The 57,671-nt window shown below is 54.4% G+C and carries 39 protein-coding genes and 1 pseudogene; 32 read left to right on the forward strand and 8 right to left on the reverse strand.

Annotation, left to right across the window (positions count from 1 at the left end; translation table 11 throughout):
• From ACLHIL_RS01025 to ACLHIL_RS01055, 7 genes and pseudogenes are all read left to right on the forward strand, one after another.
• Positions 1-1,218, forward strand: a pseudogene (locus tag ACLHIL_RS01025) (hypothetical protein); the annotation flags it as partial.
• A 288-nt stretch (positions 1,219-1,506) separates the two neighbouring features.
• On the forward strand, positions 1,507-2,328 hold the full coding sequence (locus tag ACLHIL_RS01030; RefSeq protein ID WP_411296007.1) for an ABC transporter permease: 822 nt from the start codon (positions 1,507-1,509) through the stop codon (positions 2,326-2,328).
• Positions 2,325-3,605 carry an ABC transporter ATP-binding protein gene (locus ACLHIL_RS01035; RefSeq protein WP_411296008.1) on the forward strand — a complete coding sequence of 427 codons (1,281 nt, stop codon included), beginning with the start codon at positions 2,325-2,327 and terminating at the stop codon, positions 3,603-3,605. Before ACLHIL_RS01030 ends, ACLHIL_RS01035 begins: the two co-directional genes overlap by 4 nt.
• The gene (locus ACLHIL_RS01040; RefSeq protein ID WP_411296009.1) at positions 3,606-4,718 is read left to right on the forward strand and encodes a hypothetical protein; all 1,113 of its coding nucleotides are present in this window, start codon (positions 3,606-3,608) and stop codon (positions 4,716-4,718) included. It begins immediately after the preceding gene.
• 2 nt (positions 4,719-4,720) lie between these two features.
• Positions 4,721-6,610, forward strand: coding sequence for a rhamnan synthesis F family protein (locus ACLHIL_RS01045; RefSeq protein WP_411296010.1), 1,890 nt, complete (start codon positions 4,721-4,723; stop codon positions 6,608-6,610).
• Positions 6,611-6,740: 130 nt separating this feature from the next.
• Positions 6,741-7,790, forward strand: coding sequence for an NAD-dependent epimerase/dehydratase family protein (locus ACLHIL_RS01050; RefSeq protein WP_411296011.1), 1,050 nt, complete (start codon positions 6,741-6,743; stop codon positions 7,788-7,790).
• Positions 7,791-9,392, forward strand: a complete 1,602-nt coding sequence (locus ACLHIL_RS01055) for an acyltransferase family protein (RefSeq protein WP_411296012.1) — start codon at positions 7,791-7,793, stop codon at positions 9,390-9,392.
• A 344-nt stretch (positions 9,393-9,736) separates the two neighbouring features.
• Here ACLHIL_RS01055 and ACLHIL_RS01060 read toward each other — a convergent pair whose 3' ends face one another.
• From ACLHIL_RS01060 to dcuC (ACLHIL_RS01075), 4 genes are all read right to left on the reverse strand, one after another.
• Positions 9,737-11,233, reverse strand: a complete 1,497-nt coding sequence (locus tag ACLHIL_RS01060) for a ribokinase (protein ID WP_411296013.1) — start codon at positions 11,231-11,233, stop codon at positions 9,737-9,739.
• Between the two features lie 47 nt (positions 11,234-11,280).
• Complete coding sequence (locus tag ACLHIL_RS01065) at positions 11,281-12,231, reverse strand: nucleoside hydrolase (RefSeq protein ID WP_411296014.1); 951 nt, start codon at positions 12,229-12,231, stop codon at positions 11,281-11,283.
• A gap of 35 nt (positions 12,232-12,266) precedes the next feature.
• Positions 12,267-13,661 carry a C4-dicarboxylate transporter DcuC gene (dcuC, locus tag ACLHIL_RS01070; RefSeq protein WP_411296015.1) on the reverse strand — a complete coding sequence of 465 codons (1,395 nt, stop codon included), beginning with the start codon at positions 13,659-13,661 and terminating at the stop codon, positions 12,267-12,269.
• 642 nt (positions 13,662-14,303) lie between these two features.
• Complete coding sequence (gene dcuC, locus ACLHIL_RS01075; RefSeq protein WP_411296016.1) at positions 14,304-15,698, reverse strand: C4-dicarboxylate transporter DcuC; 1,395 nt, start codon at positions 15,696-15,698, stop codon at positions 14,304-14,306.
• A gap of 167 nt (positions 15,699-15,865) precedes the next feature.
• Between dcuC (ACLHIL_RS01075) and ACLHIL_RS01080 the strand changes: the two genes are divergently transcribed.
• The 11 genes from ACLHIL_RS01080 to ACLHIL_RS01130 all read left to right on the forward strand — a co-directional run bounded on the left by ACLHIL_RS01080 (position 15,866) and on the right by ACLHIL_RS01130 (position 31,214).
• Positions 15,866-16,894 (forward strand): LacI family DNA-binding transcriptional regulator, encoded by a 1,029-nt coding sequence (locus ACLHIL_RS01080; RefSeq protein ID WP_411296017.1) that lies wholly within the window; start codon positions 15,866-15,868, stop codon positions 16,892-16,894.
• A gap of 17 nt (positions 16,895-16,911) precedes the next feature.
• Complete coding sequence (locus ACLHIL_RS01085; RefSeq protein ID WP_411296018.1) at positions 16,912-18,039, forward strand: hypothetical protein; 1,128 nt, start codon at positions 16,912-16,914, stop codon at positions 18,037-18,039.
• Positions 18,040-18,801: 762 nt separating this feature from the next.
• Positions 18,802-24,423 carry an Ig-like domain-containing protein gene (locus ACLHIL_RS01090; RefSeq protein WP_411296019.1) on the forward strand — a complete coding sequence of 1,874 codons (5,622 nt, stop codon included), beginning with the start codon at positions 18,802-18,804 and terminating at the stop codon, positions 24,421-24,423.
• Between the two features lie 370 nt (positions 24,424-24,793).
• The gene (locus ACLHIL_RS01095; RefSeq protein WP_411296020.1) at positions 24,794-24,952 is read left to right on the forward strand and encodes a hypothetical protein; all 159 of its coding nucleotides are present in this window, start codon (positions 24,794-24,796) and stop codon (positions 24,950-24,952) included.
• Positions 24,953-25,051: 99 nt separating this feature from the next.
• Positions 25,052-26,005: an aldo/keto reductase gene (locus tag ACLHIL_RS01100; RefSeq protein WP_411296021.1), complete on the forward strand. Its 954-nt coding sequence runs from the start codon at positions 25,052-25,054 to the stop codon at positions 26,003-26,005.
• 138 nt (positions 26,006-26,143) lie between these two features.
• A complete protein-coding gene (tig, locus tag ACLHIL_RS01105) occupies positions 26,144-27,715 on the forward strand; it encodes a trigger factor (RefSeq protein WP_411296022.1) in 1,572 nt (523 codons plus the stop codon).
• A gap of 247 nt (positions 27,716-27,962) precedes the next feature.
• Entirely contained in the window at positions 27,963-28,607 is a 645-nt protein-coding gene (locus ACLHIL_RS01110; RefSeq protein WP_411296023.1) for an ATP-dependent Clp protease proteolytic subunit, read from the forward strand.
• A gap of 35 nt (positions 28,608-28,642) precedes the next feature.
• Entirely contained in the window at positions 28,643-29,308 is a 666-nt protein-coding gene (locus ACLHIL_RS01115) for an ATP-dependent Clp protease proteolytic subunit (RefSeq protein WP_411296261.1), read from the forward strand.
• 113 nt (positions 29,309-29,421) lie between these two features.
• The gene (locus ACLHIL_RS01120; protein WP_411296024.1) at positions 29,422-29,568 is read left to right on the forward strand and encodes a hypothetical protein; all 147 of its coding nucleotides are present in this window, start codon (positions 29,422-29,424) and stop codon (positions 29,566-29,568) included.
• Positions 29,569-29,570: 2 nt separating this feature from the next.
• The gene (gene clpX / locus ACLHIL_RS01125; protein WP_411296025.1) at positions 29,571-30,854 is read left to right on the forward strand and encodes an ATP-dependent Clp protease ATP-binding subunit ClpX; all 1,284 of its coding nucleotides are present in this window, start codon (positions 29,571-29,573) and stop codon (positions 30,852-30,854) included.
• Positions 30,855-30,896: 42 nt separating this feature from the next.
• Entirely contained in the window at positions 30,897-31,214 is a 318-nt protein-coding gene (locus tag ACLHIL_RS01130) for a chorismate mutase (RefSeq protein WP_411296026.1), read from the forward strand.
• 84 nt (positions 31,215-31,298) lie between these two features.
• Here ACLHIL_RS01130 and ACLHIL_RS01135 read toward each other — a convergent pair whose 3' ends face one another.
• On the reverse strand, positions 31,299-33,128 hold the full coding sequence (locus ACLHIL_RS01135; RefSeq protein WP_411296027.1) for an AMP-dependent synthetase/ligase: 1,830 nt from the start codon (positions 33,126-33,128) through the stop codon (positions 31,299-31,301).
• A gap of 234 nt (positions 33,129-33,362) precedes the next feature.
• Complete coding sequence (gene valS / locus ACLHIL_RS01140) at positions 33,363-36,005, reverse strand: valine--tRNA ligase (protein WP_411296028.1); 2,643 nt, start codon at positions 36,003-36,005, stop codon at positions 33,363-33,365.
• Positions 36,006-36,227: 222 nt separating this feature from the next.
• Between valS and ACLHIL_RS01145 the strand changes: the two genes are divergently transcribed.
• A complete protein-coding gene (locus tag ACLHIL_RS01145) occupies positions 36,228-36,761 on the forward strand; it encodes a hypothetical protein (RefSeq protein ID WP_411296029.1) in 534 nt (177 codons plus the stop codon).
• A 492-nt stretch (positions 36,762-37,253) separates the two neighbouring features.
• On the opposite strand, the gene proC is transcribed toward ACLHIL_RS01145, so the two are convergent.
• Positions 37,254-38,072: a pyrroline-5-carboxylate reductase gene (gene proC, locus ACLHIL_RS01150; RefSeq protein ID WP_411296030.1), complete on the reverse strand. Its 819-nt coding sequence runs from the start codon at positions 38,070-38,072 to the stop codon at positions 37,254-37,256.
• A 294-nt stretch (positions 38,073-38,366) separates the two neighbouring features.
• Here proC and ACLHIL_RS01155 point away from each other — a divergent pair, with 294 nt between their 5' ends.
• The 9 genes from ACLHIL_RS01155 (at position 38,367) to ACLHIL_RS01195 (ending at position 53,284) form a co-directional block, all read left to right on the forward strand.
• The gene (locus ACLHIL_RS01155) at positions 38,367-39,116 is read left to right on the forward strand and encodes an SDR family NAD(P)-dependent oxidoreductase (protein WP_411296031.1); all 750 of its coding nucleotides are present in this window, start codon (positions 38,367-38,369) and stop codon (positions 39,114-39,116) included.
• Positions 39,117-39,540: 424 nt separating this feature from the next.
• Positions 39,541-42,750 carry an isoleucine--tRNA ligase gene (ileS, locus tag ACLHIL_RS01160; protein ID WP_411296263.1) on the forward strand — a complete coding sequence of 1,070 codons (3,210 nt, stop codon included), beginning with the start codon at positions 39,541-39,543 and terminating at the stop codon, positions 42,748-42,750.
• On the forward strand, positions 42,747-44,159 hold the full coding sequence (locus ACLHIL_RS01165; protein ID WP_411296032.1) for a bifunctional folylpolyglutamate synthase/dihydrofolate synthase: 1,413 nt from the start codon (positions 42,747-42,749) through the stop codon (positions 44,157-44,159). Before ileS ends, ACLHIL_RS01165 begins: the two co-directional genes overlap by 4 nt.
• Positions 44,160-44,343: 184 nt before the next feature.
• Positions 44,344-44,766, forward strand: a complete 423-nt coding sequence (gene ndk, locus ACLHIL_RS01170; RefSeq protein WP_411296033.1) for a nucleoside-diphosphate kinase — start codon at positions 44,344-44,346, stop codon at positions 44,764-44,766.
• A 77-nt stretch (positions 44,767-44,843) separates the two neighbouring features.
• A complete protein-coding gene (gene smc / locus ACLHIL_RS01175; protein WP_411296034.1) occupies positions 44,844-48,419 on the forward strand; it encodes a chromosome segregation protein SMC in 3,576 nt (1,191 codons plus the stop codon).
• Between the two features lie 285 nt (positions 48,420-48,704).
• Positions 48,705-49,250 carry a hypothetical protein gene (locus tag ACLHIL_RS01180; RefSeq protein ID WP_411296035.1) on the forward strand — a complete coding sequence of 182 codons (546 nt, stop codon included), beginning with the start codon at positions 48,705-48,707 and terminating at the stop codon, positions 49,248-49,250.
• A 139-nt stretch (positions 49,251-49,389) separates the two neighbouring features.
• Positions 49,390-50,547: a signal recognition particle-docking protein FtsY gene (ftsY, locus tag ACLHIL_RS01185; RefSeq protein WP_411296036.1), complete on the forward strand. Its 1,158-nt coding sequence runs from the start codon at positions 49,390-49,392 to the stop codon at positions 50,545-50,547.
• A gap of 85 nt (positions 50,548-50,632) precedes the next feature.
• A complete protein-coding gene (ffh, locus tag ACLHIL_RS01190) occupies positions 50,633-52,174 on the forward strand; it encodes a signal recognition particle protein (protein ID WP_411296037.1) in 1,542 nt (513 codons plus the stop codon).
• A 36-nt stretch (positions 52,175-52,210) separates the two neighbouring features.
• The gene (locus ACLHIL_RS01195; RefSeq protein WP_411296038.1) at positions 52,211-53,284 is read left to right on the forward strand and encodes an amidohydrolase family protein; all 1,074 of its coding nucleotides are present in this window, start codon (positions 52,211-52,213) and stop codon (positions 53,282-53,284) included.
• A 309-nt stretch (positions 53,285-53,593) separates the two neighbouring features.
• On the opposite strand, the gene ACLHIL_RS01200 is transcribed toward ACLHIL_RS01195, so the two are convergent.
• The gene (locus ACLHIL_RS01200) at positions 53,594-54,544 is read right to left on the reverse strand and encodes a cation diffusion facilitator family transporter (protein ID WP_411296039.1); all 951 of its coding nucleotides are present in this window, start codon (positions 54,542-54,544) and stop codon (positions 53,594-53,596) included.
• 304 nt (positions 54,545-54,848) lie between these two features.
• Between ACLHIL_RS01200 and rpsP the strand changes: the two genes are divergently transcribed.
• The 4 genes from rpsP (at position 54,849) to trmD (ending at position 57,666) form a co-directional block, all read left to right on the forward strand.
• Positions 54,849-55,325, forward strand: coding sequence for a 30S ribosomal protein S16 (rpsP, locus tag ACLHIL_RS01205; RefSeq protein WP_411296040.1), 477 nt, complete (start codon positions 54,849-54,851; stop codon positions 55,323-55,325).
• A complete protein-coding gene (locus ACLHIL_RS01210) occupies positions 55,325-55,561 on the forward strand; it encodes an RNA-binding protein (RefSeq protein ID WP_411296041.1) in 237 nt (78 codons plus the stop codon). The genes rpsP and ACLHIL_RS01210 overlap by 1 nt, the downstream gene beginning before the upstream one ends.
• A gap of 171 nt (positions 55,562-55,732) precedes the next feature.
• Positions 55,733-56,272, forward strand: coding sequence for a ribosome maturation factor RimM (gene rimM / locus ACLHIL_RS01215; RefSeq protein ID WP_411296042.1), 540 nt, complete (start codon positions 55,733-55,735; stop codon positions 56,270-56,272).
• A 14-nt stretch (positions 56,273-56,286) separates the two neighbouring features.
• On the forward strand, positions 56,287-57,666 hold the full coding sequence (gene trmD / locus ACLHIL_RS01220; RefSeq protein ID WP_411296043.1) for a tRNA (guanosine(37)-N1)-methyltransferase TrmD: 1,380 nt from the start codon (positions 56,287-56,289) through the stop codon (positions 57,664-57,666).
• Positions 57,667-57,671: the final 5 nt, after the last annotated feature.

Raw genomic sequence — 57,671 nt, forward strand, 5'->3', positions numbered from 1 at the left:
GGGTATCAGCTCCAGGTGGGGGATACGATTACGTATTCCTTTACGGTGACGAATACGGGGAATGTGACGTTGCATGATGTTGCGGTGTCGGATCCGATGAAGGGCTTGTCTGAGGTGAAGGTGGATAAGGCCATCTTGGCTCCGGGTGAGGTGGCTAAGGCGTCGGCGACGTATACGGTGACTCAGGCTGATGTGGATGCGGGTAAGGTGGAGAATACTGCTACCTCGTCTGCGACTCCGCCGCAGGTGGGGGATAATCCGCCGACTCCTATTACGAAGACGTCTACGGTGACGGTTCCTTCGGAGCAGAAGCCGGATTATACGTTTGTGAAGTCGTCGGATAAGCCGGATGGGTATCAGCTCCAGGTGGGGGATACGATTACGTATTCCTTTACGGTGACGAATACGGGGAATGTGACGTTGCATGATGTTGCGGTGTCGGATCCGATGAAGGGCTTGTCTGAGGTGAAGGTGGATAAGGCCATCTTGGCTCCGGGTGAGGTGGCTAAGGCGTCGGCGACGTATACGGTGACTCAGGCTGATGTGGATGCGGGTAAGGTGGAGAATACTGCTACCTCGTCTGCGACTCCGCCGCAGGTGGGGGATAATCCGCCGACTCCTATTACGAAGACGTCTACGGTGACGGTTCCTTCGGAGCAGAAGCCGGGCATTTCCGTGGTGAAGACGGCAGATAAGCAATCAGCCAACGCAGGAGACGTTGTTACCTACACGTTCACCATCCGTAATGATGGCAACGTCACCTTGAGCGACATTGCGGTAACTGATGGCCTGGCTGGTCTTTCCGCTATCACATACGAAAAGACGAAGCTTGCTCCGGGTGAGACGATGACTGCGACGGCGACCTACCAGGTCACGGAGGCGGATGCGAATAAGGGAACGGTTGAAAATACGGCAACCGCTACCGGCACGACGCCGGATGGCGCAACGGTAACTTCGAGCCCCTCGACGGTCACTGTTCAGGTCAATCCGCTTCCGCCAACGCCTACTCCGCCAACCCCGCCGACTCCTCCGGCGCCACCAGCTCAGCCTGATATTCCGGCCAAGCCAGTTGCGCCAAATCAGCCGGTATCACCGAGCGAGCCTGGATCCTTGCCGTGGACGGGAGCGAGCGTCTTCTTCGAGACAGTTGCTGCGATCTTCGCCGTCGCTTTGGGAGCAGCAGCGTTGATCTTCCGACGCAAGCGCGGGAATCGGTAGGCGATAGCTAAATAGCGAAAATCGCATTGCGACAGTGGGAGATGAGTTCAGCAGATGAATTCATCTCCCACTTCGTATAGGTCATCCATTTCTGCTAAGCGAGGTGTATGTGAAAGCCAGTGTTGTTTTAGCGCCGGCGCCCGTCTGTGCAAAAAAAACAGATATAACACGTAGGAGCCGTATCGTCAGTGCCAACATAGCTGGAATCACTCAAGTACGATCCTCAGCTATATGGCGGAATAGCGTAAGCTATTAGCGGCAGATACTCAAAAACAGAGAGGATCGAGGATGCGTGCTATCGAGGAGTTACGCGGTTCGCGCGAACTGATAGCCAACCTTACCTTGCGTGAGTTAAAAGGCAAATATAAGCGCACCTTACTCGGGCAGCTATGGTCATTAGCGAACCCGTTGGCGCAAATGCTTATTTATACCGCTGTCTTTGCGTTTGTGATGCGGGTTCAACCCGACCCAGGTAATCCATCTGGATTAGACCTATTTGCCTTATGGCTTATGTGCGGGCTACTTCCGTGGAGCTTCTTTACAAATGTTGTAAATGGTGGCATGGGAGCCTTGACGGGTAATGAGAACCTCATTAAAAAGGTGTATTTCCCGCGAGTAGTGTTGATCTATTCGACGACGCTCAGCTTTTTGTACTCGTGGATGATTGAAATGATCGTCCTACTGGCAGCAATCATTATCTTTGGCGGGCACCCCCTATTCTTTGTGCCGATTGTTATTCTGGTGATGCTCTTTTTGGCATGTTTTTCCACTGGTATCGCGCTACTTTTCTCCATCGGTAACGTCTATTTCCGCGATATTCAACATTTCAGCGGTATTCTCTTTCAGATTTGGTTCTATGCCACGCCTATCGTCTATCCGGCTCGGCTGCTATTTGACCAAGCGGCTTCCCATAACTGGCATTGGCTGACGGTTGTGTATTCTGCAAATCCTCTCTACCAATTCGGGGAAGTATTCCGTAATCTCATGTATGACAATAGATTGCCAGGCTGGGAGAATGTTGCCTACATTATCGGGGTTTCGCTGGTTACGTTGATCGTGGGATATTGGGTATTCAAACGTCATGAAGATCGACTGGCGGAGGCACTATGACCAGCAGAGATAACAGCTCGGTTGCCATTTCTGTGCAGAATGTGTCGAAGAAGTTTCGTGTTTATCACGAGCGCAATAACAGCTTAAAATCGGCGATTATGCGCGGTAAGCGTGCGCGCTACGAGGATTTTTTAGCCTTATCGGGCGTCACATTAGACGTTAAGCAAGGTGAAACCTTTGCCATTATTGGTGACAACGGTTGCGGTAAATCCACGCTTTTGAAATGCATGGCGCGGATTTTGAAACCTGACGAAGGAAAGATTCAGGCACATGGGCGCCTAGCTGCCCTGCTGGAAGTCGGATCAGGCTTTCATCCGGAACTGAGCGGTCGTGACAACATCTTCCTCAATGGCTCGATCTTAGGAATGAGCCGCGCGGAGATTGCGCGAAATTTCGATGAAATCGTTGATTTCGCTGGGGTTGGGCATTTTATTGACGAACCCGTGAAGAACTACTCCTCAGGAATGTACGTCCGGTTAGGCTTTTCGGTTGCGGTTCACGTCGATCCAGAGATCTTGCTAGTTGATGAAGTTCTCGCCGTCGGCGATGCGGCATTCCAGCGCAAATGCCAAGCAAAATTTGCTGAGTTCAAACGGGACGGTCGGACGGTTATCGTGGTAGCTCATTCTGCAGCAACGTTGCGCCAGATGTGTGACCGCGCGGTGTTACTCGATCACGGGAAGATCTTGGAGCTGGGGGGAGCTAACGAAGTCCTCGACATCTATGAAGAGCGCACGGCTGAAAAGGTTGAACGCGACGTATTCGGCGTGCAACGGCACGGTTCTGGTGATATTCAGATAACAGGGCTGGATGTGCTTGATGCTAGTGGCCAATGTATCGGTCAGGTAGGTGACGAGGGCGGTCAGATCGACGTAGCAGCCGGGCAACGGATTACGCTCCGGATGCATTTCCATGCTAAAGATCCGGTTTCTCACCCACAGTTCGCTATGGCTATCGACACGGATTACGGCTTGAGATTATGGGGCGGAGATACCCGATTTGAGCCTAAGCTGCCGCAGGTTGTGCATGGCAAAGGAATGATTGAGCTGGCTGTCGATCTCCCGATTCGGACGGGGAAATACGTCGTGCATGGCTCGGTACTCGATCAAAGCACCGCTCATAACTTCGATTTTCTGCGCAATATGTGCTGTTTAGAGGTGACTACGGATCTACCGCATTTTGCCGCCGGACCCGTGCATCTCAGCGAAGAATGGGATTTGCGGGGGAGCTGTTCCCCGCAAGATTTAGTGCCTAACGGTTTTGCTAAGGGGAAGTAAATGCGCGTCACTCTCATCTCTGACCCAATGGCTCAGCGAATGCCAGGGCGTTCGCCATATTACGAGGCCTTGAAAACGAAGTTAGCTACACAGGTTGATTTATCTGCAAAAGTTATGGCGGCTCCGTGGGCGCGCACAGCAGAGACGCAAAGCATCGTGCATAACGTCGGGCTGAGTGTGGTGCGCTCCGTGCGACGCCACATCTTAACGATTGACGATCTAGGTTATCGCGCGCCACGTCGGCTCAATAATGGTGACGTTCGCTTGCAGCGGCTCTTTCAACTGCGAGAAGCTCGTCTGCGCGGAGATATTGTCGTTGTTCCCTCGGAATATGGGCGCACAGATCTGAAATCTATGGATTTTCGTTCGCGTAATATTCGCGTGATTCCGCCAGGGCCACCGAACTGGGCGAGTCCGGCTGCGCAGCGGTGGCTTAAACAAACACAACAGCAGCAATTAGCTCCACATCAGAATCCGGCTGTCGTTGCACACAGCGCAAGCGGTATTCAGCGGCTTACCCGATGGAATGTGCTGAATCGTCATGCGCCTCAGCCTAAGCGTGAACTACCGGCGGCCCCATATATTGTGGTTTTTGCTAACCGTGGCAAATGGTCGAATCTGTTAATGGCAATGGAGGGGCTGAATTATGCTGCTCCAGACATCCCGCATCATGTTGTTGTCGTCGGGGATCGGGTGTATGCGGCAGCGCAATATCGGGAATACCTGCAGGTACTGCCGAACCTTAAGAACCGTACCCAGTTCTGGGAGCAGAATGAGCCCATTGAGATGGCACGGTTGATTGCTCATGCCGATGCCGCAGTTGCTACAAATATCTTTGATTTGGGTTGCTCGAACGTCATTGGATGCTTACATCTGGGGACCAGCGTGGTGATTCCGGCCAGCTCGTCTGCTGAAGATTTCGTCACTTCAGGGCCGGCGAGCGTCACCGTGGATCCGACTGCTGCTGTGGGTATTGAAGCCGGCATATTGGAATTACTGGCACGTGATCCGCAAGAACGTCGTGCCAACGCGCTAGCACAAGCTAAAAACTATTCCTGGGATAAGACGGCCCAAGAATATGTGTCGCTCTACAACGAGATCGGGAAGGCATAAATATGGCGACTAAGCGAGGCGTAATTTACTTGTTCTTCGATCCGGAGGGGATTGTTGATGAGTTTGTTACCTATAAATTCGAGCAGCTACGCCCGTTCGTTGACCATATCTTGGTCATGTCGAACTGCCCGTTAAAGGAAACCGAAAAAGCCAAGCTCGAACGTGTTGTAGATGAGGTTGTCGTTCGCCCGAATGAAGGATTTGACGTCGGAGGATACATTGACGGTCTTACCCATTTAGGCTGGGATAAGGTCGTTGAATTCGACGAGCTTATCTTTATGAATTACACCTTCTTTGGGCCGCTGCAGCCCTTTAGTGAGTTGTTTGCCCGTACGGAAGCTCTTGATGTTGATTTCTGGGGATTGACGGATCACTCGGAGGTGAAGCCACACCCGATTGCTGGGCGTTTAATTTTGCCGCGGCATATCCAATCGCATTGGATCGCAGTACGAAATCGACTGTTGCGTTCCGAGGCTTTCCGTCGGTACTGGGATGACATGCCGGAAATTACCTCGTATGACGAGTCGGTGCTATTGCATGAGTCGCGATTTACTCAGCATTTCGCAGCCCGAGGATACCGCTATGAGGTACTGTGGCCCTCCCACGCCTATGCCTCTGAGAACGCGGTGTTGGAGGATGCCCCGCAGATGGTTCGCGACGGCTGCACGATCGTCAAACGTCGGACTTTCTTTAACGATCCGCTGTATATGGACCGCCACGCATTGTTGGGGCGAAAACTTATGGAAGCAATCAGGGAATCTTCTGACTATCCCGTAGAGCTTATCTGGAAGAACCTGACGCGCACCTGCAAGCCACGTGATTTAGTTATGAATTTGGAACTGACGGAGGTACTGCCAGACGAGCCGCTTGCGGGGGCGGTGGAGACTGCCAAACAGTTGCGTGTTGCCGCATTGGCGCATGTGTTTTATCCGGAAATGCTTGACGAGATTCTCGATCAAGTAGAGCTGCTACCTGACGGGTGGGAGCTATTTATTACGACGCCTACCGAGGAAAAGGTAGCAGAAATTAAACAGCGGCTCAGCGCGCGCGGGCACAGCGCCTATGTGCGTAAGATCGAATCAAATCGTGGGCGGGATATTTCGGCCTTCTTACTCGGCTGCCAAGATGTTCTAACCAGCGGAGAATTCGATCTCGTGCTGAAGATTCACTCGAAGCTCTCCCCACAAGATGGCCCCAACGTGGGTGGGCTATTCAAAGCTCATTTATTCGATAACCTATTGGGCACTCGCGGGCATGCAGCTAACGTATTGCAGCTCTTCGTCGATCATCCCAATCTAGGGATCGTCATTCCACCTATGCCGCATATTGGGTATCCGACGATGGGGCATGCGTGGTTTGAAAACCGAGAACCGGCACGTAAATTGATGAAAAAGATGGGCTTGAGCGTACCATTTGACGCCACTACGCCTATCGCCTCTTATGGCTCGATGTTTATCGCCCGCCCAGAACTACTGCGACCGCTGATTGATTTGAAACTGGACTGGGAGGATTTCCCAGGAGAGGGCGAATACAGTGATGGTTCGCTGGCACATGTGATTGAGCGCTTGTTCGTGTATGTGTGTTTGGCGCAAGGTCATCACGTGCGCCAGGTGTTGAACCCGTGGCATGCTGGGGTAAATTACTCGAATTTGGAATACAAACTTCAGGCAGTACACAGCTATCTTCCGGCGCGCACAAACGAAGCAGTGAATCTATTGAAGATCAAGCGCTTCTTACTGCGTTATGACTGGTTCAAAGATAAGCACCCACGGTTGACTAAAGTCTTAAAGCCGGTGGTTAAACAAGCGCGGATCTCGGTATTCCGAGCGCGCAGCTACTACGTCCGGTACCAGCGTTCGCGCGGTGGCGGCAGCAGCCGGAAGGACTCGTAAAAATCAGGAGGAGTGCCATCGCCGAGGCGAGTGCCCTCTGTGAGACTCGTCGAACTGGCAGCAGATCACCGAAAGAATCTGTTGTAGCGATAGAATGACTGTCAAGTTTATATATGAGGAGTTAAAAGACATGACTAGCTGTTTGATTACTGGTGGCGCCGGATTTATTGGCTGCGCCATCTCTGCGCAACTTGCCGATCACTTTGATGACGTTGTCGCAATGGATAACCTGCTCCCGCAGGTTCACGCCGAGGCCAAGCGCCCGGAGGCCCTGGATGAGCGGGTGGAATTACTGATCGCAGATGTGACGAAGCCAGAGGATTGGGATACCGTGCTCACTCGGATCCGCCCCGACGTCATTGTGCATTTAGCCGCAGAAACAGGAACTGGTCAGTCTTTGCGGGAGGCCTCACGCCATGCCCTAGTTAACGTGGTCGGCACGACGATGATGACGGACGCACTCGTTCGCCATGATATTTTGCCGCAGAAGATCGTATTGACCTCGTCGCGAGCAGTATATGGCGAAGGCCTGTGGGAGGACGCTAATGGCAATCGTTCCTATCCTGGCGGGCGCACACATGCCATGTTAGAAGCGGGGCAGTGGGATTTCGATCAGATGCATCCGCTGCCGCAGAACTCTGCTGCAGTTAAACCTGATCCGTCGAACGTCTATGCCTCAACCAAGCTCTGCCAAGAGAATCTATTGCGTTCCTGGTGTGGCTCAATGAAGGTCGAGTTCGTTAGCTTCCGCCTGCAAAACGTCTATGGCGCTGGCCAGTCGTTGACGAATCCATATACGGGTATCGTTTCGCTGTTCTGCCGCTTGGCTAAGGCCGGAGAATCTATTCCGGTTTACGAGGACGGCGATATTGTGCGTGATTTCGTTTATATTGACGATGTTGCCTCCGCAATCGTTGCCGGAACGCTCCATTCGGAGACGAACGAGCATCCATACGATATTGGTCTGGGTGAACGCACGACGATCAAGCAGATTGCCCAGGCGATTGCGGCGCGTTATGGTGCGCCAGAGCCGCGCGTGACGGGGCAGTATCGCGATGGTGATGTGCGCGCCGCCTGGGCAGACATCACCGAAGCCCGTCAGGCCCTGAACTGGGAGCCGCAAATCAGCGTCGCTGATGGTGTTGAGCGTTTGTGTACCTGGATTGACGAGCAAATCTAGATGGGAGAGCATCGCGGTCAGCCGGCGCATGCGTCGCGCATTGTGGTCGATAATGCGCCGGCTGAAAAGGCAGACCCATCAGAGCATTGTGCTACTTCTGATCAGTTAGTCAGCGCGGAAAAGGAGGCAGTTATTCACACGACACCTGAGGAGGCTTCGACGGCTACGCCAGCGGTTACCCCGCGCCCGAAAGGTCCATATAACCGGCCGCAGATGTTGAGTGAGTGTTTCCAGCCAACGCATAACTCAATCGGATTTCTGCGTTGGCTCATGGCGTTTATGGTCATTTTCTCGCATGCCGGGCCAATCGCCGGACTGTGGGGAGGAAAGGATCTGGGGGCAGATTTTTCTAATGGGCAGCAGTCTTTAGGTGGCGTTGCAGTAGCTGGCTTTTTCTTTTTCTCGGGTTTCCTCATTACCCGTTCGCGGATGGGGCGCTCGACAATCTGGCGTTATATGTGGCGGCGGTTCCTCCGTATCTTCCCCGCATTTTTCGTTGCCCTGCTCCTGACGGTATTTATCCTGGCTCCGATCGCTTGGATGAGTTTAGGGCACTCTTTCTCCTCGTATTTCTCGGTGCGAGGTCCGGAGTCACCGTGGACGTATGTGCTGAACAATATGGATCTGAGCCTGCGCCAACGGCCAATCGCTGGGATGGGCGATACCTTGCCGCTCTACCATGAACTTGGCGCACGTGATTGGAACGGCTCAGCGTGGACGCTTCGCTATGAGTTCATCTGCTATATCCTGGTGGCGCTCGTCGGGCTCATCGGAGCGCTGTCCGTCCGAGCGGCTGGTGGAATCATCGTATTCGGTATTCTCGTCCTGAACTTTTTACAGTGGACCTACGGCTTGGCAGCATTCAATAACTTCGGGCTGTTCAACGACGTATTCCTCTTGATGTTCTTCGCGCCCTTTGCCGTCGGTATGTTTGTTCAGCTTTTTGCAGATCGAATTCCTATTGATGATCGCCTGGCTCTCGGCTCAGGAGCTATCGCTTTAGGGACGTATGCGACGTGGGGATGGAACATCATCGGGGTCGTGTTCTTTGGATATTTCCTGATGTGGTTAGCTGTGCGTTTGCCGTTGACGAACTGGGAGAAGTACGGCGATTTTTCCTATGGCGTTTATATTTTCGCCTGGCCGGTTATGACGTTCTTGACCTTCTTCGGGGTGCACCGCCATCAGCTCCTCTACCTCCTCATCGTCATCGTCACGGTTCATATCCTGGCCTACCTGTCGTGGCATTTGATTGAGAAGCCAGCAATGAGCCTCAAATCGTGGACTCCTAAATGGATGCGATGGCTGTTGGCACGTTCTAAACCGACGTATGAGCGGGTATGCCAGATGCTTATTGATCCGCGGTATTCCTCAACACGATGGGCATATCAGCGGGTGTACCATCCGTCGGCGGATCAGACTCGGGCAACGGTTCTGGAGGCGCGGCGAACGGGTGGTTCCCTGCGTCCAGTTCACCTTGATACGCCCAAGAACGGGCGCGCGTTGTGGGTGATTGCGCGTTATCTTCCCTTGGCGCTGCTGACTGTTGTTGTTATTGCGGTGACGGTTATGGGGATATTAGTACGTCACGGCGTGTTATAACGCGTGATCGTTTCTGGCTTGGATAACGCTAAGGCGTTGTGATTGCTGCGTTATCCAAGCCAAATGGGGTGCTGGCAAGTATCATGGTTTTCTTGCCAGCACCCCATTTTATTAATAAAAAACAGCACACCCATCGTAGATGGTGTGCCAATGAGAAGAGCAGGAAGAAGCAACGTCCTGTGAGAATGCGCCGATCTGATTGCGAGAGGCTGCGAGGATTGGAAAGTGAGGGAGCAGGCACGGAAATGTCTCCTTGGCTTGATCGCGTTGCTCACTTAAGCGCCTCGCTGGCTCAAGCGTGCAAGCAGTTTAGACCTAGTAGAGGTGTGTACGCGTACCCCTTATCAGTTTTCCTGATTACGCAGGGCAGTGAGCTGCTCACATGAATGCGCATAAGAGGCCTGTGCGCCTAGGGCTTGGCAGGCATAGGCGCCACTGGCTGCCCCGATAGCAGTGGCCTGCGCAAGGCAATACCCGCTAGCTAGTGCGGCTGCAAGCGCTCCGACGAAGGCATCCCCAGCTCCAGTAGTGTCAACAACGTGAACCTGCGGCGAACCAATCAATCCTGAGCCCTGCGCGTCGGCATAACTCGCACCCTGCTTGCCAAGGGTGACAACGACTGAAGAAATCCCACTTGCATAGAGTGCCTGAGCTAGCTCGTGATCTGCCAGTTCATCAGCTACCACTTCGCCGTTCGCTACCGCCCTTTTGACGCTGGCGCACTCAGGGATAGCGCTACCACAGACAGCTATCTCGTCGGGGATTCCCTGAAGATCTGGGGATACTGCTGCCATATCTGGAGACATCTCAGTTGGCGAACTAGCTAGATTGGGCGTCAGATTCTGCGCGTCTGTTACCAGAGAAGGGCACGTTATGGGATCGGCTAGCCTCGCATGAGGATCAGCTAGCCTCGTGATAGGAGCAGGAAGTTCACCCGAATGGTCTGGGTGTTCCGTCCTCACCAATTCCGTATTGAGGGCTGCTAACAGATCGCGAGCCTCATATTCATTGACGATAAGGGGATCAGCACGCAAAATCGTCTCACGTGCAACCGGAACCACAGGCGCCAGATTGACAATCAACCTGCCACGAACAACCTGAGCGAGCCAATTGATTGTTTGCGCAGGGATTTCGCCCTGGGTTACCACTACCTCGGCAGCGTCAATTACGCTTCGGCACTGCGTCAGGCGTTCGGGAATTACCTCAGCATTAGCGCCCCGCACCACAACGATAGAGTTTTTGCCGCTATCGCTGACGGTGACGTAGGCAGAACCAGTGGGGGATTCGGTGGTTATGACGTGCTGCAAATCAACATGGCGTTTTTCCAGCTCCGCAGTGACGAAGCGCCCGTTATCGTCAGCTCCGATAGCGCCAATCATGATAGCGGGCGTGCCCATTATGCCAGCAGCAACCGCTTGATTAGCCCCTTTACCACCGGAATTCCGTTGGGAGTTATGCGCTAGGACGGTTTCTCCGGGAGTGGGATGTTCGCTCACCTGCAAGGTGATATCACAATTAATTGAACCGACGACCACCACTGACCGATGTGGTATCGGGGTAGGTGAGGTCATCGAGGCGGGAGCAGCTAGCGTGCTGGGCCGCCTCGATGTGGAAAAACACGGCGGTGTATCAAGGGCCGCCCCTGCGCAGGGGAGCGCAGAAGAATCCGCTGCTCCGGTTCCAGCCGGTTCTAGATGATCTGCCGATGCGGGGGCAGCTCCTGCGGGCGTTACCGTCGGGGATATGACCTCACTATCGGGCGGGCAATGATCCAGGCAATGATCCGGGCAATGACCATCCGCCGAAATATGCGGCCTGTATGACGATGCCGTATTGTTCATAGCTCGTTCCCTGTACTCCCGTGGTTATATCCGTTGCCGTTCGGCGGTTAATCCTTGACCTTAGTCAAGGCACATATCACCAAATCAACGAGACGATCTGCGAGAACCTCTCCGTCTGCCCGCATAGCAACATGCGCATTGGCAGTGGTGATCCGCTTCGGACGGAATTCGCAGAACGTTGCCCCGCGCCCGATCCCGCGATTTAACTCAACACTGAGGACACCATGTTTGAACTCGTAGAATTCAGGGAAAATAAGCCATCCGGCCGCCGTCGGGTCATGTAACGCCATTGGCTGTGGCGTATGGGGATCCCGAATCCGCAAATACTTTTCCAAGCAATCCGCAACACATTGTGCGAATTCGCTGCCCACATTGCGGATACGGTCGGAATGTTCCGGAGTGATAAGCACTTGGTTCGTCACATTTAAGCCGAACATGCGCAACGGGACTCCAGTACGAATGACGGTATCGAGCGCTTCGGGATCAGCAAACGTATTGAATTCGGCGGCGCAGGTATGGTTGCCGAAACCATAGGATCCACCCATAAAAACGATCTCCCCGATACGCTGAAACACCTCGGGATCCATAATGGCGGCGACGGCTACATTCGTCATCGGGCCGGTAGCAAGCACAGTGATTTCGCCAGATTCATGCTCACTGAGTGTGCGCAATAAGGCGTTAACCGCGTGTTCTAGTTGCGCAGTGCGGGTGCGAGGCGCCGGAAGTGGACGGTTGATCGTGCCCATCCCTGCCTCACCCAGCAGGCTCTCGATAGTGCATGGCTCTTGTGCCATCGGTTTGGCGCAACCTGCATAGACGGGCGCGTCAATGTGGAAGTTCTCGACGGTTGACAGGGTGTTAGAGGTCGTCCACTGCAGGCTGGTATTGCCGACGACGGTTGAGATACCAACAATATCTATTTCTTCGGCTGCAGATAGCGCGGCAATGGCGAACAGATCGTCGAATCCGGTGTCGCAGTCAATCCATATCTTTTGCATGAGATTTCGTCTTTCTTTTTAGAAGTATTCGGTGGTTATGGACCGACGATAATCCAGGTCAAGATCATCGACATGACGATGCCAGCAATCATCGGAACAGATGTGCGGGCGATGAGGCGGGCAGGAGATTCCTTAACTGTGGAACATACGATAAGCACGACGGCTGCCACGGGCGAGCAGGCTCGGGCCAGGTTGCCCACGAATTGCAATGGCAGGGTGAGTAGCGCACCGTTGATCCCCACTCCGCTTGCCACTTTCGGGGCGATTTCCACCAGGGAATAGAACGGGGCAATACCGCCCGTGAGCAGCGCCAATAGCAACATAATGCCGGAGAATGCGAGGAAGAGAATCCAGGCTGCTCCGTCAAGCTGGGAGATGGAGTGTGAGAGGGCGTCAATGATTCCGAGTTGGACGATCCCCTCTACCAGCACATTTGCGGCGATAACTAGCGCAACGACAACGCCGAAGCCAGTGCCCATGCCTTTGAAGAACACCATAAGGTCGTTCAACGGATCAATCAGTGAGCGTTTGCGGATCATCTCTGTGATCAGGGCAAGCAAGATGGAGATGAGGGTGACAGGAATCAGGTTGGCGGTAATCCCTACTTTCATAACGAATCCCAATCCGAACGGGATCAGAATGAACAGTAGTGGCAGCATGGGGAAAATGGCGTACCACATGGGGGTTCCGGCGTGTTCATCAGATTTCTCGTCGGTTAATATGACGCTTGATCCGGTGCTGGTAGCCGATGTGACCATCTTGGCGTCCATGTATTTTTGCCAGAAGTAGTGGACGACGCCGATAAAAATAAGGGTGGGGATGGAGACGGAGGCATGCATTGAGAAGACGTATTCGTCCAGTGGGATGCCTAGCCGTTCGGAGGCGATGACGTTATCTGCCCCTAGTGGCGTGGGGATGATGGTGGCGGTGGTGGCGATGATGGCAGCCACCGTTAGTGGGGTCAGACCCGCGCCAACAAGTGCCGGGAATAGCGTTGCCATGAGGAGGACGGCAAGGGATGAGGCCGAGGGCACTGCCAACGACATAAGGTTGCCAACCCAGAATGTGAGGGGGACGAGAAGATATTTCATCTTCATGCGCAGCAGCGGGCGGGTAAGGAACTCAACGACTTTTGCGTTCGCGCCGATATGTGTCATGTATGCGGAGAATCCAAAGAGGACCATAATAATGAGGCCGACGCCGGATACGGTTTTTGCGAAAATCTCAGTGATATAACCGAACTGGTTTAAGAAAACGTTGCCGGCGTCTTTGACTTCGTATTTTCCGGTGCCGGTATGCCCTAGGAGTGGGGCGATCATTAAAATGACGAAGCCGCCCATGAACAAAGCGATAGTTGCGTTGACTTTCTTCATGATGAGCACGCCGGCGATTGCGATAGCGAGGACCACGACGAGGGATTCGATTATCACTGCTGCTCTCCTTTGAACAGTCGGTATATAGGTGGAGCAGTGCTGAGTGAGTTCAGGTACTGCTCTTAGGGGCAACCATACAAGAGGGATAATCCGTGGTCAACACGTGTTGACTATCTGGAATACTCTGTTGCTGTGCTGTTTTGATGGTGAGGAAAGAGGGAAGAACGTAGGTAAGAAAGAAGGGAGATACTTCGTGGGTATCAAGGCAGCGGGCTGGTGAACGACCATTCGGCAGGCGAAAATCATTATCCTTGCAACGTCGCCTTATTAGGGTATCCGCACCCGTACATGTTCCCGCTTCTTATGAGCCAGTTGTGCTAGATTTTTCGTCGCACCTGTGCCACTTTTACGTCCTGCTATGGGCGTGCCTGGTATCTGCTGGTGTGGATTGTGCTGCGCGATGCTCCACAGATGCAGCACATAATGCCCTGCGCCTAGGTTAGATAACGGGAATATCGTCGGTTTGAAACCAGCGTACTGGGAATACTGTTTGCATTAATGCAGTGGCTATGGTGCTCTGGTCGGCATGCACTTAGGTACGCACTTAGGCACGGCATTGAGACGGCGTTTAGTTGCTACCATGCGGGCCAACCCCCTCCAGGCGGCATACATATATTCCGGAAATAAGCAGTGGCGCTCTTATGGTCCGACGATAATCCAGGTGAGAGCCATTGACACGACAATGCCAACAGCCATCGGAACGATCGTTCGGGCGATCAGGCGCGTAGGGGATTCCTTTACTGAAGAACAAACAATCAAGATGACCGCCGCCACCGGCGAGCAGGATCGAGCCAGGCATCCGGTGAGCTGCAATGGCAAGGTGAGCAGCGCGCCGTTGATCCCGACGTGGGCGGCAACCTGAGGAGCCACCTCCACTAGGGAATAGAAGGGGCCAATGCCGCCGGTGAGAACGGTAAGGAGGATCATGATTCCAGAGAATGCGAGGAAGAGGATCCAGGCTGCTCCGTCAAGCTGAGAGATGGAGTGCGAAAGGGAGTCGATAATGCCGAGCTGGACGATCCCTTCTACCAGCACATTTGCGGCAATAGCGAGGGCGACGACAACGCTGAAGCCGCGCCCCATTCCGTTAAAGAATGCTGTGAGATCCGATAGCGGGGCAGTGATTGACCGTGTGCGGATTGCTTCTGCAAGCAAGGTAAGCAATATGGAAATCAGGGTGACGGGAATAATGTCCATCTTGAAGCCAATTGTCATGACGTAGCTCAGCGCAAAAGGAATCAAGATGAGAAGCAGAGGAAGTAGCGGGAAGATCGCGTACCACATCGGAAGATCGTCATGTGTAGCTTCCGCGGATTCCTCGGCGGTGACGATAGATGCAGCGGCGGGCGTAGCGTCATCGAGTTTTCCGTCTAGGTATTTTTGCCAGAAATAATGGACGATTCCGATGACAAATAAGGTCGGAATTGATACTGAAGCGTGCAAGGAAAAGACGTATTCGTCAAGCGGAATACCTAGACGATCTGCGGCAACCACATTATTCGCCGCAAGTGGTGTAGGCATGATAGTGGCGGTGGTGGCAATGACTCCAGCGACGGTCAGCGGAGTCAGCCCAGCACCCACGAGGGCAGGGAAGAAGGTCGCCATCAGTAGTACCGCAAGTGAAGAAGCGGAAGGAACAGCGAGCGACATAATGTTCCCAACCCAAAACATCAGCGGAACAAGCAGGTATTTGCGTTTCATACGCAGCAGTGGCCGGCTAAGAAGCTGAATCACTTTCGTATTCGCCCCGATGTGGGTCATATATACCGAGAATCCGAACAGCACCATAATGATAAGCCCGACGCCGGAGGTCGTCTCGGCAAAGATTGCGGTGATATAGCCGAACTGATTGAGGAATACATTGCCAGCGTCGGCGACCTTGTATTTGCCCATGCTGGTATGCCCTAATAAGGGGGCAACCATGAGGAGAAGAACGCCGCCGATAAATAAGGCAATAGTGGCGTTGACTTTCTTTGAAATGAGTATGCCGACGATAATGATGGCAACGACCGCAGCAAGTGATTCAAGTACCACTACAGTGTTCCTCCGAGTGGGGGGCGTGGGAAAGGGAAACCCGCCAGTGCTGAGGGTTTCCGATATGGCTAACTAACAGTACGGGCAAATAGGCAATGCGGGCAAATGAATGGCCATACATCTAGGTGTAATACGTATCTCCTATCTGTGATATGTACACTTAGCCCATGGCAGTTACCCGTGCAGATGTTGCCCGACGAGCTGGCGTATCGCCGGCCGTCGTGAGCTATGTCCTCAATCCGGGAATGCGCCCTGTTTCCGCTGAAACTCGCCAACGGGTACTGGCAGCTATTGAAGAATTAGGGTATCGCCCTAATGCCATCGCGCAGTCGCTGCGGCGGGGGCCAACTCGCACGCTCGGCCTGCTCCTGCCAGATCACGCAAATCCATTTTTTAGTGAGTTGGCAGCCGCTATTGAGGATCGGGCCTTTGAGCGCGGTTATTTGCTCCTCGTCGGATCTACCTCAGAAGATCCGCAGCGGGAGATGACGTACCTCAATAAATTTCTCGATCGGCAAGTTGATGGGCTTATCCTCATCGTGTCGCAGGATGAGACGTGCCTGGCCGCGCAGCAAAGTGCCACTCCGGTTGTGGCCTTAGATCGTTTCCCGCCAGCCGCCGATATTTCCTCCATCCAAACGGACGGGAAGCGGGGAGCGGAAGAAGCGATTACTCATCTAGCTGATTTAGGGCATCGCCATATCGGGATTATTTCTGGTCCGGAGGGTTTACCTGTCGCGATGGAGCGCCTGCAGATGTGGCGGGCGGCTGCTGCTACCCGCCCCGAAATTGAATGTCGCGCTCAGTGTGCTGCTCCCTATACCCGTGAGGGAGGATATGTGGCGATGGGGGAGCTACTCAAGAGCGAGGTGACGGCGGTTGTTACTGCTTGTGACGTTCATGCGGTCGGAGCGTTGAGCGCCATTCGCGATGTGGGATTAGCTGTTCCAGAGGATATATCGCTCATCAGTTATGACGGGACGGGGATTGCGCGCTACACCCTTCCGCCGTTAACTGTCGTCAGCCAACCTATTGAGTTGATGGGGCAGCGCGCAGTAGATCGGCTTATTGCTCAGATCGCAGGTGAGGTCCACGAGGATATTCATGAGTATCTTGAACCGCATTTCGATGTGCGCTCATCAACGGGACCATTGCGCGAGTCGGGTCATGCTGTGGGAGAAGCGGGTCGTCGCTGATTGGAGAAAATATGTATATGCTGAGTTCTCTTATTAACGGAGTCGCGCAAGGATTCGTTCGCAAGGCTCACGATAAGCAACGATCGAAAAATAATCCCTATGATCCGGTAGTGAAAAAGCCGGCCCTTGCTGTGGCTTTCGTAGGTGTGTTACTGCTGTTGATTTCTGTTTTAGTGGTAATGGGGGCCTGGCAGGATCGGCAGCATGGAGGGGTCGCTATGGCCCTCGCCATCGGTGTGCCACTCGTCGGGGTGTGCGTAGCGCTAATTCTCATAGGGACCTCATTACATTCTGGTGTTGATGATGCGAGGATATGGCTGTTTCTTGGGCGAATATGGCGTCGGGAAGTCTATTTCGAGCAGGTGGACGCCATTAAATACGTCGGTCAAACTGGCTGGGTAAGAGTATCTGCGAATGGTATTAGCCAAACGGTGACGTCTCAATCCGAGGGTGCGGCTTTGGTTTATATACGGATTCTGGAAGAACTACAGTATCGGCGTATTGTGATTAACGGTATCTCGGTTCGGGATGTGCGGTGGGAAGATGAAGCCCACATGCTTCGGAAATACTTATTGACCTATGTGTTTATTGCGCATCGCGTATATCTTGAATCTCATCCACAGACGCGGCTGGCACTGGCAAACTTGTTACGGACTCCGGTTGAATACTCGCGGCGGGAATTTTTGGAGAACTATTCGCGTCCGACCGAGAGCGCGAATTCGGTAGTGGCTGATACGGGGAACATCGTCCAGCATGATCCGGCATACGGGGTTGGCATATCTGAGGGTTCGATCCCAATACGCCATAGCTTTAATGCGGAGACCCCGTTTATGCCTACGAATAAAACTCGGTGGCGTCCTGAGGGGGATTCCGGAGGTTGGGGTGGGCGAGTTCGCCATCCTGGGCGCGATGCCAAGCCACGTAGGGGTCTAAAACTATTCTTTTTGGGGCTATTTTTTCCGGCTGCTGCTTTTCTTGTGGATGTCGCCCTGGTGGGGATATTCGAGAATGCCGAATATTCGACCTATCACACGGTAGAGACGGTGGCGGCGGTGGTGTTCGTCGCCTCGCTTCTTGTGTGTTTGTGCTGTTGGGTTGCGGCTATAGTAAGTGCTGTGCGCCGGAAAGAACCTCCGACACTATAAGCGCGCATTGTGAGGATTCCAGCAGGTTGGGTGTAATGCCTTGCGCGCATGTGTGGCGACGCTGAGATGTGGCAAGAGCGTTCCGGGAAAGCACGCGGGCTGAAAATATGGCGCGCGGGCACGGCTGGAGGGTTAACGCGGCACGTGAGGAAACGTCGAAATATCAAAATGCCTAATGTCTAGTGCGGCGTGATACGTATGAGCTAGTGGTGGCTTAGTTTTTGACTTAGTGTGCCGTAGATAAAAGTAAAATAGCGCATTAATCCAATGAGGTGCTCGCCTGCAGTATTGGGATATAGGCGGATATGCGCATGGTAGATCGTGTGGATATATTGCGTTGAGGTGCGGGTAAGGTGTATGGCTAGTGGCAGGAATAAGCCCGTCAGGCTGCCAATAATATGTGGATGGTCGAGATAAATACTGTGAAGGAGCAAACTGGCGTTCTTTGAGATATGCCTACAGAATTTCCGGTACGGCAGATGCGTCGTGAGTTGGGCGGCCAGTGGTGGATATGCCGATGTGGGTAATGAGCAGAAGATAGAACCTTGGGGATTAAAGGTCGTATTTTCGATAAATCCAATTGTTGCGGGGCGGGATTTCCCTGAATATGAGATGATTCCTCGAAACTATTGCGAAAGGGCTTTCGCTAGGATAATCTGCAGGTAGTGCGACTAAGAACGAAGGTAGTTTTCGGTCGTACCATCCGGTATTGCGCACTGTAACGATGACGTTACGGGCGTGTACATCAACCTGAGGAGCATTATGCGAAGTCATCACTGGACGAGTACAGCCTCAGCACAGAAAAGAATGCGGCGGATGATGGCCGCAGGTTTGGTATGTCTGCTCCCGCTTAGTCTCACTGCGACAGCACACGCGGATCCCATCGCCAATCCTAATTCTGCGCTAGGTTATCCGACTTTCCACGGGGATAATGATCCCGTTCCGGCTGCCCCAGCCGCATACGATCCTAGCCATTCCTACCTTGGTGCGATTTTTGACGCTGACGTCAAGGCAGGTGCAGGAACATCCATTGATAAAGATTTCTGGATTGACGCCATGCTCGCCCGACGCGGCGCCGATCCGACAGGAACTGGCGCTACGGATACCGGCACGTATAAGTACGAGGGCGCTGACCACAATGAATACCTCTTCTCTCGTGGTCGAGCGGCTTTTATGAAGACCCATATTCCAGATCAACTCGGATTCATGGGGGATTTGGCGTACTGGGAGTCCATTGATGGACGCCCGGGTTTCGATATCAAGCTATCCGTCGGGGATAAAACCTTGACGATGAAAGAAGACCCAACGCAGCGCAAACAAACTCCGAGCTACTTCACCACAGTATTTACTGCGGCTGAATCGGATATTAGCGTGCGTGAAGTCAAGTACATGACGGAAAACAACGTGCTGGTTGCTGAGCTGCAAATGAGCTCTCCAAGTGGTGCGACGGTTACCGTTACCGCGAGTAGCCCCTACGCCACTACTGCGAACGAGCAGGGTAACGAGCTGAGCGGGGTCGTACGGGTACAAAACAATCTGACAACAATTTATCCGCGCTTCTCAGGCACCGACATGAAAGCTGCGGATGCTAAGCTCGTCGGCACATACACCCTGGGCGCTGGCGCTGTGACGCGCACAAAGATCCAGCTTGGATTGATTGCTCCAGAGTTGCCGTTATCTCAAACAGAATATGAGGCGCGAGCAACCGGAGATCTGCGCGATCCGGCAGCCTCTTACACGGACCACGTTAAGGCATACAACGCCTGGTGGGTAGCCAATATCCCGTACGTGGAAACCGGCGATGCCACGCACAATATTGATAAAACAATTTTCTATCGTTGGTGGCTGACTCGTTTTAACTTCCTCGATGCAGATATGCCAGGAAATACTTTCCAGTTCCCCACAGCAGTGGAAGGAGCTTTGGGGTACAACAATGCAATCGTGTTAACCACGGGCATGTTCCTCAACGATGTGAAATACCTGCGCGATCCGGCATACGCCTACGGCACGTGGATTAGTGCTGGTGAAGCTGCGAAAGACGGCAAACAATACATTGATAATCCCGGCGATCCAGCTAATTGGCGGCACTCGTACACCCAATACATCACAGATGCTGCTTGGGAATCATATAAGGTTCATGGTGGTCCAACCCAGGTAGCTGATGCATTGGGAACCTATGGTGCGGCCGACGTCAATGGCTTGCTTAACTCCCACTCCGAACCAATCGCTGCCGATAATCAAAACGACAATAAGAACTACCTGATTGACTGGTCCTGGGCATCGATGACGGGTAATGACGCGGATGCGGTGTCATTCGATCAATTCCCCGGAGAGCGAATGGATCGGCCAGAAACCGCGAATCTCTGGGCAAATGCCCGAGCTGCAGCGCAGGCCTATGAAGCAGCCGGCAATACTGCCGGCGCTGCACAGATGAACGACATTGCCGGAAAGATCCAGCAGAATCTGATGAGTGAGCTGTGGAATTCCGATCAGAAGTTACTGCTCTCGAAGTACATTGGTAAGCACAATGGAACCTGGGCGAAGTGGAAGGAAATCAATAACTACTTCCCGTATGCCGTCGGTATGGTTCCGATGGGGAATGCTGATTATGACTCGGCACTGAGACTATTTGCAGACGCGGATCAATACCCGGTGTTCCCGTTCTTCACCGCTAACCAAGCAGACAAGAAAGAATTTGAAGCGGGCGGTGGCCAAGGCTCCAATAATTTCTCGGTGATTAATTCGACGATGTTGTTCCGAATCTACGATGGAGCTATTCGTCATTATCACGCTGCAGAAAATGGCTATATTACAAACGAACAGTTCAAGAAGCTGTTGTATTGGAACGCTTTTGCCCACTATCAAGGTGGCGATAACCGCTATCCCGATCAAAATGAGTTCTGGAATACGGCTACCGGCGCTGATGGCGGAAAGATCGAATACCGATCCTGGATCCACCATACCCAGCTCGGTACGACGAACTGGACCATGATTGAAAGCGTGGCAGGTCTGGTTCCTCGCCAAGATGACGTCATCGAACTGAACCCAATCGTCATCCCCGGCTGGGAGCACTTTACCGTTAATAACTTGTCCTACCACGGCAAGGATCTGACGATCGTATGGAACAACGACGGGCATTACACCGCTCCGGCTGGATACTCCATCTATCTTGATGGAAAGCTGGCAGCAACGGTCGATCGCCTAGCCCATATTCGTTACAACCCGAACAGCGGAACGGTTGAGGTAGCAGATCAGTCCGGGGCAAAGGTCACCACGGCAAACACAACCGGGCTCGGAACAGCCAATAGCGTCACCTATGACAGCACCTCGCGGATTACGGAAATGTTCGCGCGGGCTGGGCGCAATATCGACCCAGCAGCAGCCAGCCAAACTGACGTGGCGCGCGGTGCCGCAATTGAAGCAAGCTATTCCGCGCAGGGGCATGGTGCGGAATATGCGGTGGATGGTCGAACTGTCCATGAACTGTTCTGGGGGAGTGCCGGATCGCCAAATGCGACGGACTCACTGACCCTGACCTTCCCAAGTGCCCAAACGATTGATGATGTGCGGCTCTTCTTCTACCAGACCTCCTCGTCGGCCACTGTATCCGGCTATGCCGAACCGTCGGTATATACCCTGGAATACCAGGACGCCAGCGGAGCATGGAAGACGATTCCCGATCAGGCTCGCACCCCGATCTATCCGCAACCGAATTACAATCACATTCAATTCCCAGCCATCACCACCCAAAAGTTGCGTGTGAATCTGACGCATGCGGCTGGATTTAAGACCGGCGTTAAGGAAATTGAAGCCTTCCATACGGGTATTGCCGCTGGGCCGAGCACGAACCAGGCTCCATCGGTAAGTGCATACGTGGCTGCGAACACCTCTGCGGGGGCACAGCTTATCGGTCAGGTGAAGGACGACGGATTGCCAGCGGGGACGATAGCGGCCACCTGGGAGATGGTCTCTGGGCCGGCAGGTGCAAAGGTAAGCTTTGCTGACCCGCATGCGGCAAGCACCACCGCAACATTCCCTGTCGAGGGCGAATATGAGCTCAAACTCAGTGCAACCGATGGAGAAAAGAGTGCGGAAACGACGCTCAAACTTCACGGCATCCCCTCCGATGGTACGGTGAATATTGCACCACAAGGCACGCCGAAAGCCTCCAGTATTAACACATATCTGCCAAAAGATAACGTCAAGGTTGTCAACGATCTCAAGGTGGATCCGGCTGGATCAAAGCCGAATATGAGCTGGAATAACTGGGGTCAAGGCGATAAAGAACCGTGGGTGCAATACACATGGGCAGCTCCGGTGCCCCTCGCAAAGGCAGCGCTCTACCTATGGAGTGACGGTGGTGGCGTGCCAATGCCTGCTGCTTGGAAGATTCAATATTTTGATAAAGCAAGCGGAAAGTGGACCGACGTCACCCTGAAAGAGGGCGCTTCGTATGACGTGTCCAAGGGTGAAGCCTTGACAGTCCCGTTCCAGACCGTATGGAGTGATCAACTGCGAGTACTGTTCACGCCCAAGCCCGATCAGGCCGTAGGTATCAGTGAATTTGAGGCCTATGCCGTCGATCCTAATGGAGTGGAAGAGGTTGCTCGGATGGTCCCAACTGGATCACAACCAGATGCGCTGAAACTGCCTCAAACCGTGTCAGTGTCCTATCCTGATGGGACGCGAGCCAATTTGGCTGTGATCTGGCCGGAAGTTACTGCCGATCAGCTAGCATCCGATGGTGAGTTCACCCTCACTGGAACGGTCGTTGGATCCTCACGGACTGCCAGCGCACATATCTCAGTTAAATCTGACGCGAATTCTGCGTTTAACAATGGGGTGAATTCTATCCTGCCAGTTGAGCAAAGCGTTGTTCAGGGCAGTGCGCAACTAACTCCGCCGCCAACGGTCACTGGGCGTTACATGAACGGTGGCACGCAATCTGGGCTGAAAGTTACCTGGAATAGCGAGCAGCTTGCAGCCGTGAATCTCAATGCCGTCGGTGATTACACCGTCTCAGGCGTGGTAGAAGGGACGAGCGCTCCGGCTACTTTGACGGTACACGTCATTCCAGGGCGAAATGTTACTCCGCCAGAGAAACTCGAAGGGTGGATCGAGCCTAAGGCAAGCTCGGTAACGACCTCCGTGGCGGCATCGTGGTCGCCAGCAGCCGGCAAACTCAACGACGGTATCGTAGTTGATGACACCTGGCCGACGCAGGACGATCAGGACGTCAATGCGAAAGTCTGGGGCACGTGGGGGCAAGCGGTAGACGGTATGTATGCCGAATATCGGTGGCCGAGCAGCGCGCTAATTGACACCTCGCGGGTTATGTTCTGGGCGAATATGACCGAACGTGACGAAAAGCGCGGCGGGCTGGAGATCCCGGATAGCTGGGAGATTCAGTACTACGATTCTGCCGATGGCACCTTCAAGCCGGTTAAGGACGCGAAATACACCACGGTACGCAATGATCCGTCACGCCATGCCACCGAAGCAGGCGGATGGTCGGTAGCGACCTTTACCCCAGTTGAGACAAGCCGGTTGCGACTGGTTCTGCATCCACATCTATCGGATTCTGCAACCTTTGGAACGGCTGTTGCCGAGTGGCAAGTTCATGCTTTGGCAGAGCAGCCGGCAGTGGATAAGAGTGGGCTGCATGCGGCTCTCGCTGGGGCAGCAGCCTTGCAGCAGGAACGCTACACACCAGAATCATGGGCGGCTTTTGCCGATGTGGTAGCACGCGCGCAGGCAGTGTATGACGATCCGGCGGCGGACCAAAAGAGCGTTGATGCGGCAGCAGCTTCTATCGCTGAGGCACAGAAAACGCTGGTTCTTCTCGCAGATAAGAGCGCGCTTATTGCAGCTATTAACGCAGCACATGCCTTAGATTCTGGCCAATACACCCCGGAATCCTGGGCGCAGCTCGCGGCTGCTGTACAGCAGGGACAGACCGTCGTCGATAATCCGCAGGCCACGCAAGATGAGATTGATCGATCGCGTGCAGCAATCGACGCAGCCCGCGCTCAGCTCGTTGGCCGTGCGCCGACGCCCAGCGTGGACAAGGCGGAGTTGAAATCGGCGCTGGATCGCGCGGTGGGCTTGACGCAATCGAATTACACGGTGGCTTCCTGGCAGGCACTCCATGACGCAGTGCTAGCAGCCCAGGGAGTCATGGCGGATGAACAAGCCACGCAAGCGCAGGTTGATGCAGCGCTCCAGGCGCTACTGGACGCGATAACTCAACTGATGCCCACTAATAGCTCAGCTCCTGGTGGAGCGCTAGTACATACCGGCGTGTCGGTAGTTGGAGTGTCTCTCCTCTCGCTCCTTTTGCTCGGCAGCGGTTGGATGTTAGTACAACGTCGACGCGTGAACTAACGTCATGATGTGCGCTGCGGCGGGGAAGTGAGGTCCCCGCCGCAGCGCCATTTTATACGACGGCAATCGCGCCTATCCTCGCGATTATGGGCAGCAAGAGAAGAAGAGTTCGGAAGGCAAGGATGGCACGTATTGCAATGCGAGGTGCTAGCTAGGCGAGGCAGTAGGCACTGGGCAGTGCGCTCGTTAGCGCGCTAGCGCCATGCGATGGTGACGGCGAGGAGTGCTAGAGCGGCAGCGGTAGAGCAGCGACGGGCAAGGTCTTTAGCCTCGGTAGGCAAGGTCTTCAGCCTCGGCGCGATAACGCACAGCGAGGTAGAACGTCAGTACTGCACAATGAAAACAATCGGCGTCGCACAATGGCGACAATATGAACAAGATGTCGCAGCCCGCCCTCGGGCATTACCGCATTAGGGTGGAAACTGCGAGCACTGCTGTGTATCGCGCCAATAAGTATCAGCGAAAAATCGAATCTGGATACGCCGTAACACATTACGATGTGCCATATAACAGTATCCATACGCGGTAACGTCATTATGCGGGTCGGTTTGTGTTGTATGGCGTCGTAGCGCATTACGGTGGTCGTATCGCACGTGGAAAACGAGGTAGCAAAGGAGACGAGAGCGAGATGGAATATCGCCGGATGGGGCGCTCGGGCCTAGTGGTATCAGTTCTGGGGTATGGGGCGAACAATCTTGGTCGTCGCGGAACAGCCAGTGAGGATTTTGCTGGTGCGCAAGCGGTTATCAACACCGCCTTAGATCTGGGTATCACCTATTTTGACTCAGCAAACGTATATGGCAAAGAACCAGGGCTATCAGAAGAAATTTTGGGGCGCGCCCTGGGATCGCGTCGATCTGAGGCGGTTATTGCCAGCAAGTTCGGTATTGCACGTGCTGGCGAAGCAGAGTATCAAGCTCGCGGATCGCGCCGGTATATGATCGAGGCTTTAGAGGAATCTTTGCGGCGCCTCGGTACGGATTATATCGACCTGTATTACTATCACACCCCAGATCCGCAAACCCCGTTAGAAGAGACGGCAGAAGCGCTCAATACTGCTGTGCAGCAAGGAAAGATCCGGTATTGGGGGATCTCCAATCTGGCTGGATGGCAGACGGCGACGATTGCCCAGTATGCCGCTGCGGGAACGCTGGTGGCAACCCAGAATCACTACAACCTCATAGACCGACGTGCCGAGCAGGAAATTTTGCCGGCTGCCGCACATTATGGGATTGGGGTCGTACCGTATTTTCCGCTTGCGGCGGGGTTGCTAACTGGGAAATACACCGATCAATCTGATCCGAATGGGCGGCTGCAGCCAGGTAATCCGAAACTGGCAGCGGCTGATATGGAGCAATTGCGTCGCTATCAGCACTGGTGTGCGCAGCGGCAATACGATCAGGCCCAGGTGGCCATCGCGTGGCTGACTCATCGCCAGCCGGTGTGCTCAGTCATCGCTGGGGCAACTCGCCCAGAACAGCTCATTGCGAACGCGCGGGCGGTGGATCTAGTTTTGAGTGAAGCCGAGCTGGCTTCTTTGGATGAGATCTTCCCGCCAGCCCAGAAAGTGGCGTTGTTTTAAGCCTATGTGGTTGCTTTCATGGCAACGAATGCGGGCATTACCCGCGCAATGTTCTATTATTGAACGGTATCGAGTGCCACTATGGCACACCCGTGGGCGAGAGATGGCCCTTAACTAACTGAACGTGAGTGGAGAAGAGTGAAGCATAACGTAGAGTACTTGAGCGAGACTCGCGCCAAGCTGACTGTTGAAGTTCCAGCCGAAGAATTTGAACCGGCTTATGCCGCCGCCGCAAAAGAGGTGGCGAAGAAGGTAAATATCCCAGGTTTCCGCCCTGGTAAGGCACCGCGTCGCGTGCTGGAATCCAAAATTGGTCGTGGCTACATTATTGAGCAAGCCATTAACGACAACCTTGATACGTATTACCAGCAAGCGTTGACGGAAACGGGCGTGCGTCCGATGGCCCGCCCGCAGGTAAGTGTGGAAGAAGTTCCCGAGATGGCCGGTGCGGAGGATAGCACCGAACTCAAGTTCACGGTTGAAGTGGATTGCCGTCCGGAGATCTGGATGCCGAATCCGGCCGATTTTGCAGTGACCGTTCCCACTGCTCAGGTCACAGACGAAGACGTTGATCGTGAACTCGATCAGCTTCGTGAGCGCTTTGCCACCTTATCCAACGTGGATCGCCCAGCCGCACTCGGCGATTACGTCACGATTGATCTCGTTGCCACGATTGATGACGAGCAGGTTGATGACGTTGCCGGTATCTCTTACCGTATCGGTGATGGCAATATGCTGGCGAACCAGGATGAGGCTTTGACCGGCGCAAAGGCTGGCGATGAAGTCGTCTTTACCACGAAGCTGGCTGGTGGAGAGCACGAGGGCGAGGACGCCACCGTGACAATCACGGTCAACAGCGTCAAGGAATCGGTCTTGCCAGAAGCAGACGATGACTTTGCTCAAATGGCCTCTGAGTTCGATACGATTGCCGAGCTGAAAGAGGATCTGCGGAAGAATGCCGTCAAGGCTAAGGCAACCGCCCAGCTTTCTGGGGCATACCAGCAGCTTCTGGATCACCTGTTGGCTGCCTCTGATTTCCCGTTGCCAGAATCGGTTGTGGAAGAAGAAGTCGCTAATCATATGCGCAACGGTCATGAGAACGAGGATGAGGAGCATGCGCAGCAGCTTCGCGCTGACGTAGAGCGCTCTATTCGCACACAGTTGCTGCTGGATACCTATGCAGAAGCCTTCGGTGTGGAAGTCTCCCAAGAAGAGCTATTTGATTTCTTGGTTAGCCAAGCGCAAATGTACGGTATGGAGCCCAATGATTTCCTGCGTGCAGCAATGCAGGCGAACCAGATCGGATCTTTTGCTGGGGAATTGGCTCGCAACAAGGCGCTCATGTCGGCCTTGCGCCTAGCAAAGGTGAGCGATGAGTCCGGCGCATCCGTGGATGTGGCTGCAGTGTTGGGTGAAGCTCCGGAGAATGAAAAGACTCCAGAGTTCACGGCTAAGCCGAGCGCGTCTTCACGGAAGGTGACTGCTAAGTCAGCGGCATCGGAGGAAAGCGCGAAGAAGCCGGCAAAGAAGGCTGCGCAGAAGCCTGCTGAGGTTAAGGCCGACGCCGAGGTGTTCAATCCGGCGGATCATACCGTTGACGAGGTGCTGGAATACGCACAGAATGCCGACGCGGAAGAGAAGGCCCGCCTGCTGGCCGCTGAGCAGCAGGGTAAGGCCCGCAAGACGCTTATCGCTAAGTTAGAGGCGTAATAGACGCTGGCGGCGGGAGATACCTGTGCGTATCTCCCGCCGCTTTATCATATTGAGGCCTACTGTGTGCCCCAAGCTAAGCGCAAGGGTGCAGTGCTCCCTACCGCAGGGGTACCGCTGATAGCCCTGCGCCATCAGCGAAAGCAGCCGATAAAAACCGACTGCGCGTCGGCAAGCGCGTTAGGGTCGAAATGCACAGAAAAGATCGTGTATCAGATAAGGGCACTGATCGAATGAAGGAGGAGGCATGACAATGCCACACGCAGCCGCTGAGGGGCAAGGATTTGGACTTGGCGACTCAATCTATAACCGGCTTCTTAAGGAGCGCATTATTTGGCTTGGTGATGAGGTAAATGACGAGATAGCCAATATGATTTCTGCGCAGCTCCTTCTTCTGGCTGCGGAAGATCCGGATAAAGATATCTACTTATACATCAATTCTCCCGGTGGTTCCGTCACAGCCGGTATGGCCATTTTGGATACTATGCAATACATTAAGCCGGACGTCGCAACGGTCGCGATGGGAATCGCTGCGTCAATGGCGCAGGTGTTGCTCAGCGCGGGGGCGCCCGGCAAGCGCTACATCACCCCACATGCTCGCGTTTTAATGCATCAGCCATTGGGCGGAGTGCAGGGAACGGCAACGGAAATTCGGATTAATGCTGATCTGATCTTGCAGATGAAGCAGCAACTATCCGAGCTCAACGCCCGCCACACCGGAAAGACAATTGAACAGATCCTGGAAGATTCCGACCGCGATCATTGGTTTACCGCGGAGGAAGCGTTGGAATATGGATTTGTGGATCATATTATTGAAAGCTCGTCTGCTGTTGTTGGCGGCGGGGGCGTGAATCGCTCAACGATGACTCAAACGCAGGAGGACGCACAATGAATCACCTCTTTGCCCAAAGCCAGGCACAGGCATACATGAGTGGAGATTATCCGGTATCTATGGCCGGAATTGGTGGGCAGATGCCAACGAACCGTTATGTTCTGCCAAACTTTGAAGAGCGAACTCCCTATGGGTATCGTCGGCAGGATCCGTATGCCAAGTTATTTGAGGATCGCATTATCTTCCTAGGTATTCAGGTTGATGACGCCTCAGCCGATGACGTAATGGCTCAGCTTCTGGTGCTTGAATCATTGGATCCAGATTCGCCGATCACGATGTACATTAACTCGCCCGGGGGATCCTTTACTGCAATGACTGCCATTTACGACACAATGCAGTATGTGAAACCGGAGATCCAGACGGTGTGCTTGGGTCAGGCTGCTTCAGCGGCGGCGGTATTACTTGCCGGAGGCGCACCAGGGCGCCGCTTGGCATTGCCTAATGCTCGAGTCTTGATCCATCAACCGGCGATCGAGGGGGCGCGGGGTCAGGCGTCAGATATTGCGATTATTGCTGATGAGATTGACCGGATGAATCAGTGGTTTATTGACACCATTGCTGAGCACACTGGTCAACCGAAGGAACAGATCGCAAAGGATATTTCGCGCGATAAGATCCTGACAGCAGAGCAGGCGAAGGCGTACGGGTTAGTCGATCAGGTCCTCGTCTCGCGTAAGTCAAGCCGCCAATTAGAAAGCTGAGTAGCCACTGGGTGGTTACGTGGTTGAAGCCAATGCTTAAGCGTAGCCGATAGGCAGCTACAGTATTGCGGCTACAGCCAACTAAATACAGAGAAAGCTGAACAGAATTCGGCGTGGTGATTGTGTCGCTGCGCCGAATTCGTTATTTCTGGCGTGCCAAAGTGGCAGTCCTGGGCTTTTTGCGGTGGAATGGGAAGGATCTATTTGCCGACGATTCGGCGAAATTCAGAACTCGTCCCGTTGACGATACCAGGAGGTAATTATGTCGCGCACGGCAGATGCGGCTGATACGCTCAAGTGCTCGTTTTGCCAGAAGAGTCAACGGCAGGTACGCAAACTCATTACTGGTTCTGGAGTGTATATCTGTAATGAATGTATCGAGGTGTGCAACGAGATCATTCAGGAAGAGTTAGGTCCTGGGCGGGAAGAGCGTTCTCGACGGGATCTACCAAAACCAAAAGAGATCTACGATTTTCTGAATGAATACGTCATCGGTCAACATGGCGCGAAACGGACGCTTTCTGTCGCCGTCTATAACCACTACAAGCGATTAGCTGCTCAGCATAGCGGGCCATCGGCTAGCACTGAGGATAAGAGCGATGAGGTGGAAATCGGAAAATCGAATATCTTGTTGCTTGGCCCGACGGGTACTGGCAAAACCTATATGGCGCAGACGCTAGCGCGACTATTAGATGTGCCTTTTGCTATTGCGGATGCGACGGCGTTGACGGAAGCCGGATATGTGGGCGAAGATGTCGAGAACATCTTGTTAAAACTTATTGAAGCCGCAGATCAGGATATTGAGGCAGCGCAACGAGGAATTATCTATATTGATGAGATTGATAAGATCTCGCGGAAATCTGAGAATCCTTCTATTACCCGTGATGTCTCTGGGGAGGGCGTACAGCAGGCGCTGTTGAAGATTATTGAAGGGACGGTAGCTTCCGTTCCCCCGCAGGGCGGGCGTAAGCATCCTAATCAGGAATACTTAACGATTAATACGGAGAATATCTTGTTTATTGCCGCGGGGGCATTCGCGGGGATTGAGGAGATTATTTCTTCGCGAACTGGGCGCCGCGGGATTGGCTTCGGTGCGGATCTGCATGAGGCGAAGAAACGCAATGAGCTGCTGCAACAGGCCACTCCGGAAGATCTCCATAAGTTCGGTTTAATTCCGGAATTCGTTGGGCGGTTACCTGTTATCGCCACTGTTGATGAGCTCAGTGAAGATGATCTGGTAGATATTCTGACAACTCCGCGCAATGCCCTGGCTAAGCAGTATCAGAAGATGTTTGAACTGGACGGGGTAAAGCTTGAATTTACCGACGAGGCGCTGCGCAAGATTGCGGCTGAAGCGATTGCGCGGGGCACTGGCGCTCGGGGTTTGCGTTCTATTTTGGAGCGTCTCCTGGGGGATTTGATGTTTGAATTGCCTTCGCGCCGGGACGTCGCACAGGTTATCGTCGATGCCGATATGGTTGATGGTAATGGTGAGGCGAGGTTAGTTCTGACGAATAGCCGAAAGAAAGGCACGAAATCAGCCTAAACGATAGGCGCGTTGTGGTGTGCAGCAGGGCTAGGAGGAGATATGGATACGCCAATTCCCAGTGCGTTAGAGACGTACCGTAAAACCATTGATAATTTGGACGCGGCGCTGGTACATATCCTGGCAGAGCGCTTTCGATGCACGCAACGAGTCGGTGTGCTCAAATCGGAGTATTGTCTGCCTGCTTCCGATCCGCAGCGGGAAGAAGAGCAGATACGACGTTTGCGTCGGCTCGCCGAAGAAGCCGAGCTGGATCCAGTGTTCGCTGAGAAATTCCTGCGCTTTATCGTCGCGGAAGTGATCCAGCATCATGAACGTCTCGCACAAGAACAAACCAAAAACGGTGGGCTCGAACGCTAGGTTCGAGCCCACCGGATCTGCCATATACGGTGGCAGGATCTGTGGCTGGTATGTGCGAGGAAGGCGCCAGCCACACGTTTGAGTTTAAGCGCTGTATAGCCGCTCAATATCGTCAGCGAAATCGCGCAATACTGCCGAACGAATGACCTTCATTGACGGCGTGAGATAACCATTATCGGTGGTGAAATCGATAGGCAAGATGGTGAATTTCCGGATGGATTCTGCGCGCGATACATGCTCATTCGTCCGTTTGACTGCGCGATCAATCGCAGCAATGACCTGCGGATCGCGAACAGCATCCGAAATGCTCATAGGGGGCAGCCCGCGATTTGACAGCCACTGGGGGAGGGCTTCAGCATCAAGCGTGACGAGAGCCGCAATAAAAGGTTTCTGATCCCCGAGGACGACCACCTGGGAGATGATCGGATGGGAGCGGAGTCGATCTTCGAGCTGTGCAGGAGCAACGTTCTTCCCGCCGGCGGTAACGATAATCTCTTTCTTGCGCCCGGTTACCCACACGAATCCTGCCTCATCAACGTTGCCAATATCGCCAGTGCGGAACCAGCCGTCATCGGTGAAGGATTCTGCGGTTGCTTCGGGATTGTTGCGGTACCCGCGGAATACGTGTGGGCCTTTGACGAGAAGTTCGCCGTCCTCGCCGCTGGTGACGTAACATCCAGGATAGGCTGGGCCGACGGATCCGATCCGCAGCGCGTGGGTGCGGTTAACCGTCGTGGGAGCGCAAGTTTCCGTCGCTCCGTAGCCCTCTAAAATCGGAATTCCGGCACCGTAGAAAAAGGAGCCGAGACGTTCGCCGAGTGGCGCTCCACCAGAGATGGCGTAACGTACCTTTCCGCCCATGATGGCGCGCAACTTAGAATAGACGGTGCGGTCGAAGAATTCTTGACGGGCACGGACCAATGCTGAGGGTTTTTCGCCACGTTGAATTGTGCGAGCGTATTCGATGGCCGCTCGGGCAGCCGTGCGGAACATACGGAGTTTGAGTCCGCGACGCGCATTGGCGTCGGCTGCATTGTAGATCTTTTCAAACAGCCGTGGCACTGCAAGGATGAACGTCGGTTTGAAGGATTGCATATCGCTAATGAGGTTCTTAGTATCGGGGCAGTATCCTACTCGCGGATATTCGGCGAACAGGATCGCCAGATTTAAGAACCGTGCAAAGACGTGTGCCATTGGTAAGAACAGGAGGGTGCGGGAGCCCTTTGACCCGAGCAGTTCGTGAAGCCCCTCATCTAACGGGGCGTTCAGCGCTGAATGAAGCATATTGCGGTGGGTGATTTCAACGCCTTTAGGGCGGCCTGTCGTTCCTGAGGTGTAGATGATAGTGAACAGGTCATCTGCTGTTAATGCGTTGATACGGCGTTCGATTTCGTCGTCGGGCACTGAACTGCCGGCAGAGACGAGATGACCTTGGGCGTCCTCAGCAAGCACAAAGACTTTTTCTAAGAGTCCAGATTCGCGGATAGAGTGCATGACGAGGGCCATTGCTTGGGTTTCGACAACCGCGAATCGGGCGGCGGAATCCTCGATAATCCAGCGGGCTTGTTCGCTGGAGGAGGTTTCATAGATTGGGACGGCCACTCCGCCTGCGCATTGTACAGCGAGGTCAAAAAGGGACCATTCGTAGGAGGTGTGTGACATGATGGCCACGCAGTCACCAGGCTGTAATCCGTGGGCAATAAATCCGCGGGCAACAGCGCACACTTCAGAGTAGAACTCTGACCAGGTAACTGGGCGCCAGGTTTCACCGAGCGTTGATTTACGTTCAATGCACACATTGTGGGGCTGTTCGTTAGCGCGCTGACACATGAGCGAGGGGACTGTCATGTCGTCGGTAATTGCTAGTTTTGCGGGGATATAGCTGACGCCTACAGTATCCAGGTAGCTCTCCACGGGCCTTCCTTTCCTGGCGGGGTGCTGAGCCCACGCCGAGAGTATCTGTACTTACCGTACCGTAAGTTAGGGTGAGGAGGGAGAACCTTGCGCAGATCCACTCATGAAATGCGCCACTGGCAACGATCTTATTGTTGCCAGTGGCGCATGACGATTACACATATCAGCAGTTCACTACCTACTAGGTTCTCACAGGGGCGAATTGCCGTCGCTATTTGCTACCGAAGTTAGCTTTTACTCGCCCAGCTCGAAAGCGCTGACGTAGGCGTCCTCACCCGTGCCGGTTTCAATAGTGAACGGACCGGTGATATGCGCGGCCGAAGCCAGATCGCCCTGTACGGTGTTAATAGCTGTTACATCGCCAGCGGGAACAGCAATCGTGACCGAACGATAGGGTAGACGTTGCGACACCTTGTTTTCTGACTTCACCTTACGCAAAGCCCGCAAGGCCCGACCGGCACTGTAAACCAGTTCCGGATCGCCATCAGCGCTTTGCCCGAAAGCTGCCGCCTGCGGCCAGGATGCACGATGAATCGAACCAGTACGATACCAGGACCACACTTCTTCAGTGGCAAATGGCAAGAACGGAGCGAGCAGACGCAAGAACGTATCAATCGCCAGATTTAACGCCACGCGAGCAGAACGCACCCGATGCGATTGACCAGCCTGGGATAGCGTTTCGTCGCGATCGTATGCCCGATCTTTGACAAGCTCAAGGTAATCGTCGCAGAACGTCCAGAAGCACGATTCCGTTACCTCTAAAGCGCGTGCATGATCGAAAGACTCCATCGCCTGCGTCGCCGTCATCACAACCTCGGCAAGCATAGCGAGCATTGCCCGATCTAACGGCTCAGTTACAGCGGTGGAATCGAGATCAACGCGAGCCTCAGCCCCGGCCATCTGCAACGCAAACTTGGCAGCATTCAACACTTTCATTGCCAGTCGGCGACCGATCTTGATTTGCTGCTCATCATAGGTGGCATCGACACCCAGGCGCGCCGAGGCTGCCCAGTAGCGCATCGCGTCAGACCCATGCTGACGCAACGGCTCCATCGGCGTTACCACATTCCCCTTAGACTTCGACATCTTCTTGCGGTCCGGATCGAGAATCCACCCAGAGATAGCAGCATGCTTCCAGGGGAGCGCATCGAACTCAAGATGTGCCCGCAACAAAGAGGAGAACAACCAGGTGCGCAAGATGTCTTGCCCCTGGCTACGCTGATCCATCGGATAGATGTACTCGCAAATATCCTCATCCGTATTCCAACCACCAGCAATGAGCGGGGTGAGGGAGGAGGTTGCCCAGGTATCCATGATGTCAGTTTCCCCGACGAATCCGCCCGGCTTACCTCGCTGATCCTCAGTGAAACCGGCCGGAACGTCAACCGTCGGATCAATCGGTAAATCGGCTTCCTCGGGGGTAATGATCGCGTCATAATCGACATCGCCCGATTCACTCACCCGATACCACAAAGGCAGTGGGATACCGAAGAACCGCTGACGAGAGATGAGCCAGTCCGTATTCAAGCCCTCAACCCAGTTAGCGTAGCGCACACGCATGAAATCTGGGTGGAAAGTCAACTCCTCCCCGCGAGTGAGCAGATTTTCCTGCAACTGCTTGCCATTAGCTTCGGTGTACGGGCGACCACCATTGCGGATGTACCACTGGCGAGAGGTCACGATCTCCAGCGGCTTATCGCCCTTTTCAAAGAAATTAGCTTTGCGCTGGGTCGGCTTTTCCTCGCCAATCATCTCACCAGAGGCTTTTAACGCCGCCACCAGGGCTGCCCGTGCGGAGAAAGTCGTCTTGCCAGCCATCTCCTGATACATGGCACGACCATTTTCGCTGCTGATCCACTCGGGGACCTCATTGAGCAAGCGACCATCCTTACCCAAAACCGTGCGCATCGGTAGATCTAATTCTCGCCACCACTGTACGTCAGTAATATCGCCGAACGTACAGCACATAGCAATACCAGCGCCCTTATCTATTTCAGCGGCTGGATGGGCTAAGACGGGAATCTCCACACCAAAGATCGGAGTGCGGGCCGTCGTGCCAAACAGATGCTGGTAGCGCTCATCATCCGGATGCGCAATCAACGCCACACAGGCTGGCAGGAGTTCCGGACGTGTGGTTTCGATGAGAATATCCCCATCTTGCCCGTGGAACGCCAGGGTGTGATAGGCGCCGGGATAATCGCGGGCCTCCAATTCTGCCTGGGCGACTGCGGTTTGGAACGTGACATCCCACAGCCCAGGAGCCTGCGCCTGATATGCCTCACCGCGGGCGAGATTGCGAAGGAACGCAAGCTGCGTGACCCGCTGAGCCTTCGTGCCGATCGTCTGATACGTCTGTGCCCAATCGACGGATAAGCCGAGATAGCGCCACAACGCCTCAAACTGTTTCTCATCTTCCTGGGTGAGCCGATGGCACAATTCGATAAAGTTCCGACGAGAGATCGGCTTTTGGTCAGCGTATTTGATGGATTTACCATCCCCGCCCTGGTAGGGAGGCTCAAAATCTTCCTCATAAGGCAAAGACGGATCACACCGAACCCCATAGTAATTCTGAACGCGACGTTCCGTTGGCAGACCGTTATCGTCCCACCCCATCGGATAAAACACATTCTTGCCGGTCATTCGCTGGAAACGGGCAATAATATCGGTATGGGTGTAGCTGAAGCAGTGCCCGATGTGCAGTGAACCGGAAATCGTCGGCGGGGGAGTATCAATCGAATAGACCGCCGCGCGTTCGGTATCTCGGTTAAAAGCGTAGACTTGGGAATCCTCCCAAACCTGACTCCATCGTTCCTCTAAACCATCAAGGGACGCCTTTGCCGGGACGTCAATCGAAGCGCGCAATGTTTCATCAGTCATAAGTATATTCTTCCATGTCCTCCTCAGTGATTGCATATTTGGATATGTGACATAGCGCGGTGCATATCCTGCTGAACGTCACGCCTGCAGCGGCAGCTAGCACATTGGCCTACCCCGTCGGGCATTATCCACTATGGTAACGGCTGGCATGATCTGAGAAGTAACAGCGGCGGTTACAGACTCGGCAATGCACAGAACAGTGATGCTCGCTAAGGTAACGCTATGAGCACAGTGCAAATGATGGCAGTTCCTGATCTTCCAGCGATTACCTCCGGAGTAGATGTGGCAATGACGATTGCCCTCCCGATAAAGAAGATCGTTTGGCCTGATGGCAGTATCGGCTTACGGGGAGACGATATTGTGGCCATCGCCGGAAAAATTGTGGCGAAATCGCAAGGGCGTTGGCATAAAGCTGGTGAAAAGCCTGACGCATTCCGCACCCGAGAAGGTATCCCGCAGCCGTTAGGATTAGCAGCTCCAGAAAATGTGCCTTATGCCGCTGGGCAGATTCGTCGTGGATTGGCGGCGCGTTTTGGCGGGCGTCCGGCGGTGATTATTACCGGCTCAGGGTCACACAGCGTGCGCGGGGTGTGCGATTATGCATTGGGAAGCGCTGGATTAGATGTACGCACTGCGCAGGGGCATGCAGTGATTGACGCTATCGCGGCGATGGCGGGATTGCTGATGGAATTAGAGCACTCGCCGGTGGTTATTCTTCGCGATGTCCCTGACGTTATGATCTGGCAGGACCTATGATCGCAGGCACAGCCGGTGGTGCTGAGCAGATTGTGCGTAAGCTGGAGAGGCTAATCGGCTATTAGACAATAAGTAACAATAAGTAATGAGTAAAAGTGCTCAACGCACATGCAGTTTTGCAATACTGCTAGCTTTGGCGATCTGGGATAGCTAACTGGCTGAGCGCTCCATCTCGCTGAAACAGAGAATGGCGCCGCCACTGCTTTCGACTATTTGGTGTTGAATATTCCTACGTTGTTCATCACTTTCTACATTGTTCATCACTTTCGGCGCTCGCTGAGGTCTACGTCGGGCATGCAGGTGTGGCAAGCAGAGATCAATGGCGATAGTGCCCAAAGGAGATCACAGATCCGGCTCATCGCGCGCAGCAATGCTGGTAGTTCACCGTATTGAACGTATTGAGATGGCTTGAAGTGAGCGCGCCTTGACGCGAGGAAAACGTAGGGAGCAGCAAATGCGCATTGAACGCGAACGTTCCAACCTCATCAGGCTTCAGCCCTGTTTGGCGGCAATATCTTCGTCGCGCTTGATCGCAGCAGCCACGGCGCGGGCAACCGCCGGAGTGAAACCAGCTTCTTCCATTGCTAAAAGTCCGGCGATGGTCGTTCCGCCAGGGGAACATACCTCGTCACGTAATTGCCCAGGGGTACGTTCCTGGGCAGCAGATAGCACAAGCCGAGCACTGCCCGCCACGGCCTGTGCCGCAATCTCACGAGCCTGATGAATAGGAAGCCCAGCAGCTAAGGCCGCCTGGGCGAGCGCATCAATATAGGTGTACGTCCATGCAGGAGAACATCCGGCGATAGCGCTGAAAACCGGAAACGCCGCCTCCGGCAATTCGATAGTGCGACCAACGGCGCTAAATAGTTCGGCAACATATTCCCGCGCAGAGGCACATACCTCCTCGGTAGCGTACCATGCCGTCATTGCCTGACCGATTTGGGCATTGACGTTAGGCATTGCCCGCACAATGGGCGTACCAGCAGGAAGCGCGCGAGCCAGGGTGGCACAGGGAGTACCGGCAGCTATTGAGACGATAACGAGGTCGCGTGCGGCAGACCCTAAGTCGGTGAGCGCGCTGGCCATCGCATGCGGTTTAACACCGACGATACAGGTATCACCAGGGCGCAGGCGTTGGGCAAGCTCAGCAATAGACTCCACGTAATGCACAGCGTATTTAGCTGCTAACTCTGCGCCGGCACGATGATTGATTCGGGTGAAAACCACCTCGTCAGGATCGACTATATGTGCGGCCAGAATTCCACGCAGTAGCGCGCCGTTCATATTTCCCATACCAATAAAACCGAGCATGTGCTGTGCCTCCTTGCTGACATTGTGACACATTCACCTGGCTGCGACCTACACTAGACCTAGACTAAACATAGAAAGCTGACGTGTTATGCGCCCTGACGAGGAGCTGATTGAGTCAGTGATTGCCACGTGCGTATCCGGTTCTCACCAACGCTGACTGCCGAAGCGTAAGAGTCTAGGCGCGCGGCAAGCCGCATATCGGTAAGGCATTGAGATGACGCGGCAGAGGGGCAAACGGCGCAGAATATGGCTGCTAACCACAGCGCAGCATCGCAGACAAAGGGGAGGAAGATCATGCCACGTACTGTTCTTGTTACGGGAGCATCATCAGGCATCGGTGCAGCCACAGTTCGGGCATTATGTGCGGCCGGAGATCACGTCATCGCCACTGCCCGTCGTGCTGACCGGCTGGCAGCACTGGCGCAGGAGACGGGATGTTCCTATGTGGTTGCCGATCTGTTAGCTGACGGGGTAGAGGTTCTCAAAAGCTATCTCGATCAACACGGGCCAGTAGATATTCTCATTAATAATGCGGGCGGAGCGCTGGGAGTAGATCCGATTGCCGAAGGAAAAATTGACGAATGGCGTCGGATGTATGAGTTGAACGTCATTGCCTCCTTGCGGGTCACTCAACTCCTTGTACCGACGATGATCGAGCGTGGGGGAACGCTACTGTATATTACGTCCACGGCTGGTCACGATACCTACCCGGGAGGTGGCGGCTATGCGACAGCGAAACATGGGGAGCGGATGATTCCCAATACCTTGCGGCTTGAGCTAGTTGGCACGCCAGTACGGATTATCGAAATCGCGCCGGGGATGGTTCATACGGAAGAGTTTTCGCTGGTGCGTTATCACGGAGATCAGGCTGCTGCAGATGCCGTCTATGCGGGAGTTGATCGTCCCTTAACAGCCGAGGATGTTGCCGAAGCGATCCGTTGGGCGGTGAGTTTGCCAGAGCACGTCAATGTGGATTCGATGATATTACGGCCGGTGGCTCAGGCGTCGAACACGGTAGTGGCGCGCCAGCACGATGAAACGTGATATTGCGCGCAGGTCACTGTGGAACATACCTCGAAAAGGCAGGGCTGTATTAGGATCAGGGGTGCAGTGACCCGGCTATCACCGGCGAGCATTCGGAAGAACAGGCAGATGTACATGTTCTGCTGCCGCCTCTAAACGGTAGCAATGCAGAGCAGATACTGAGCTGGTCGCAACGTTCAGCGGCACAAGCAATGTATCGAGATTGTGCCGCGCCAGCGCGTCAAACAATCGCCCGTCAATCGCCTCAGTAGAACCGAACGGATGGACCCGTCATCGTCCCCAATGAGCGGCTGGCTTTCGCCAGCAAGCGAGGTGGTACCGCGGCATAGTCGCCCTCGCGCACAACCCTGACAACCGTGAGGGGCCTGACACATTGTGAGGCGCGCGATCACCTCCTGACCGCGCCATTGAGGAGTGAGATGTGATGGTCGAAAAGCCGACGAAATATCCGTTGCATCGGGACGAGGACGTACTCGCCTCGCCGAATTTTCCAGCGCTTGAGGATGAGATCCTTCAGTACTGGCAGCAGGATAATACCTTTGAGGCATCCATTGACCAGCGCACAGGGGATGAGTTCGTCTTTTATGATGGCCCGCCCTTTGCCAATGGCTTGCCGCATTATGGTCACTTGCTAACTGGATACGTTAAAGACGTCGTCGCGCGCTATCAGACGCAGCGCGGGTATCGTGTTGACCGCGAATTTGGCTGGGATACTCATGGTTTGCCGGCTGAAATCGAAGCGGAACGCATCCTCGGTATCGAAGATAAATCCGAGATTGATGAACTCGGCATCGAAACATTCAATGACGCATGCCGTTCCTCCGTGCTGAAATACGCTCAAGAATGGAAAGAATACGTCACCCGTCAGGCACGCTGGGTGGATTTCGACGGCGGCTACAAGACCCTCGATCCCACCTTTATGGAATCGGTTATCTGGTCCTTCAAACAGTTGTGGGATAAAGGGCTGGTCTATGAGGGCTACCGAGTCCTGCCATACTGCTGGAACGATCAGACTCCGCTATCCAATCACGAATTAAAGATGGATGATGACGTCTACCAAGATCGTCAGGACCAAACCGTCACCGTCGGCTTACGCCTAGAATCGGGCGAACTGGCACTGATCTGGACGACAACTCCGTGGACGCTACCAGCGAATTTAGCTATCGCGGTTGGCCCGCAGATCGAGTACGTGACGGTAGAAGTGACGCAGGGCCCACTGGCTGGGCAGCGCGTGATTATTGCGCGTGAACGCTTGAGCGCGTATGCGAAAGAACTCGGTGAGGATCCACAGATCGTTGCCCAGTGCCGAGGAGAAGAGTTAGCTGGCAAACGCTACTATCCGATCTTCGATTACTTCTCCCGCGATGAGGAAAAGCCAGGTCCGAATGCCTGGACGATTGCCACCGCAGATTATGTTTCCACGGAAGATGGTACGGGCCTCGTCCACATCGCCCCCTACGGTGAAGACGATATGTTCGTCTTAGCTGGTGCGCAGATCGAAGTTGTGGAGACGGTTGACGCAGGCGGAAAGTTCATGGATAACGTCCCGGACTACGCAGGCATCCAAGTCTTTGAAGCCAATCGAGCTATCACGCGCGATTTACGCGACGCAAGCGGCTCAATGGAACGTCGCCCGCAAGCTGAACGAGCAGTGCTGGTTCGGGAACAGTCCTATGTCCACTCCTATCCGCACTGTTGGCGCTGCCGTAAGCCGCTTATCTACAAGCCGGTATCATCATGGTTCGTCGCCGTGACGAAGTTCCGCGACCGCATGGTAGAGCTCAACCAAGAGATCACCTGGCAGCCGGAACACACCAAGGACGGAATCTTTGGTAAGTGGTTGGCGGGCGCTCGCGATTGGTCTATCTCGCGCAACCGCTATTGGGGTACACCTATTCCGGTATGGCGTTCCGATGATCCGAACTATCCGCGTATCGACGTGTATGGCTCCTTTGCTGAGCTGGAACGCGATTTTGGCCGCCTGCCAGTCGGTCCGGATGGGCAACCAAATCTGCACCGCCCCTATATTGATGAGCTGACCCGTCCTAATCCAGATGATCCGACGGGCAAGTCCACAATGCGCCGAATCACCGACATCCTTGACGTGTGGTTCGACTCCGGCTCTATGCCGTATGCGCAACGCCATTATCCTTTTGAGAATCGGGAATGGTTTGATTCGCATTTCCCAGGGGATTTCATCGTCGAATATGTGGCACAGTGCCGTGGATGGTTCTACACCATGCATGTGCTATCTACCGCGTTGTTCGACCGTCCGGCTTTCACCTCCTGTATCTCGCATGGCGTGATTTTGGGTAATGACGGGCGCAAAGCCTCCAAATCCTTGCGGAACTATCCCGATCCGATGGCGATGTTCCACCAGTACGGGGCGGATGCGCTGCGCTGGATGCTGATGGGATCGCCCGTATTGCACGGCGGCAATCTCGTCGTCAGTGAAGAAAATATTCGGGAAGCCATGCGCCATGTCGTTTTGCCGTTGTGGAATACCTGGTATTTCTTTGCTCTGTATGCCGGAACCTGTGACGGTGGAGCAGGATATGTCGCTAGCGCAATCGACCTCAACGACGCTGAGCGGGTAGCTGGCTTGAATGTGATGGATCGCTATTTACTTTCCCGTACTAAGCTCCTGGCCGACGCGGTTCGCGACCATCTGGATAACTTGGATATCCCGGCGACCACCAAGCTGATCCGTGAATATATTGATCTGCTGACCAACTGGTATGTGCGTACCTCGCGGGATCGGTTCTGGAACGAGGATCACGACGCTTTTGACACCTTGTACACCTGCCTGGAGATCTTGATGCGGGTGGTTGCCCCACTGTTGCCGATGATCTCAGAAGAGATCTGGCGGGGGCTCACGGGGCAGCGCTCCGTGCATCTGACGGATTGGCCGCAACTGCCGGAACACATGGTGGATGCCGAGCTGGTTGCTGTTATGGACGAAGTGCGAGACGTTGTCTCCCATACCCACGCGCTGCGTAAAGCGCATAAGTTGCGCGTGCGTCAGCCGCTGCGTTCGCTCATTGTGGTGACGGATCTGGATTTGGCTCCATTTACCGAGCTGATTGCCTCCGAAGTCAACGTCAAGACGGTTACGATTCAAACCGCAGCTGAATCGGGTCTGCAGGTTCGCCACGAATTGGCAGTTTTGCCTCGGGAACTTGACCCGCAGATTCGACGTTTGACCTCGCAATTATTTGCTGCTGCCCGTCAGGGCAACTGGGAGGCGTGTGACGGTGGAGTGCTGATGCATGTTGATCCGCCGGTTACGCTGCGTCCGAACCAGTACGAATTGAGCACTGCGGTAGATGCAGCAGAAGGCTCAGTTGCCGATGTTCTCGATTCTGGGTCCTTCGTGGTGCTCGATACCGTTCTCGATGCGCAGTTAGAAGCTGAAGGCTACGCCCGTGATGTGGTTCGCGCCGTTCAAGACCAGCGCAAATCTGATGGTCTGCATGTGGCAGATCGAATCCGCTTGACTTTGCGCGTTCCCGAGGAACAGGTAGCGGCGGTCCGTACCCACCTGGAGATGATCTGTCGCGAAACCTTGGCATTGGAAGCTGATGTGGCTGCCGGCGGTGCGGGAATCGAGGTTGTTGTGGAGAAGATCGCGTGAACACGATCGGTCGCCACTGCCCACGCGATGCGGTGCGGGTGGATCTAAGTGCTCAGCAGGCGCAGGAAGAGGCTGAGGTCGCTCGAATTTATCGAGAGATTCTCACCCGAGCGCCTGAGCACAAGGTCCAACCGTCACTTGATCGGGTCCGTACCTGTTTGGATCTGATGGGTAACCCCCAGCAGATGTTCCGTGCCATTCACATCACGGGAACAAATGGGAAGACCTCAACCTCCCGGCTCATTGAAGCACTCATGCGCGAGCAGGGGCTTCGTACTGGGCGCTTCACCTCCCCACATTTATCGTCAGTACGAGAACGCATTGCCATTGACGGTCAGGCCATCAGTGCTGCGGGCTTTATCCAGGCATGGAATGACGTTGCCCCCTTTGTGGAGATGGTTGATCGCGCTGAGCCAAACGGGGTACGGATGAGCTTCTTTGAGGTGTTCACCGTCATGGCGTATGCGGCATTCGCTGATGCGCCAGTGGATGTTGCCATCATCGAAGTAGGCATGGGGGGAACCTGGGACGCGACGAATGTGGTGGATGCTGACGTCGCCGTGCTCATGGAAGTTGCCAAAGATCACGAACGCTGGCTTGGCCATGATCTGACGGATATTGCCACGGAAAAGCTCGGTATTCTCAAATCGGGTGCGCGGCTCATCTGCGCAGAGCAACAACCGCAGGTGATGGAGCTCGTTCAAGAACGTGTAGCGTGCCAAGGAGCTAGCGCGGTGTATTACGGTCAGGATCTGAAGGTTGAGAACCGAGAGCCAGCAGTTTCTGGTCAATTGATAACGGTGTCCACTCCGTGTGCGCGCTATGAGGATATTCCGCTGGCTATGCTCGGAGAACATCAGTCGCGCAATGCGGCGATGGCAATTGCTGCCGGTGAGGCATTTTTCGGCGGGCACGCATTCTCAGCACAAGTCATTGAACACGCGCTGATGTCAACAGTTTCGCCTGGTCGGATGGAGGTCGTGCGATCTTCTCCGCTGGTGATTGTTGACGCGGCACATAATCCGGCAGGCGCAGAGGTGACGATGACGTGTTGGGAGGAATCTTTCCCCGGCACACACGTCTTAGTCTTTGCGGCGATGGCAGATAAGGACGTGGAGGGAATCCTTTCGATTGCCGAGCCATACGTTCATTCGGTTGTGGTTACGCAACTAGATAGCGAACGCGCAATGCCGATTGACGAGGTAGCCCAGATCGCACGGGATGTCTTTGGGGAAGATCGAGTTGCGATAGAACCACAACTCGATACCGCGATTGTCTTTGCTGCCGATGTTGCCGAAAGCGTGGATCCGACGGAGATCACAACCCCGTCTGTGCTGGTTATGGGATCGGTCGTTCTCGCTGGTCAGGCCCGGCGTGTAATGGGGCGTCCGGCTCCAGATGGCGCATAGGCGTGATACCTGCGATGCCCGTCGGGAATATAGCTGACGAACACTATCGCAGTGGCCTCATAGTGCCGATAGGAGAGCGCCAGGCGATTGCGTAGATTGCCCTTGGTGGCGTGCTACGCAAATTAGACTAAATTAGTGGTCCGTTACCGGAACATTTCCAGTGACGGACCGCTACCATAAAGGCATGACTCAGCAGACGTTAATTTTGATTAAACCGGACGGCGTGCAGCGCGGGCTAACTGGCGAGATTTTGCGGCGGATCGAAGCCAAGGGCTATCGCATCGAACAGATGCGTATGTTGACGGCTACGCCGGAGCAACTTGCCGAGCACTATCACGAGCATGTGGATAAGCCGTTTTATGCCGGAGTATGCGCATATATGACCTCTGGGCCGATTGTGGCTGCCGTGATCGGTGGCGATCGGGTTATCGAGGCGGTGCGCACCTTATCTGGCGCAACTCATCCAATTGAGGCCGCTCCGGGAACGATTCGTGGAGATTTAGGGCGCGATTGGGGAGATGGAGAGATCCGCAATCTGATTCATTCCTCCGACGGGGGAGGCTCAGCAGCGCGCGAAATCGCTATTTGGTTTGGCCACAGCGCCTGAGGTAGTGCGTTGAGATATTCGCCTAATTCCGCGCTGTGCGGCGGTAGCGGGCAGTCTTTCTAGCCTAAACTGATTCAGTGCATCTCAAATCCTTGACCTTGCGCGGGTTTAAATCCTTTGCCACGGCAACAACCTTGCGGTTTGAACCCGGCATTAACTGTGTCGTCGGTCCAAATGGATCAGGCAAATCGAATGTTGTTGATGCTCTTGCTTGGGTGATGGGAGAGCAGGGCGCCAAGTCCTTGCGGGGCGGCAATATGGCAGATGTCATCTTTGCCGGAACAGCTAAACGTCCTGCGCTTGGGCGGGCAGAAGTCTCGCTCACCATTGATAACAGCGATGGGGCATTACCAATCGAGTATTCTGAGGTGACGATTTCGCGTACCCTTTTCCGCTCCGGTGGCTCGGAATACGCGATCAACGGGACGGCCTGCCGGTTATTAGATATTCAGGAGTTGTTATCCGATACCGGCATGGGGCGCGAGATGCACGTCATCATCGGTCAAGGAAAATTAGATGAGGTGCTGACGGCAAGTGCAGAGGATCGTCGCGGTTTTATTGAAGAAGCTGCCGGAGTGCTCAAACATCGTCGGCGCAAAGAAAAAGCGTTACGCAAACTCGAATCGATGCAGGGTAACCTGACCCGACTTGACGATCTAACCAAAGAACTGCGCCGTCAACTTGGGCCATTGGCTCGACAGGCAGCCACTGCTCGACGTGCCCAAGTGATTCAGGCAGATGTTTTTGATGCGCGGGCGCGGCTCATGGCAGATGATTTGGCTCAGGTTCAAGCTCGGGTAGCAGCGGGGCATGTTGATGAGCAAAAACTTGCTGCGCAACGCCAGGAGATTATGGAACGGGTGGCACATGCCCGTGAATCAGTGGCGCTTTTGCAAACTCGCGCCGATGCGGCCCATCCGCATATTGCGGCAATGACGGAAAATTGGCAGCGGCTCAGCTCGCTAGTGGAACGTTTCCGCGGTTTAGCGCAGCTCGCTCAGGAACGCGAACGCACATTCGCGCAGCCGCTGCAATCGGTATATAGCGGGGAAAGCCCAGATAGTATTCGTGCTCGCGCCGAGGAATTACGCGAAAAAGAACGTCAGTGTGCTCAGGCGGTTGACGAAACGCGCGAACAGTTACGTCAGGCGATTAGTGCTCGCGAGGACGCCGAGCGGGTGGAAAATGAGATTGACGAGCAACTGATGGCTATCAATCGCTCGTTGGCGGATCGGCGAGAAGCGGTCGCTCGGCTTACTGGAAAGATCGCGACGGCATCTTCTCGCATTGAGGCTTTGTCCCAAGAGCGAGAGCGGGTTGCGCGGGCAACTGCAGAGGCGCGCACCCGCGCTGAGCAGGCCCGGGCGCAGGTGCGCGAGTTAGAAGAGCAAGCTGTTGCGCATACCGACGGTGATGACACGCTTTCTATTGCCCACGAGGAAGCAGCCCGAGAGCGGCAAGCAGCTCATGACAATGTGGATGTGGCACAGCGGGCCATGATGGATGCGCAATCCTCTCTTGCCGAGTGGAGTGCGAAAGCAGAAACGCTGGAGATGTCCCTGGCGGCACCGGATGCGACGGCGTGGTTGATTGACGAACACCGCGTGGGAGTGCGTGGCCTGGTGCGCGATGTCGTACACGTTACTGCCGGCTGGGAAGGCGCGGTGGAAGCAGTGTTGGCAGGTGTGGCTTCGGGTGCGGTGGTCACTGATGTTGATGCTGCTATTGATGCTTTGCGGGCGGCTCGAGATCAGCACTCTGGCCGGCTCGATATGCTAATCATGACCCCGAGGGTTCACGATGCGGTAGATGATCAGGCGCGGGCAGCGCTTGCGGCGTGTGATTACGAGACAGATGTGGCTCAACTGGCCAGTGCTGCCATTGTGGGGGACGATGAGATGGCGCAGGCTCTGCGATGTGCGGTCGCGGGGGTCGTGCTGTGTGCTGATCTGGCTGTTGCCCGTCAGCTATTAGAAGCGGGTGCTCCGGCTGTTGCGACGCCAGCAGCCGATGTGATTTATGGCAATCATGCGTGGGGTGGGCACGTCCAGGCTAGTGCAATTCTGGCTCGGCAGGCGGCCTATGAGCAGGCCAAACAGCAGGCGCAGATGGCAGCCGAAGAGCTTGCTAATGCGCAGGAGGTTCTATCGCGAGCACGAGTTGAATTGGCTCGTACTGAGGAACAGTTTGATACGCTTGCCGGGCAGTTGACCGCCCGAGATTCGCAGATGGCGGCGTTAACAGCGCAGCTTGGCGTGTTACGCCAGACGGTTAGCGCAGCTCAAGATGATGTTGTTCGCAATGAAGAGCGGTTAGAACGCATTGATGTTGACAAAGCAGAGCTGTGTGTTGATGTGGCAGCTTTGCAAGAACAGCATGAGACGTTATCTGCCGATCCGGAGGAATTCGCTGCTAAAGCTAAGGAACTGAGTTTTGCTCGGGAAAAGGCTCATCACCAAGCAGGAATAACCCGCACTGCCGAGACGGATCAGCGTTTAAAATTGCGTTCATGTGAGGAAGAGGTGCGTTTGCATGCCGGGCAAGCGCAAGCCCTGGAGGCTCGAGCGCGCTCTGTGGAGGATCGGATTGCGCGTGAGAGTCGCGATGTGCAGCGCCGTCAGGTTTTGGCCCAGCAGGCGCGTGAGGTGCATGCAGATGCGCAGTTGGCTGAGCAAGCAGCCCAACAGGCTTTGGATACGGTTAATGCTCAGCGGATAGCAGCAGAAAAAGAGCGGGTGGCATTTGAAGCCGAGTTGGCTGAGGCGCGTCAGAATCTGGATCGTCTGGTTGCTCAGGAGCGGGATTTTGACGCACTCGGGCATCGCCACGAGCTGGCCTTAGCGGAACACAAACTGCGCTACTCACAGTTGGCGCAGCGAGCAGTTGACGATCTGGGGATCAGCGCCGATTCACTGATTGCCGAGTATGGCCCGCATACGCCTATTGTGGATCCAGCAGATGAGCAGGCTGAGCCGCGTCCTTTTGTTCGGGCCGAGCAGGAAAAGCGTTTGGCTAAGGCGGAACGGGAATTGACGCGGTTAGGCAAGATTAATCCGTTGGCTTTGGAAGAGCATGCCGCACTGGAGGAACGTCAGAAGTATTTATCTCATCAGCTTGAGGATTTGCGGCGTTCTCGGGAGGATCTGCTCAATATCGTCAAGGATATTGACCGTCGTGTTAATGAGGTTATGAGTGTGGCCTTGGCTGATGTGGCACGCGAGTTTGAGCGCACGTTCGAACGGTTATTCCCGGGTGGGCAGGGCAAATTGGTGCTGACCGATCCAGAATCGGTATTAACGACGGGTATTGAGATCGAAGCGCGCCCGCCGGGCAAGCGGGTGAAACGGCTGTCGTTGTTATCCGGTGGAGAGCGATCGTTGACGGCAGTGGCGTTCTTGGTGGCCATTTTTACGGCACGTCCCTCACCGTTCTACGTCATGGATGAAGTGGAAGCGGCTTTGGATGACACGAATCTCACGCGGCTTCTTGATGTCTTTGCTCAGTTGCGTGACCATTCCCAGCTGCTTGTCATCACGCATCAGAAGCGCACTATGGAGATTGCGGATACTCTCTATGGGATTTCGATGCGCGAAGACGGGGTGACGTCGGTTATTTCCCAACGTGTGAAGGATTGTGCTGGATACGATAGCTGAAATGCGGGGTTTTTCCGCATATTCAGGCAGGAGCTCTGTTAGGTCAAGAATTATCGACGGTTTATCTATGCGGATGGACCGTCAATACTAGAGCGAGTGTAAGTAAAATCCGGTGATAGTAAAGCCTTGACGGCGGCGGGAAACCGTGGGTTGAGGGGTGAAAGTTGGGTGTACCCCGTAGGAGGTCCACCCTGCGGGGGATATCCCCATAATTGATACCGAACTGTAACCAAGTCGCGCCGCGTTGGGGTAGGAATTGCTGAATAAAATCGCCACAATAGAGACGTGCTCACAATCTTGCTTATCTTGTTTTTAGCTGCGTTGTCCCTTGGGTGCGTTGCCCTGGTGCTCAACCATCAGTCCACCATGCATTTATCTAGGCAGTGGGTGATGGAATCAGTGGATGCCTGGCGTTCTAAGAAGCTGACGCGAGATACCTTTGACGTTCACATGGAAGAAACCACTCTCGCTGATCTGTTTACCACTTTCGATCACGATGGCGGAGATCCATACGTTTCGGCTGAGGCTATTGAAGCAGGCGTGACGCAAGTTGTTCGCTCGGATTTGCCGAGAAAAATTCTTGACGGAACAGAAAAAGTGGTGGCACGGGCAGTAGATGTGGCCAGCCATCGGGATTCGCACGGCTCAGGCCAGATGCGTCGGGCGCGTAAGACGGCTTCGCATGGTGCTAATGCGCAGTCGGCGGATTCTGCAGATAGTGATCAAACTGAATGTACTCACAAATCAGCGCCTGTTTCTTCGGGGCGCAAGGCAAAGTCTACGAGTGTGCCGGATCGCGATTCTGCCACAGATATGCGTAAATCCGCCTAGAAAACATGATTAACGTGTGCGCGGCACCGCCTCTAAAAAGTGTAGGCGGTGCCGCGCAGTCGTGTATTGCGCATGTCAGGTAGCACACCTCAAGCTGGTCGGCATTGGAAAAACTGGTCTTGTGCGTCAGACTATAGATGTGATTACTACTGACAATATCCTTATTCTCATTATTGCGATCGCCGCAGTGGCGGCTCTCGGTGTGGCTCTGTTTATCCGGTATCGCCGCACTGATTCTTCACAGCTTCCGTGGGAAGAACGCGAGAGCATTACTGCGCGTGATGAGCCAGAGGCGTCGAGTACCGATCAGATAAGTGATGAAGGGCAGCCGGCTGAAACGCCGACCACCATGATTGAGCGCCCGGAGTCGATTCCGTCTCGGATGGAGCGGTTACGCGGTCGCTTGGCCAGCTCTGGCGCCTTAGGGCGGGCATTATTATCAATTTTGTCACGCGGTGATTTAGCCGAATCGGACTGGGAAGAATTTGAAGAAACCTTGCTTATGGCCGATGTGGGCTTAGAAGCGACGACGGAACTGATGGAAAAGCTGCGCACGGAGACGAAGGTTCGCGGGACGAGTGATCCGGATGTTGTTCGCGATATTTTGCGTACCGAGTTGATTCGCTTAGTGGATCCGTCCATGGATCGCTCCTTGAATACTGAGGTCAGTGTAGATGAGCAGGGTAGCCATCCGGCGGCGATCCTAATGGTGGGAGTCAACGGTACTGGCAAGACGACAACCGTTGGAAAATTAGCGCGCGTGCTGGTGGCCGAGGAAAAGAACGTGATTCTTGGGGCGGCGGATACCTTCCGTGCGGCGGCTGCTGACCAGTTAAGCACCTGGGCGCAGCGGGCCGGAGTGGAGATCGTCCGAGCGGATCGAGAGGGCGCTGATCCCGCTTCGGTTGCTTTTGAAGCGATCAAAACTGGAACAGAGCAAGGCGCGGATGTTGTCATTGTCGATACCGCTGGTCGTCTACAGAACAAGGCTGGCTTGATGGACGAGCTGGGCAAGATCAAGCGCGTCATTAGTCGTTCGGCAGCATTGCGTGAGGTGCTTTTGGTGTTGGACGCCACCACTGGGCAGAACGGAATGCGTCAGGCAGAGGTTTTTGCTGAGGTTGCCGGCATTACGGGAATCGTTTTGACGAAGCTTGATGGTACGGCAAAAGGCGGAATCGTCATTTCGGTGCAGCGCGCCTTAGGTGTGCCGGTCAAGTTTGTCGGATTGGGTGAAGGGGCAGACGATTTAGCTCCATTCAATCCGGAAGATTTTGTTGATTCCTTGTTGTCGTAATATCGCGGTAGGGGTGGATTATTCGCTGCTGTGGCGTGTACCCCGTAAACTGTGAGGCAGTTCCCCGACGGATAGAGAGTCCCTAATGTTTAATTCACTGTCAGATCGGATTACATCGTCCCTGCGTAATCTGCGTAAAGCCGGGCGGCTATCGGAGAAGGACGTCGATAGCGTCATCAGCGATATTCGTCGCGCCTTGTTAGAAGCAGATGTGGCGCTGCCCGTCGTGCGTACCTTTACTGCCACTGTGCGGCAGAAGGCAACCGGCGCATTAGTGTCTCAAGCGCTGAATCCTGCCCAACAGGTCGTCAAGATCGTCAATGACGAATTGGTAGCGATTTTGGGCGGCGAGGCCCGTGAGCTCAATTGGGCGGCGACGCCACCGACGGTAATTATGCTCGCCGGTTTGCAAGGTGCTGGTAAGACGACTCTGGCTGGTAAGTTGGGGCGTTGGCTACGAGAAAATGGTCATCGTCCATTGCTCGTTGCTTCTGATCTACAGCGGCCCAATGCGGTTAACCAGCTTCAGGTTGTTGGCGAGCAAGCTGGTGTTGCGGTGTGGGCGCCACAGCCAGGTAATGGTATTGGCAATCCGGTGGACGTGGCATGGTCAGGTGTGGCTCATGCTCGCGAGAACTCCTATGACGTCGTTATCGTCGATACGGCCGGGCGTTTGGGTGTTGACGAAGAGATGATGCAGCAGGCGCGGGATATTCGCGATGCTATCCATCCCGATGAAATTCTGTTCGTCCTGGATGCGATGATCGGTCAAGACGCCGTGAACACCTCTATTGCGTTCCGTAATGGGGTGGGATTTACTGGCGTCGTTTTGTCGAAACTTGACGGTGACGCGCGCGGTGGTGCGGCGTTATCGGTGCGCGGGGTTACTGGTCAGCCGGTTCTCTTCGCCTCTACTGGCGAAAAACTCAGCGATTTTGAGCGTTTCTATCCCGATAGAATGGCCTCTCGTATTTTGGATATGGGCGATCTTTTGTCGCTCATCGAACAGGCGGAGCGCATCTGGTCGGAGAAAGAGGCCGAAGAGCTCAATGCGAAGATGAGCCAGGGGAGCTTTACGCTTGATGACTTCCTGGATCAGATCAACCAATTGCGCTCTATGGGGTCAATGAAGAAGATGATCGGAATGTTGCCGGGGATGGGGCAGTTCCGAGAAGCGATTGCGAATTTTGATGAGCGTGAGATTGACCGTCAGGCAGCCATTATTAAGTCAATGACTCCGGCAGAACGAGCCGATCCGAAGATCTTGAACGGTTCGCGTCGGCAGCGTATTGCCCGAGGTTCGGGGACGACTGTTCCTGAGGTAAATTCCTTGATGGAACGTTTTGATCAGGCGAAAAAGATGATGGCTCAAGTCTCGAATGGGCGCGGGATGCCAAATATTCCAGGCATGCCGAATATCCCTGGAATGGGCGGCGGCTATGGTAAGAAGAAGCCGAAGCGCAAGCAGAATAAATCTGGGGGAAAGAAAGGGCGTTCGGGGAATCCGGCGAAGCGTCGCGCGCAAGAACTGGCAGCCGATAGTGAGGCGCGGGGCGCCGCCTTCGGTGCGGCTCCGGCACAGCAGCCAGAGGTTAACGTCAATGATTTGGCGAAATTCCTGAAGTAATGTCAGATCTGTAACTCCCATACGTTTGGATTCGGTATGACGAATTATCAGCTATCTGGAGTTTTGCGTGGATGTGATCGGGATACCGTATGGGTGGTTGACGGTCGATTATCTGATCGGCAACCAGCGGGGCCAGTTGAGCAGATCCGTGGGTATTGTTATCCCGGTTTGTTAGACTGCCACACTCATCCAGGGCTACGGCGAGTTCCTCAGCCTCTGTCCGTTGAGCAGATACGGCAGCGGCTGAGCATTCTTGCGCGTGCGGGTATTACCGCTGTTCGGGACGCTGGCGGGCAGCAAAATCCGAATATTGCTCATCGCACTGGTCTGCCTAAAGTTATTCACTGTGGGCAGCATATTGCTCAGTACAAGCGTTATCCGCGGTATCTTGCGGCGGAAATTGAGCCGAAAGATCTGGTAGGCGAGGCGCTGCGTCAGCTCGCAGTATCGGACGGATGGATCAAAATAGTGGGGGATTGGATTGATCGTTCCCTGGGAGCCGACGCAGATTTAACGCCTTTGTGGCCGCGTGAGGTTCTCGTAGATGCGGTCCAAGCCGTCCACGAAGCTGGAGGTAAAGTTACGGTTCACAGCTTCGCTCGGGAAACTGTGGATGATCTTCTTCTCGCTGGTGTTGACGGGATTGAACATGGGACGGGGATGACCCGAGATCAGCTTGTGGAAGCACGCGATCAGGGAATTCTTATCACTCCCACGGTGCACCAGATCCGACGTTTCCCGGAATTTGCTCGGGATGGGGCGAAGTTTCCGCGTTATGTTCGCCGTATGCTGGCGATGGATGCTGAGCGAGAAGAGCATCTGGCAATGATGGTTGACGTAGGAATTCGTATGCTGATGGGCTCAGATACTGCAGAGAACGTCGCTGAAGTGAATCTGATTGACGAGCTTATTGACGCAGTAGATGACGGGATACCGGCTGATCGTGTGATGGCTGCTGCGTCCTATAGTGGTCGTCAGTATCTCGGATTGCCGAACTGGCAGGTTGGAGCACCGGCTGACGTCGTCGTCTTTGCAGATGATCCTGAGCAGGATATTGCGGTTGTGCGTCAGCCTCGTCTGGTGCTCATTGATGGGTGTGTGCCGAGATAGCAGCCCTGTGTATCTACGCGGATGGATTATCTGAGCAGATGATCTGAGCGGTATTTTGCAGTATCGGTCAAGGTGTATGAGATGCTCGGGCAATAACTGGCACGAGGTTCAGTAGCTTATTTGCTGCGCTGTAGATAATTGCGCGAGGATCAAAATTTTTCCGGTTCTTCTCCTTCGCAATGTGTTGCCAATGAAAGTAGCAGCGCATAGGCGGAAATAGGCGTATTTTGCTACAGGCTTTACCGCCGGCTTACCGCTGAGTGAAATACGTTGTTGCAGGAAATGCGTCGTTTCCACAAGGTAAACAGATTAAGGGATGGGGCGCAGTCCCTCGTCATCACCTAAGGGCACGTACCCTTCGGGAATATCTGTATAGGATTGCGCATCCTCAATTGGTTCGACGTGGATGACGACATAGCTGGAATCGAGAGACTGCCCGATTGCCTCCTCGACTTGCATGGCGAGATCATGACCAGCTTGGACGCTCCACTGCCCAGGAACTTGCAGATCAACTTTGATATGGCGGTAACGTCCGGCACGTCGGGTTTGCAGCCCGTGAAAGGAAATCTGCCCAGGGCGCGTGAAGGTGCGCAGTGTGGCGACGATGCAGGCGTTTTCTTCATCGGGCAAGGTGACGTCAAGTAGTCCGGCAAGGGCTTGGCGCAACAGCTTGATTCCGGTGGTAATGATGTTGAGGGCGACGCAGATAGCGATGAGGGGATCGAGGAAATCCCAGTGAGTAATGAGGGCCAGGCTTAATCCGAGGATGACGCCTAAGGTGGTTAGAACGTCGGTGAGAAGGTGGATACCGTCGGCTTCTAAGGTGAGAGATCGTTCGCGTCGGCCGATGTGCCGTAAGTAAAGCCCAGTGATTCCGTTAAGGATGGTGGCCAAAACGGAAGCGAGGAGCCCCCAGCCCAGGTGCGTGACGGGTTGTGGATGGAATAGACGGGTGATGGCCGCAATGAAGATAAGCGCTGCCGCACCAAAAATCATTGCCCCTTCAACAGCAGCGGAGAAGTATTCGGCTTTGGAACGGCCGAAGGTGTAGCGCGAGGTTGCTGGCGCAGCGGCGAGTTTTAGGGCGATGAGGGCAATGATGGCGGCTACGAGATTGACGACGGATTCCATCGCATCGGATAGGAGTGAAACAGAGCCGGTTAAGAGGTATGCACCGGCCTTGATACTGATTGTTATGATCGCGACTACGATGGAGAGCCAGGCGTAGCGCACAAGCGCGGAGGACTTCACATGTGCCATTCTTGCGTGTTGTTCGCGCGAGGGAAACAATGTTCATGGCGGTATTTACCACAGTTAGGATGGCAAAAAATAAGGGTTTCGCCGTGGCGAAATTGTGCTGACGTGACCACTACCACCGCTAAAAATATGCCGATGGACTGCCATTGTGGCGAAAAATCTGGCAAGATTAGGCGTTGTACTTGGAGGAAACCGAGCCCCTCTCTCAACTCGGTGGAATCTCAGTTCGGAGCATATCCTGGGTGCATGATATTCCCACGCCGACAGGGTATTTTCCACCAACTAAGAACTAGGAGTGACCGCACAAGTGGCAGTCAGAATTCGTTTAAAGCGAATGGGCAAGATTCGTGAAGCCCACTACCGTCTCGTCGTCGTGGATCAGAAGAAGAAGCGCGACGGTCGCGTCATTGAAGAGATCGGATACTACAATCCGAACACCGAGCCGTCGATCATCGACATCAACTCTGAGCGTGCTCGCTACTGGATTTCTGTTGGCGCGCAGCCCTCAGACGCTGCATTGGTTCAGCTGAAGATCACCGGCGATTGGCAGGCGGCAAAGGGTCTTGAAGGAGGCTCTACGCTCAAGGTCAAGGAAAAGGTTGATCCGGAGCAGGCTCGCGAAGAAGCTGTGAAGGCAGTACAGGACGAAGCGGAAAAGCGTCGTGCGGCTAAGGCAAAGGCACGCGAAGAAGCCGAAGCTGCGGCGCAGCAGGCTGCTGAAGCAGAAGCCGCTGAGGAATCTGCTACCTCGGAAGCTGAGGCAGAGAGCACGGAGGCTGAGTAATGCTTGCCGACGCACTCGAACATCTCGTTCGCGGAATCGTTGATTCTCCGGATGATGTGGAAGTAGTTTCTCGCAATAATCGCCGTGGCGAATTGCTAGAAGTTCACGTAAATCCGGATGATCTTGGGCGTGTTATCGGGCGCAATGGTCGAACCGCAAAGGCACTGCGTTCTGTGATGTCTGCGCTCGCGCCCCACGGTAATGTTCGTGTCGATGTGATCGAAACCGATCGGTAAAACCTGTTTTCCGAGGTTTGCGTATATAACTCAAAAAGGACCCGCCAGGTGTGGCGGGTCCTTTGCATAATGTGAGATCAGAGCCCATCAGCGGAGTTACGTCGCATTGAGCTCGCCGGTCGCGTAACATGCCTGATGTAGTCACGTCGGATTCGGCTGTAAGGAAGAACCGTGCAACTTGTGGTGGCAATTGTGGGATCAGCTCACGGGTTAAAAGGCGAAGTGAAGCTGGATGTGCGCACTGATGATCCGTATAGGCGGCTTGCTCCAGGCGCTATCCTTGAGACTGATCCGGCCGATGTTGGTCCAGTTAAAATTGCCTCTCGTCGAGAATATCGCGGGCAAACCTACGTCAAATTTGCGGAATATGCAGACCGTGGCGTTGTGGAGAGCTTGCGCGGGACAAAGCTCATTATTGAATCCGATGAAGATGACGTAGAAAATGACGCCTGGTTCTCCCATGAATTACAAGGTCTGGAGGCGCTTGATCCAGAGGGCTACGAATTAGGGACGGTGTTAGGGTTCGAACCAATGCCCGCTCAAGATCTGCTGATCGTGCGTGAGCCAGATGGAACGATCACCCGAGTTCCTTTCGTTAAAGCGATCGTGACGGAAGTCGATTTAGAGGATCACTGCGTCGTTATCGATGCGCCGCGAGGATTATTCCACTGCGATCCTATTGATGACGACTCAGACGCGGCGACTGAGTAGCAAGTTGGCGCCTTATGCGATTTGATATCGTCAGTGTCTTTCCGGAGTTCTTTTCGGTTTTAGATCTATCCCTTATTGGTAAAGCCCGCGATCGCCAGCTCCTTGATGTACGGGTTCACGATCTGCGATCCTGGACTCACGATGTCCACCGGACCGTTGATGGTGCTCCCTGTGGTGGGGGTGCGGGAATGGTGATGAAGCCAGACGTTTGGGCATCGGCCATTGACGATCTGCTCTGCGACCAGACGGTGATCGCGATTCCTTCACCGGCTGGCCAGCGCTTAACACAGGCGGCATGTGTGGATTTAGCGAAGAAAGAGCACATCATTGTTGCCTGTGGCCGTTACGAAGGGATTGACGCGCGGGTCGCGGATTATTACGCTCAGGCTGGCTACCAGGTGTGGGAGTACTCGCTTGGGGATTATGTGCTTAACGGCGGAGAAGTGGCGGCGGTGGCACTCGTTGAAGCAGTTGGGCGGCTCGTGCCAGGGATGGTCGGCAATCCGGATTCCTTGATGGAGGAATCACATGGTGACGCCGGGCTGTTGGAATATCCGAATTACACCCGTCCTATTGAGTTTCGTGGGCATCGCGTCCCGAGCGTGCTTGCTAGCGGCAATCATGGGGCTATTGCTCGCTGGCGGCGAGATCAGGCGTTACGACGAACGGTCCAGCGCCGTCCCGATATGATTGCCGCCCTTGATCTGCAAACCTTGGATAGGGAAGATCGCAGCGTTCTAGCTGCCTGTGGTTGGGCGCAGCCGGCGCAAGGTAGCGCTCTAGAAGCAATTGAGATGGGAGCGGCTACTTCGGAAGATAGTGAGCAGCTAGCGCGTCTGGCTCGAGAGACGTTTCCAGCTGCCTGCCCGCCGCATGTGACGCCTGCCGATATTGCGGAATTTTGTGAGCAGCATTTAAGCGAGCGCGCATTTTCGCAAGCTATTGCAGATCCAATGTCGCTTATTTGGGGTGCGCGCCATGACGGTCACCTCATCGGATACGTGTGGGCGCAGTTGGATTGCGTCCCCGATCCGCATGTTGTTGAGCGAATCCCTATTCCTCCTGAAGCCTATGTGGTGTACCTGTCGAAAGTGTATGTGGCTGAATCCTGGCGCGGTAGCGGGGTAGCGCACGCCATGATTGAAAGCATTATTGACGATATTCGTTATCGGGTAGTGGGCGGAGATAATGATTCTCCTCAGCACACGTCTGGGGGAGCAGAGGAACAATATAGATCTATCTACCTGTGGTTATGTACGCATGTGTCGAATAAGCGAGCGCAGAAAGCGTATCGGCGAGCTGGCTTTCGGCGCAGCGGCTCGCGGATTTTTACCGTGGGTGAGCAGATCAACACTGATACCGCTATGGCTCGTATCGTCGATATGCCACAATAAGAACG

Origin of the sequence: Trueperella sp. LYQ143 (assembly GCF_046599595.1) — a bacterium.
Lineage (GTDB): Bacteria > Actinomycetota > Actinomycetes > Actinomycetales > Actinomycetaceae > Trueperella.

Bases quoted from the DNA above. Each gene is read 5' to 3' on its own strand.
- ACLHIL_RS01090 (WP_411296019.1), top strand. From the start codon at position 18,802: ATGCGAAGTCATCACTGGACGAGTACAGCCTCAGCACAGAAAAGAATG.
- ACLHIL_RS01100 (WP_411296021.1), top strand. From the start codon at position 25,052: ATGGAATATCGCCGGATGGGGCGCTCGGGCCTAGTGGTATCAGTTCTG.
- ACLHIL_RS01080 (WP_411296017.1), top strand. From the start codon at position 15,866: ATGGCAGTTACCCGTGCAGATGTTGCCCGACGAGCTGGCGTATCGCCG.
- ACLHIL_RS01035 (WP_411296008.1), top strand. From the start codon at position 2,325: ATGACCAGCAGAGATAACAGCTCGGTTGCCATTTCTGTGCAGAATGTG.
- ACLHIL_RS01040 (WP_411296009.1), top strand. From the start codon at position 3,606: ATGCGCGTCACTCTCATCTCTGACCCAATGGCTCAGCGAATGCCAGGG.
- ACLHIL_RS01110 (WP_411296023.1), top strand. From the start codon at position 27,963: ATGACAATGCCACACGCAGCCGCTGAGGGGCAAGGATTTGGACTTGGC.
- ACLHIL_RS01200 (WP_411296039.1), bottom strand. From the start codon at position 54,544: ATGGCACATGTGAAGTCCTCCGCGCTTGTGCGCTACGCCTGGCTCTCC.
- ACLHIL_RS01045 (WP_411296010.1), top strand. From the start codon at position 4,721: ATGGCGACTAAGCGAGGCGTAATTTACTTGTTCTTCGATCCGGAGGGG.
- ACLHIL_RS01050 (WP_411296011.1), top strand. From the start codon at position 6,741: ATGACTAGCTGTTTGATTACTGGTGGCGCCGGATTTATTGGCTGCGCC.
- ACLHIL_RS01210 (WP_411296041.1), top strand. From the start codon at position 55,325: ATGCTTGCCGACGCACTCGAACATCTCGTTCGCGGAATCGTTGATTCT.
- ACLHIL_RS01130 (WP_411296026.1), top strand. From the start codon at position 30,897: ATGGATACGCCAATTCCCAGTGCGTTAGAGACGTACCGTAAAACCATT.
- ACLHIL_RS01155 (WP_411296031.1), top strand. From the start codon at position 38,367: ATGCCACGTACTGTTCTTGTTACGGGAGCATCATCAGGCATCGGTGCA.
- ACLHIL_RS01085 (WP_411296018.1), top strand. From the start codon at position 16,912: ATGCTGAGTTCTCTTATTAACGGAGTCGCGCAAGGATTCGTTCGCAAG.
- ileS (WP_411296263.1), top strand. From the start codon at position 39,541: ATGGTCGAAAAGCCGACGAAATATCCGTTGCATCGGGACGAGGACGTA.
- ACLHIL_RS01030 (WP_411296007.1), top strand. From the start codon at position 1,507: ATGCGTGCTATCGAGGAGTTACGCGGTTCGCGCGAACTGATAGCCAAC.
- valS (WP_411296028.1), bottom strand. From the start codon at position 36,005: ATGACTGATGAAACATTGCGCGCTTCGATTGACGTCCCGGCAAAGGCG.
- ndk (WP_411296033.1), top strand. From the start codon at position 44,344: ATGACTCAGCAGACGTTAATTTTGATTAAACCGGACGGCGTGCAGCGC.
- ffh (WP_411296037.1), top strand. From the start codon at position 50,633: ATGTTTAATTCACTGTCAGATCGGATTACATCGTCCCTGCGTAATCTG.
- trmD (WP_411296043.1), top strand. From the start codon at position 56,287: ATGCGATTTGATATCGTCAGTGTCTTTCCGGAGTTCTTTTCGGTTTTA.
- clpX (WP_411296025.1), top strand. From the start codon at position 29,571: ATGTCGCGCACGGCAGATGCGGCTGATACGCTCAAGTGCTCGTTTTGC.
- ACLHIL_RS01055 (WP_411296012.1), top strand. From the start codon at position 7,791: ATGGGAGAGCATCGCGGTCAGCCGGCGCATGCGTCGCGCATTGTGGTC.
- ACLHIL_RS01115 (WP_411296261.1), top strand. From the start codon at position 28,643: ATGAGTGGAGATTATCCGGTATCTATGGCCGGAATTGGTGGGCAGATG.
- ACLHIL_RS01095 (WP_411296020.1), top strand. From the start codon at position 24,794: ATGAACAAGATGTCGCAGCCCGCCCTCGGGCATTACCGCATTAGGGTG.
- ACLHIL_RS01145 (WP_411296029.1), top strand. From the start codon at position 36,228: ATGAGCACAGTGCAAATGATGGCAGTTCCTGATCTTCCAGCGATTACC.
- proC (WP_411296030.1), bottom strand. From the start codon at position 38,072: ATGCTCGGTTTTATTGGTATGGGAAATATGAACGGCGCGCTACTGCGT.
- ACLHIL_RS01060 (WP_411296013.1), bottom strand. From the start codon at position 11,233: ATGAACAATACGGCATCGTCATACAGGCCGCATATTTCGGCGGATGGT.
- ACLHIL_RS01195 (WP_411296038.1), top strand. From the start codon at position 52,211: ATGACGAATTATCAGCTATCTGGAGTTTTGCGTGGATGTGATCGGGAT.
- ACLHIL_RS01065 (WP_411296014.1), bottom strand. From the start codon at position 12,231: ATGCAAAAGATATGGATTGACTGCGACACCGGATTCGACGATCTGTTC.